The sequence below is a fragment of the Halorubrum sp. F4 genome, assembly GCF_027257195.1.
GTDB lineage: Archaea > Halobacteriota > Halobacteria > Halobacteriales > Haloferacaceae > Halorubrum.
In genome coordinates this window covers 1-55,926 of the sequence record NZ_JAPDFS010000001.1, presented here as the reverse complement: position 1 = coordinate 55,926, position 55,926 = coordinate 1, and the positions used below count along the sequence as shown (strand labels likewise).

At 68.8% G+C, this 55,926-nt stretch carries 55 protein-coding genes and 1 rRNA gene (1 of these 56 only partly in view); 32 read left to right on the top strand and 24 right to left on the bottom strand.

Annotated features, from left to right (window positions below):
• Both OKW78_RS00280 and OKW78_RS00275 read left to right on the top strand, forming a co-directional pair.
• Window positions 1-354 carry the 3' portion of a geranylgeranyl reductase family protein gene (locus tag OKW78_RS00280; protein WP_281193337.1) on the top strand. The gene continues 1,017 nt to the left of window position 1, outside the view, so 354 of the gene's 1,371 nt are visible here — the last part of the coding sequence; its start codon lies beyond the left edge, outside the window; it ends in the stop codon at window positions 352-354.
• Between the two features lie 66 nt (window positions 355-420).
• Window positions 421-1,323: an aldo/keto reductase gene (locus tag OKW78_RS00275; protein ID WP_281193336.1), complete on the top strand. Its 903-nt coding sequence runs from the start codon at window positions 421-423 to the stop codon at window positions 1,321-1,323.
• A gap of 70 nt (window positions 1,324-1,393) precedes the next feature.
• Here the strand turns inward: OKW78_RS00275 and OKW78_RS00270 are convergent, their stop codons facing one another.
• From OKW78_RS00270 to OKW78_RS00260, 3 genes are all read right to left on the bottom strand, one after another.
• Window positions 1,394-1,672 (bottom strand): winged helix-turn-helix domain-containing protein, encoded by a 279-nt coding sequence (locus OKW78_RS00270; RefSeq protein ID WP_281193335.1) that lies wholly within the window; start codon window positions 1,670-1,672, stop codon window positions 1,394-1,396.
• Window positions 1,673-1,766: 94 nt separating this feature from the next.
• Window positions 1,767-3,047, bottom strand: a complete 1,281-nt coding sequence (locus tag OKW78_RS00265) for an amidohydrolase (protein ID WP_281193334.1) — start codon at window positions 3,045-3,047, stop codon at window positions 1,767-1,769.
• A 127-nt stretch (window positions 3,048-3,174) separates the two neighbouring features.
• Window positions 3,175-3,507, bottom strand: coding sequence for an uS10/mL48 family ribosomal protein (locus OKW78_RS00260; protein ID WP_122104589.1), 333 nt, complete (start codon window positions 3,505-3,507; stop codon window positions 3,175-3,177).
• A gap of 204 nt (window positions 3,508-3,711) precedes the next feature.
• Here OKW78_RS00260 and OKW78_RS00255 point away from each other — a divergent pair, with 204 nt between their 5' ends.
• Entirely contained in the window at window positions 3,712-4,158 is a 447-nt protein-coding gene (locus OKW78_RS00255) for a bis(5'-nucleosyl)-tetraphosphatase (RefSeq protein ID WP_281193333.1), read from the top strand.
• Window positions 4,159-4,242: 84 nt separating this feature from the next.
• A complete protein-coding gene (locus OKW78_RS00250; RefSeq protein ID WP_281193332.1) occupies window positions 4,243-5,271 on the top strand; it encodes a DUF5787 family protein in 1,029 nt (342 codons plus the stop codon).
• 42 nt (window positions 5,272-5,313) lie between these two features.
• Here the strand turns inward: OKW78_RS00250 and OKW78_RS00245 are convergent, their stop codons facing one another.
• Complete coding sequence (locus OKW78_RS00245; protein WP_281193330.1) at window positions 5,314-8,373, bottom strand: FAD-binding and (Fe-S)-binding domain-containing protein; 3,060 nt, start codon at window positions 8,371-8,373, stop codon at window positions 5,314-5,316.
• A 206-nt stretch (window positions 8,374-8,579) separates the two neighbouring features.
• Here OKW78_RS00245 and OKW78_RS00240 point away from each other — a divergent pair, with 206 nt between their 5' ends.
• A complete protein-coding gene (locus OKW78_RS00240) occupies window positions 8,580-9,650 on the top strand; it encodes a sodium:calcium antiporter (RefSeq protein ID WP_281194136.1) in 1,071 nt (356 codons plus the stop codon).
• Between the two features lie 85 nt (window positions 9,651-9,735).
• A complete protein-coding gene (locus OKW78_RS00235; RefSeq protein WP_281193329.1) occupies window positions 9,736-10,041 on the top strand; it encodes a PRC-barrel domain-containing protein in 306 nt (101 codons plus the stop codon).
• Between the two features lie 23 nt (window positions 10,042-10,064).
• Here OKW78_RS00235 and OKW78_RS00230 read toward each other — a convergent pair whose 3' ends face one another.
• From OKW78_RS00230 to OKW78_RS00210, 5 genes are all read right to left on the bottom strand, one after another.
• A complete protein-coding gene (locus OKW78_RS00230; protein WP_281193328.1) occupies window positions 10,065-10,391 on the bottom strand; it encodes a hypothetical protein in 327 nt (108 codons plus the stop codon).
• A 62-nt stretch (window positions 10,392-10,453) separates the two neighbouring features.
• Entirely contained in the window at window positions 10,454-10,870 is a 417-nt protein-coding gene (locus tag OKW78_RS00225) for a hypothetical protein (RefSeq protein ID WP_281193327.1), read from the bottom strand.
• A gap of 7 nt (window positions 10,871-10,877) precedes the next feature.
• Entirely contained in the window at window positions 10,878-11,567 is a 690-nt protein-coding gene (locus OKW78_RS00220) for a hypothetical protein (protein WP_281194135.1), read from the bottom strand.
• 106 nt (window positions 11,568-11,673) lie between these two features.
• Window positions 11,674-12,234 carry a thioredoxin family protein gene (locus OKW78_RS00215; RefSeq protein WP_281193326.1) on the bottom strand — a complete coding sequence of 187 codons (561 nt, stop codon included), beginning with the start codon at window positions 12,232-12,234 and terminating at the stop codon, window positions 11,674-11,676.
• A 48-nt stretch (window positions 12,235-12,282) separates the two neighbouring features.
• Entirely contained in the window at window positions 12,283-12,771 is a 489-nt protein-coding gene (locus OKW78_RS00210; RefSeq protein ID WP_281193325.1) for a hypothetical protein, read from the bottom strand.
• A 204-nt stretch (window positions 12,772-12,975) separates the two neighbouring features.
• Between OKW78_RS00210 and OKW78_RS00205 the strand changes: the two genes are divergently transcribed.
• Window positions 12,976-13,176 carry a hypothetical protein gene (locus OKW78_RS00205; RefSeq protein ID WP_281193324.1) on the top strand — a complete coding sequence of 67 codons (201 nt, stop codon included), beginning with the start codon at window positions 12,976-12,978 and terminating at the stop codon, window positions 13,174-13,176.
• A 36-nt stretch (window positions 13,177-13,212) separates the two neighbouring features.
• Here the strand turns inward: OKW78_RS00205 and OKW78_RS00200 are convergent, their stop codons facing one another.
• Together OKW78_RS00200 and OKW78_RS00195 are read right to left on the bottom strand one after the other, a co-directional pair.
• The gene (locus OKW78_RS00200; RefSeq protein ID WP_281193323.1) at window positions 13,213-13,611 is read right to left on the bottom strand and encodes an OsmC family protein; all 399 of its coding nucleotides are present in this window, start codon (window positions 13,609-13,611) and stop codon (window positions 13,213-13,215) included.
• A 75-nt stretch (window positions 13,612-13,686) separates the two neighbouring features.
• Window positions 13,687-14,412: a metal-dependent hydrolase gene (locus OKW78_RS00195; protein WP_281193322.1), complete on the bottom strand. Its 726-nt coding sequence runs from the start codon at window positions 14,410-14,412 to the stop codon at window positions 13,687-13,689.
• A gap of 209 nt (window positions 14,413-14,621) precedes the next feature.
• On the opposite strand from OKW78_RS00195, the gene OKW78_RS00190 reads away from it, so the two are divergent.
• The 4 genes from OKW78_RS00190 (at window position 14,622) to OKW78_RS00175 (ending at window position 17,851) form a co-directional block, all read left to right on the top strand.
• Window positions 14,622-15,365 carry a fumarylacetoacetate hydrolase family protein gene (locus tag OKW78_RS00190; protein WP_281193321.1) on the top strand — a complete coding sequence of 248 codons (744 nt, stop codon included), beginning with the start codon at window positions 14,622-14,624 and terminating at the stop codon, window positions 15,363-15,365.
• Window positions 15,366-15,544: 179 nt separating this feature from the next.
• Entirely contained in the window at window positions 15,545-16,639 is a 1,095-nt protein-coding gene (gene hisC, locus OKW78_RS00185; RefSeq protein WP_281193320.1) for a histidinol-phosphate transaminase, read from the top strand.
• Window positions 16,636-17,196, top strand: a complete 561-nt coding sequence (locus OKW78_RS00180) for an adenylate kinase family protein (RefSeq protein WP_281193319.1) — start codon at window positions 16,636-16,638, stop codon at window positions 17,194-17,196. The genes hisC and OKW78_RS00180 overlap by 4 nt, the downstream gene beginning before the upstream one ends.
• A gap of 52 nt (window positions 17,197-17,248) precedes the next feature.
• Window positions 17,249-17,851, top strand: coding sequence for a CDP-alcohol phosphatidyltransferase family protein (locus OKW78_RS00175; RefSeq protein ID WP_281193318.1), 603 nt, complete (start codon window positions 17,249-17,251; stop codon window positions 17,849-17,851).
• Between the two features lie 33 nt (window positions 17,852-17,884).
• Here OKW78_RS00175 and OKW78_RS00170 read toward each other — a convergent pair whose 3' ends face one another.
• Window positions 17,885-18,367: a cupin domain-containing protein gene (locus OKW78_RS00170; protein ID WP_281193317.1), complete on the bottom strand. Its 483-nt coding sequence runs from the start codon at window positions 18,365-18,367 to the stop codon at window positions 17,885-17,887.
• 111 nt (window positions 18,368-18,478) lie between these two features.
• Here OKW78_RS00170 and OKW78_RS00165 point away from each other — a divergent pair, with 111 nt between their 5' ends.
• Window positions 18,479-18,715: a hypothetical protein gene (locus OKW78_RS00165; protein ID WP_122104569.1), complete on the top strand. Its 237-nt coding sequence runs from the start codon at window positions 18,479-18,481 to the stop codon at window positions 18,713-18,715.
• Between the two features lie 63 nt (window positions 18,716-18,778).
• Here the strand turns inward: OKW78_RS00165 and OKW78_RS00160 are convergent, their stop codons facing one another.
• Window positions 18,779-19,963 (bottom strand): MFS transporter, encoded by a 1,185-nt coding sequence (locus tag OKW78_RS00160; protein ID WP_281193316.1) that lies wholly within the window; start codon window positions 19,961-19,963, stop codon window positions 18,779-18,781.
• A gap of 118 nt (window positions 19,964-20,081) precedes the next feature.
• On the opposite strand from OKW78_RS00160, the gene OKW78_RS00155 reads away from it, so the two are divergent.
• Window positions 20,082-20,852 carry a hypothetical protein gene (locus OKW78_RS00155; protein ID WP_281193315.1) on the top strand — a complete coding sequence of 257 codons (771 nt, stop codon included), beginning with the start codon at window positions 20,082-20,084 and terminating at the stop codon, window positions 20,850-20,852.
• A gap of 108 nt (window positions 20,853-20,960) precedes the next feature.
• On the opposite strand, the gene OKW78_RS00150 is transcribed toward OKW78_RS00155, so the two are convergent.
• Window positions 20,961-22,181: a Xaa-Pro peptidase family protein gene (locus OKW78_RS00150; protein WP_281193314.1), complete on the bottom strand. Its 1,221-nt coding sequence runs from the start codon at window positions 22,179-22,181 to the stop codon at window positions 20,961-20,963.
• 442 nt (window positions 22,182-22,623) lie between these two features.
• Here OKW78_RS00150 and OKW78_RS00145 point away from each other — a divergent pair, with 442 nt between their 5' ends.
• Window positions 22,624-23,598: a transcription initiation factor IIB family protein gene (locus OKW78_RS00145; RefSeq protein ID WP_281193313.1), complete on the top strand. Its 975-nt coding sequence runs from the start codon at window positions 22,624-22,626 to the stop codon at window positions 23,596-23,598.
• A 28-nt stretch (window positions 23,599-23,626) separates the two neighbouring features.
• Here the strand turns inward: OKW78_RS00145 and OKW78_RS00140 are convergent, their stop codons facing one another.
• Window positions 23,627-24,400: an inositol monophosphatase family protein gene (locus OKW78_RS00140; RefSeq protein WP_281193312.1), complete on the bottom strand. Its 774-nt coding sequence runs from the start codon at window positions 24,398-24,400 to the stop codon at window positions 23,627-23,629.
• A gap of 113 nt (window positions 24,401-24,513) precedes the next feature.
• On the opposite strand from OKW78_RS00140, the gene OKW78_RS00135 reads away from it, so the two are divergent.
• On the top strand, window positions 24,514-24,990 hold the full coding sequence (locus OKW78_RS00135; RefSeq protein ID WP_281193311.1) for an NUDIX hydrolase: 477 nt from the start codon (window positions 24,514-24,516) through the stop codon (window positions 24,988-24,990).
• Window positions 24,991-25,149: 159 nt separating this feature from the next.
• Window positions 25,150-27,660 (top strand): hypothetical protein, encoded by a 2,511-nt coding sequence (locus OKW78_RS00130; RefSeq protein ID WP_281193310.1) that lies wholly within the window; start codon window positions 25,150-25,152, stop codon window positions 27,658-27,660.
• A 90-nt stretch (window positions 27,661-27,750) separates the two neighbouring features.
• On the opposite strand, the gene OKW78_RS00125 is transcribed toward OKW78_RS00130, so the two are convergent.
• Entirely contained in the window at window positions 27,751-28,056 is a 306-nt protein-coding gene (locus OKW78_RS00125; RefSeq protein ID WP_122104561.1) for a hypothetical protein, read from the bottom strand.
• Between the two features lie 261 nt (window positions 28,057-28,317).
• Here OKW78_RS00125 and OKW78_RS00120 point away from each other — a divergent pair, with 261 nt between their 5' ends.
• The 4 genes from OKW78_RS00120 to OKW78_RS00105 all read left to right on the top strand — a co-directional run bounded on the left by OKW78_RS00120 (window position 28,318) and on the right by OKW78_RS00105 (window position 33,381).
• Window positions 28,318-29,679, top strand: a complete 1,362-nt coding sequence (locus tag OKW78_RS00120; protein ID WP_281193309.1) for an adenylosuccinate synthase — start codon at window positions 28,318-28,320, stop codon at window positions 29,677-29,679.
• A gap of 99 nt (window positions 29,680-29,778) precedes the next feature.
• Window positions 29,779-30,927, top strand: coding sequence for an acyl-CoA dehydrogenase family protein (locus tag OKW78_RS00115; RefSeq protein ID WP_281193308.1), 1,149 nt, complete (start codon window positions 29,779-29,781; stop codon window positions 30,925-30,927).
• Window positions 30,928-31,032: 105 nt separating this feature from the next.
• On the top strand, window positions 31,033-32,814 hold the full coding sequence (locus tag OKW78_RS00110; protein WP_281193307.1) for a DNA mismatch repair protein: 1,782 nt from the start codon (window positions 31,033-31,035) through the stop codon (window positions 32,812-32,814).
• Between the two features lie 6 nt (window positions 32,815-32,820).
• Window positions 32,821-33,381: a hypothetical protein gene (locus tag OKW78_RS00105; protein ID WP_281193306.1), complete on the top strand. Its 561-nt coding sequence runs from the start codon at window positions 32,821-32,823 to the stop codon at window positions 33,379-33,381.
• 35 nt (window positions 33,382-33,416) lie between these two features.
• On the opposite strand, the gene OKW78_RS00100 is transcribed toward OKW78_RS00105, so the two are convergent.
• Together OKW78_RS00100 and OKW78_RS00095 are read right to left on the bottom strand one after the other, a co-directional pair.
• Window positions 33,417-34,487, bottom strand: a complete 1,071-nt coding sequence (locus OKW78_RS00100; protein WP_281193305.1) for an aminotransferase class I/II-fold pyridoxal phosphate-dependent enzyme — start codon at window positions 34,485-34,487, stop codon at window positions 33,417-33,419.
• A 118-nt stretch (window positions 34,488-34,605) separates the two neighbouring features.
• On the bottom strand, window positions 34,606-39,294 hold the full coding sequence (locus OKW78_RS00095) for a glycoside hydrolase family 15 protein (protein WP_281193304.1): 4,689 nt from the start codon (window positions 39,292-39,294) through the stop codon (window positions 34,606-34,608).
• Between the two features lie 146 nt (window positions 39,295-39,440).
• Here OKW78_RS00095 and OKW78_RS00090 point away from each other — a divergent pair, with 146 nt between their 5' ends.
• Both OKW78_RS00090 and malQ read left to right on the top strand, forming a co-directional pair.
• Window positions 39,441-41,591, top strand: a complete 2,151-nt coding sequence (locus OKW78_RS00090) for an alpha-amylase family glycosyl hydrolase (RefSeq protein ID WP_281193303.1) — start codon at window positions 39,441-39,443, stop codon at window positions 41,589-41,591.
• A 25-nt stretch (window positions 41,592-41,616) separates the two neighbouring features.
• Window positions 41,617-43,134, top strand: coding sequence for a 4-alpha-glucanotransferase (gene malQ, locus OKW78_RS00085; protein WP_281193302.1), 1,518 nt, complete (start codon window positions 41,617-41,619; stop codon window positions 43,132-43,134).
• 201 nt (window positions 43,135-43,335) lie between these two features.
• On the opposite strand, the gene OKW78_RS00080 is transcribed toward malQ, so the two are convergent.
• Window positions 43,336-43,557 carry a PLDc N-terminal domain-containing protein gene (locus tag OKW78_RS00080; protein ID WP_281193301.1) on the bottom strand — a complete coding sequence of 74 codons (222 nt, stop codon included), beginning with the start codon at window positions 43,555-43,557 and terminating at the stop codon, window positions 43,336-43,338.
• A 171-nt stretch (window positions 43,558-43,728) separates the two neighbouring features.
• Between OKW78_RS00080 and OKW78_RS00075 the strand changes: the two genes are divergently transcribed.
• From OKW78_RS00075 to OKW78_RS00040, 8 genes are all read left to right on the top strand, one after another.
• Window positions 43,729-45,003 (top strand): Zn-dependent hydrolase, encoded by a 1,275-nt coding sequence (locus OKW78_RS00075; protein ID WP_281193300.1) that lies wholly within the window; start codon window positions 43,729-43,731, stop codon window positions 45,001-45,003.
• Window positions 45,004-45,115: 112 nt separating this feature from the next.
• A complete protein-coding gene (locus OKW78_RS00070; protein ID WP_281193299.1) occupies window positions 45,116-46,072 on the top strand; it encodes a mechanosensitive ion channel domain-containing protein in 957 nt (318 codons plus the stop codon).
• A gap of 107 nt (window positions 46,073-46,179) precedes the next feature.
• Window positions 46,180-46,461 carry a winged helix-turn-helix domain-containing protein gene (locus OKW78_RS00065; protein WP_281193298.1) on the top strand — a complete coding sequence of 94 codons (282 nt, stop codon included), beginning with the start codon at window positions 46,180-46,182 and terminating at the stop codon, window positions 46,459-46,461.
• Window positions 46,462-46,551: 90 nt separating this feature from the next.
• Window positions 46,552-46,860 (top strand): hypothetical protein, encoded by a 309-nt coding sequence (locus OKW78_RS00060; protein ID WP_066416973.1) that lies wholly within the window; start codon window positions 46,552-46,554, stop codon window positions 46,858-46,860.
• Between the two features lie 199 nt (window positions 46,861-47,059).
• Window positions 47,060-49,150 (top strand): PGF-CTERM sorting domain-containing protein, encoded by a 2,091-nt coding sequence (locus tag OKW78_RS00055; RefSeq protein ID WP_281193297.1) that lies wholly within the window; start codon window positions 47,060-47,062, stop codon window positions 49,148-49,150.
• Between the two features lie 267 nt (window positions 49,151-49,417).
• The gene (locus OKW78_RS00050) at window positions 49,418-50,428 is read left to right on the top strand and encodes a transcription initiation factor IIB family protein (protein WP_281193296.1); all 1,011 of its coding nucleotides are present in this window, start codon (window positions 49,418-49,420) and stop codon (window positions 50,426-50,428) included.
• Window positions 50,429-50,553: 125 nt separating this feature from the next.
• Entirely contained in the window at window positions 50,554-50,733 is a 180-nt protein-coding gene (locus OKW78_RS00045) for a hypothetical protein (RefSeq protein WP_281193295.1), read from the top strand.
• 92 nt (window positions 50,734-50,825) lie between these two features.
• Window positions 50,826-51,059: a UPF0058 family protein gene (locus tag OKW78_RS00040; RefSeq protein ID WP_281193294.1), complete on the top strand. Its 234-nt coding sequence runs from the start codon at window positions 50,826-50,828 to the stop codon at window positions 51,057-51,059.
• Window positions 51,060-51,128: 69 nt separating this feature from the next.
• Here OKW78_RS00040 and OKW78_RS00035 read toward each other — a convergent pair whose 3' ends face one another.
• Together OKW78_RS00035 and OKW78_RS00030 are read right to left on the bottom strand one after the other, a co-directional pair.
• Window positions 51,129-51,521: a DUF555 domain-containing protein gene (locus tag OKW78_RS00035; protein ID WP_281193293.1), complete on the bottom strand. Its 393-nt coding sequence runs from the start codon at window positions 51,519-51,521 to the stop codon at window positions 51,129-51,131.
• A gap of 46 nt (window positions 51,522-51,567) precedes the next feature.
• Window positions 51,568-52,494, bottom strand: a complete 927-nt coding sequence (locus OKW78_RS00030; protein WP_281193292.1) for a DNA-3-methyladenine glycosylase — start codon at window positions 52,492-52,494, stop codon at window positions 51,568-51,570.
• Between the two features lie 138 nt (window positions 52,495-52,632).
• On the opposite strand from OKW78_RS00030, the gene OKW78_RS00025 reads away from it, so the two are divergent.
• Window positions 52,633-53,133, top strand: coding sequence for an SRPBCC family protein (locus OKW78_RS00025; RefSeq protein WP_281193291.1), 501 nt, complete (start codon window positions 52,633-52,635; stop codon window positions 53,131-53,133).
• 65 nt (window positions 53,134-53,198) lie between these two features.
• On the opposite strand, the gene OKW78_RS00020 is transcribed toward OKW78_RS00025, so the two are convergent.
• Window positions 53,199-54,092, bottom strand: coding sequence for a DMT family transporter (locus OKW78_RS00020; protein ID WP_281193290.1), 894 nt, complete (start codon window positions 54,090-54,092; stop codon window positions 53,199-53,201).
• Between the two features lie 79 nt (window positions 54,093-54,171).
• Between OKW78_RS00020 and OKW78_RS00015 the strand changes: the two genes are divergently transcribed.
• Window positions 54,172-54,465 carry a hypothetical protein gene (locus tag OKW78_RS00015; RefSeq protein WP_281193288.1) on the top strand — a complete coding sequence of 98 codons (294 nt, stop codon included), beginning with the start codon at window positions 54,172-54,174 and terminating at the stop codon, window positions 54,463-54,465.
• 12 nt (window positions 54,466-54,477) lie between these two features.
• Here the strand turns inward: OKW78_RS00015 and OKW78_RS00010 are convergent, their stop codons facing one another.
• On the bottom strand, window positions 54,478-55,365 hold the full coding sequence (locus OKW78_RS00010; RefSeq protein ID WP_281193287.1) for a hypothetical protein: 888 nt from the start codon (window positions 55,363-55,365) through the stop codon (window positions 54,478-54,480).
• A 314-nt stretch (window positions 55,366-55,679) separates the two neighbouring features.
• Window positions 55,680-55,801 (bottom strand): 5S ribosomal RNA (rrf, locus tag OKW78_RS00005).
• Between the last annotated feature and the right edge of the window lie 125 nt (window positions 55,802-55,926).

Below are 55,926 nucleotides of genomic sequence, written 5' to 3'. Positions count from 1 at the left end.
CACTTCGGCGGTCGGTATGCCGGCCTCGACGTGTACAACGTCCTCTCGACCGCCGTCGACGTCGACGACCTGATGGGGCTCCTCGCGTCGCTGCCGGGCGAGAACCTCGCGGAGGCGCTCTACGAGGGGTCGACGTCGATGTCGTTCGGCCTGAAGCTGAAGGCCGCGGTCAAGAGCTTCGGCTACTGGGGGACCATCCGGAACTTCTATCAGACCAAGTCGCTGGCGGACGAGCTGCTCTCCCACTACGAGTCGTATCCGACGAGCCCCGCCGCGATGGCCAACTGGACCCGCGAGCGCGACGCGATCATGGACCGGATCTACGAGACGACCGGCGCGGAGCCGAAGTACTGAGCCAGGCCGTCCTCGCCGGTCTGGACCGTGGCTGGGGATTAAGGCGGAACGCGTCACTGGTACCGTATGGAGACCCGTCCACTCGGCGACACTGGCCACGAGAGCAGCGTCCTGACGTACGGTACCATCGCGTTGAATTACGTCGAACAGGAGCGGGCCGACGCGATGGTCGAGGAGGCCGTCGACACCGGCGTCAACCACTTCGACGTCGCCCCGACCTACGGCGACGCCGAGGTGAAACTCGCCCCCAAGTTGAACGAACACCGGGACGAGGTCTTCCTCGGCTGTAAAACACAGGAACGGACCTACTACGGCGCCTGGGGGGAACTCCACAGGTCGCTCGACCGGTTGGGCGTCGACGAGATCGACCTCTACCAGTTCCACGCGGTCACCCGATACGACGAACTCGACGCCATCACGGGCGACTATTCTCCGGAGATGGCACAGGGGGACCACGATCCGGGTGCGTTACGGGCGTTCGTCGAGGCGAAAGAGGAGGGCCTCATCGACCACATCGGGCTGACCAGCCACGGCGATCCGAGCCTCATCCGTACCGCGATAAAGCGCATCGACGAACTGGAAACCGTGATGTTCCCGTTCAACTACACGCTGGCAGCGAAGGACGGGCCGGAGTACGACTACGGGTCCGTCCTCGACCTCGCCGAGGAGGAGGGGCTCGGGACGCTGTGTATCAAGGGCTTCGCGAAGCAGCCGTGGCCCGAGGACCTGCCGGCCGAAGAGCGGCCCTACGACACGTGGTACGAGCCCTACGACACGGCGACCGAGCTCGAAGAATGTCTCCGGTTCGCCCTGTCACACGGCATGACCTCCATTCCGAGCGCGGGCGACCCCGAACTCCTGCCCGCGATCCTGGAGGCGGCACGGAACTACGAACCGATGACCGAGGAGGAACGGGCCGAACTGCGCGAGCGCGCGGGAGACAACGATTCCCCCGTGCCCGCGCCGTAGTCCGGTCTCCGGTCCTCCCTGGTTCGTATCCGAGTCCCGCCCCGCCACGTCCCGTGCGCTGCCCGCCGGGTCACGCCGGGGAGGCGTCCGCGATCTCCTCGACGACCTCCCAGTGGTTTCTGGTCCCCTCGGTCGGGTAGTACACCGTCCCGTAGCCGTCGCCGGTGCGTTCGACCACGTCGTGGTCGCGCAACACGTCGAGGTGGTGACGGACCGTCGTGTAGTCCAGATCGAGCCGCTCGGCCAGCTGATTGGCGTTTCGCGGACGCTCGTCTATCGCCCGCAGGATTCGGACCCGATTCGGGCCGCCTCGGGTCCCGGTGAGGACGTACCAGAGGACGGCCTCCATGCCCCAGATCACGGGCTGCGGCCGCCTAAACCTACCGTCGGGCGAAGTCCCTGCCGGCGCGCTCGGCGGGTCGAAGTCGGTACGCTCGCCCGCTTCAGGGTCGCGTCTCGGCGACCTTCCGGATCGCCGCCGAGAGCACGTCGATCCCGATCCCGATGTCGTCTTCGACGACGTCGAACGTCGAGGTGTGGTGGCCGCCGGGGTGGTCGGTGCCGACGCCGACGTAGCAGGCGAGTCCGCCGCGCTCCTGGACGCGGTCCATCATGAAGGTCGCGTCCTCGCTCCCGCCGAGGTCCGCGCTCTCGACGATGCCCGTCACGCCGTCGACGTCGCGGGCGACCTCGCCGATGACGTCCGAGAGGGCGCCGTCGCTCGTCGCGCTCGGCGCGCCGCCCATCGTGGCCACGTCGACCGAGCAGTCGTGCATCTCCGCCGCCGAGTGGAGGATCCGCTCCGCGTGGTCGAACATGTAGTCCGCGAGTTCCGTGCTCTCGCCGCGGACCTCGCCCTCGATGTGGGACTCCTCGGGAATGATGTTCGTCGCCGTGCCGCCGCCGACGAGCCCGGCGTTCACCCGCGTCGCGCCGTCGGCGTGCCGCGGGATCGAGTAGAGGTTCTGTATCGCCGCCGCCATCGCCTGAACCGTGTTCCGACCCTGCTCGGGGCGCGCGCCCGCGTGGGACGGCTCGCCCTCGAACTCCGCGAGGAAGTGTCTCACCGCGAGGAAGCCGTCGATCCCGCTCACGACCTCGCCCGACGGATGGTCGAGCCCGATGTGGACCGCATAGAAGTAGTCGACGTCGTCGAGGAGACCGGATTCGGCCATCGGCTTCCCGCCCACGATCTTCTCCTCGCCGGGCTGGAAGAACACCTTGAGCGTGCCCGAGAAGTCGGAGTCGAGGACCGCGTCGAGCACGCCGAGGCCGATGGTCGCGTGCGAGTCGTGTCCGCAGGCGTGCATGTACCCCTCGTTCTCCGAGCGGAAGCCCTCCGCGACCGGCGCGTGGTCGTCGTCGTCCGACTCGAGGATCGGCAATCCGTCGATGTCGACTCTGAGACCGACGACCGGGCCGTCGCCGCGCTCCGCGACCGCGACGCAGCCGGTGTATCCTCCCTCGAGCTGATCGAGGATATCGGGATCCGCGCCGGCCTCGCGGGCGCGGTCGGTCCACTTCGCGAGCTCCTCGTCGTCGGGGACGTTCCGTCGGGACTCCTCCTCGAGCGCGTCGGGCCCGACGTGGATCGCGTCGAGGTCGCGCTCGCGGAGCGCCTCGACGATCCGGGCGGTGGTGTAGAACTCACACCACGCGGGCTCGGGGTGTCGATGGAGGTCGCGTCGGAACTCGCTGTACTCGTCGTCGGTTTGGACGCTCATGCGTTCCGATGACCGCCGGACGTCTTAAAAGGTCGAGTGGCGGTCGGCGTCGCCCCCTTCGGCCGGTGATCGACGTCGCCTCCTTCGGCAGGGGAAGCGTCCGGGGTTCGGTCGCGACACCGGCGATTCAATCGCGCCGATGTCCGAGCGGCTTCTTCCGGTCGACCTCGACCTCGACGTGGATCGAGTCCGGGAAGTCGCGGCCGACGACGTCGCGGGCGACGTCGTCCGCGCCGTGGATCTCCATCGACCGCGTGTACACGTCGTACCGCCACGGCGAGAACTCGTCGCCGGCACGGAGGCGTTTGTACTGGGGGACGCTGACGGTCTCGGGCGGGGAGGCGTGCGGGCCCTTACACTCCGCGCCCTTCCGTTCGAGGGTGTCTTTGAGGTCCTGGACGGTCTCGGCGAGCACGTCGCGGTCGCCGGAGGCGAAGGAGAGTTTCGTGACGAAGGTCATGGCTGGGGGTCGTGGATGAATGGTTCCCCGAGGCGTAAAAACACATCTACTGGACGGTGACGCTCGTCCCTCCCGAGTGACGACGACCGCGTCATCGAGCCGCCCGTTCCGACGGAACGCGCAGATCCGCCGAGAGCGCTCGAAAGGGTCTCGGAACCGGCAATTCCGACACCCTCTTTACCGGTGGTTGCTTACCTGAGGCTAATGACGGTCGAAGCGACCAGTTCCGGAGCCATCCTCTTCCGCGATACCCGCGGCGAACGGGAGTACTTGCTCCTGAAGAGCCGACCGGGGGACTGGGAGTTCCCCAAAGGCGGGATCGAAGGCGACGAGGAGCTCCAGCAGACGGCGATACGGGAGGTGTCCGAGGAGGCCGGGATCGACGATTTCCGCCTCATCGACGGCTTCCGTCGGGAGTACGACTACGTGTTCGAGGCCGGTGGGGAGACGATCCACAAGACGGTCCACCTGTTCATCGCACGCTCCTTCGAGGCGAGCGCGGAGCTCTCGAAGGAGCACCGCGACCTCCAGTGGCGCGATTACGAGCAGGCGATCAACACGATCACCCAGGACGGCCCGCGGGACATCCTCGAGGAGGCCCACGAGTATCTCGACGAGCTACAGGAGGAGGCCGACGACGGTTACGTCTGAGGCGGCGGTGACAGTGGTGACGACGGCATCGACTCGCCTGGGACGTCCGCATCGTCGACCGCGACGACGACGACGGCGACGCCCGTGATCCCGGACTCCGAGTTCGGATACGAGCTGCTCGTCTGTCGGTACGCCGAGTTGTCGTGGTATCCGGACGCGGACCCCCGCCCGGCGATAGTCTCCCGACAGCTCGGAACGCAGCGGCGACGCTGGGACACCGTCGTGATCGAGGTCGACCCGGAAGCGTTCGCCGCGCGGCGAGCCTTCGGCGATCGGAGCCTCGACTCGGACCTCCTCCACGTCGTCCGGGACGCGCCGGAAGGGTGGGAGTGGTACCGCGACGCGCTCCCCGATCCGGGGTATTCGTGGCGCTACGTCCGGCAGGCGGTCCACCGCGCCGCGGGACGGGACCTGATCGAGAAACGACGCCGAGGGAATCGGATCGAGATCCGTCGGATCGGGCCGTACCCGGACTGGGTCGAACGGATCGTCGCGATCGAGAACAAGCCCGACCTCGACCGGTCGGCGGCGGACGCGCTCGCCGACCAGCTCGCCCACGACGTCGAGACCGCCCTCGCCGACGAGGTGTGGCTCGCGACGGAAGCGACCGGCCATCGAGTCGAGCCCGCACTGCTCCGGTCGATGCCGGTCGAGGCGGGCATCCTGACCACGGGGTTCGGCGGCGAGGGATCCGGCGCGGACGGGTTCGCCGTCGACGCGGCCGCCGCGACCGTCGACTGGCTGCCGAGCGACCTCGCACCGAGCGAGCCGGAGGGCCGTGATTCCGAGACGGTCACCCGTCGGCTGGAGATCGCGGAGCGGGCCTATGGCAAGGGCTGGCGCTCCTATCACGACACGATGCGTCCGGACTGCCGGCACTTCGAACTCCGGCGTGCCGGACGGGCGCTCGTCCCCCACTGTGCGGCGAAAGGTCGATGTCCCACCGCGCGCGAGTGTTCGGGCTCGTGTCCGGAGTTCTCGCCGGAGCCGCCGGCGTGGCGGACGAAGGGGTGGCCGATCGAGGGCGGCCCGGGGAAGGGCGTACGGGGGTTGTTGGAACGGCGTCGCGAGCGGATCCGCGACCGCGTGATTCCCGGTTCGGACGGGTCCTGAGGCCGGGTCCGACGGTGCTCACTCGAGTCCGCCCGCACCCGACTACGCCAGCGCCGCCGCCAGCTTCTCGACCGGGTGTGGCGGCTCCTCGGCCGCGTCGTCCCGCTCCTTCAGCTGCGTGCTGCAGGACGCGCCGGGCGCGACGACGGCGTCGGCGTCGCTCCCGTCGACCTGCTCGAAGAGCCCCTCGCCGATCGCCTTGCTCATCGAGTAGTGTTCGGCCTCGTAGCCGAACGAGCCGGCCATCCCACAGCAGGTGGTGTCGAGCGGCTCGACGCCGTAGCCCGCCCGCCGGAGCACGCCCACGGCGTGGTGGTCCTTCTTCGTGGCCTTCTGGTGACAGTGGCCGTGATAGGCGAGCCGCTCGCCGGGGGCCTCGAATGAGAGTCCGTCGTCGATCCGGAGGGCGTCGACGTACTCCATGACGCCGAAGGTGGCCTCGGACAGCGCCGCGACGTCGGCGTCGGGCACGTCGCTGGCGTCGCCGCCGAGCAGGTCGGCGTAGTCGGACTGGAGCATGACCGCGTCGGTCGGCTCGACGACGACCACGTCCCAGCCGGCCTCGACGTCGGGCGCGAGCGTCTCGACGGTGTCGCGGGCGGTCGCGCGGGACTCGTCTATCAGGCCCTTCGAGTGGGGCGGCCGCCCGCTTCCCTTCACGTCCGGGATCCTCACGTGACAGTTCGCGGCCTCGAGCACCCGCACCGCGGCCTTGCCCGCTCCCGGGTTCGTGTAGGTGGTGTACACGTCGGGGAAGAGAAGCACCTCGCGGTCGGCCGCCTCGCGGGGGACGCCCGCGCCGCCGCGGGCCTCGAACCAGTCGATCAGGCTCTCCGAACGGAACGTCGGCAGGTCCCGCTCGCGTGCGATGCCGAGCGTCTTCTCGAGGACGAGCCCTGCTCCCGGAAGCTTTCCGGGGAGGTTCGACAGCGGGGCGAACCTCGAGCCCAGCGGCGCGAGGTCCTCGAACTTCCCGAGCAGCCGCGTCCGCAGGCTCGCGCCGTGCTCCTCGTGGTGGGCGTGTTCGACCTCGGCTTTCAGCTTCGCCATGTCGACGCCGCTGGGGCAGTCGACCTTACATCCCTTACAGCCCACACAGAGGTCCATCACCTCGGTGACGAACTCGTCCTCGGTGGGATCGTCGGGCAGCTCGCCGTTCATCGCGCCGCGGAGCATGTTGGCGCGGCCCCGCGTCGACTGGATCTCCTCCTCCGCGGCGCGGAAGGTCGGACACATCACGCCGCCCGTCGTCTCCTGGGGGCCGCGACAGCCGCCGCAGCCGTGACAGAGTTCGACCATGCCCTGCATCCCGTTCTCCGTGTCCCACTGCATCGCGGGATCGAAGCCGGCGTCGAACTCGTAATCGGGGTCGAACCGGAGGTTCTCGCGCATGTCGAAGTCGCCACAGACGTTGCCGGGGTTGAGAAGCCAGTCGGGATCGAAGGCGGTCTTCAACTCGCGGAACGCCTCCCAGAGGTCCTCGCCGTACAGCTTCCGGTTCCACTGGGTCCGCGCGCGGCCGTCCCCGTGTTCGCCCGAGACGGAGCCGCCGAGCCGGACGACCGCGTCGGTCACGCGGTCGGCGATCTCGACCATGGTGTCCACCTCCTCGACGTTCTTCGTGTCGATCAGCGGCCTGACGTGGAGCACGCCCGGACCGGCGTGCGCGTAGAACGTCGCGAACGTGCCCGTGTCCTCGAGGATCTCCTGGAACTCCCGGGTGTACTCGGGGAGGTGTTCGGGCGGGATCGCACAGTCCTCGATGAAGGAGATGTGCTTGGCGTCGGAGGTCCGCGACAGCAGGATCGGCAGCCCGGACTTGCGCATCTTCCAGAAGCGAGCGCGCTCCTCGTCGTCGTGTGCCTCCATGGCGTGGAGGGCCCGCTTGGGCTGGGCGGTCGCCTCCGCGGCACCCGGGCTCGGGTCGGCGACGGTCTCCGCGCCGTCGACGCGGTCAGCGACGAGGTCCGCCACCTTCCGCCGTCCGGCCGCGTCGTCCTCGGCGTAGAACTCGACGAGGAGGACGGAGTCGGTTCCGTCCGGAAGCATGCCGACGACCTCCGCGAACTCCGGCGTGTCGGCCGCCAGTCCCAACAGCACGTCGTCCATCACCTCGACGGCGGCGGGGTCGTGTTCGAGGACCGGCGCGACGTCCTCCATCGCGTCGAGGAGGTCGTCGTAGGTGAGAAGCGCGACCGCCTTCGTCTCGGGGATCTCGACGAGCGAGACGGTCGCCTCCGTCACCGTCGCGAGCGTGCCCTCGCTGCCGGCGAGCAGCCGACCGAGGTTGACGACGCCCGCCTCGCCGTACTCGCCGCGGTACTCCGCGAGAAGCCGGTCGAGGTTGTAGCCGGAGACGTTGCGTTTCATCTCCGGGAACCGGTCGTCGACGGCGTCCGCCTCCTCGTCGATGACCCGGACGATCTCGGCGTGGATCCGCGGGAGCAGGTCGTCGCTCTCGGGGTCGGCGGACTCGCGGAGGTCGTCGACCGCGACCTCCCCGAAGGTCGTGACGGTCCCGTCCGCGAGCACGACCTCGAGCTCCTCGACGTAGTGGTCCGTCTTGCCGTACTTCAGCGAGTGTGAACCGGTGGAGTTGTTGCCGATCGCGCCGCCGACCGCGGACTTGTCGCGCCAGGCGGGGTCGGGCGCGAACTTCAGGCCGTGTGATTCGACCGCCGCGTTGAGGTCGCCGACGTACGCGCCGGCCTCAACGCGGGCGGTTCGTGCCTCGGGATCGGCGTCGAGCACCGAGTCCATCGCCTTGGAGAAGTCGAGGACGACCGCCTCGTTCACGGTCTGTCCGGCGAGCGAGGTGCCGCCGCCCCGAGGCAGAACGGGGATCCCCTCCTCGAAGCAGTACTCCTGAACGGCGGCCACGTCCGCGGTCGACTCCGGGAAAACGACGCCGATCGGCGTCACCTCGTAGGCGGAGGCGTCGGTCGCGTACAGCCGGCGCGAGTAGTCGTCGAACCGCACGTCTCCCTCGACGCGTCGGTCGAGCGCGTCGATGAGGTCGGGACGTTCGACCTCCCCGCCGGTGTACTCGAAGTTTCCCCCGTCCCGCGGGTCGAGTTCCGACCCGCCAGAGTGTGTTGCCATGCGACTCCCTCGCGTTCGGATCGACAAAAGTCCCCCGGGGTCGGCGAGCGTCTCGACCTGACGATCGGGTGACTGGACGGCTGACATCGCCAGGATGACCGGACGGCTGACATCGCCAGGATGACCGGACGGACGACATCGACGGGGCGATCGGACGGACGACACCGATGGTTTCATCGGCGCACTCGTCGATCCTCGACCAAGTGATGGTCCTCGGAGGCGTCCTCCCCGACACCACGGCCGTGAACGTCCTCGTGGTCGTCGCCGCGAGCGGGCTGATCTGGCTCGGCAGCGGATGGCTCGAGGAGGCCGCGGAGGGACTCTCGACGCACTACGGCCTGCCGCCGGTCGTCCAGGGGACGGTCGTCGTCGCGGTCGGATCGAGCTTCCCCGAGTTCGCGAGCGTCGTCGTCACCGCGCTCGCCGGCGTCTTCGACATGGGAGTCGGCGCGATCGTCGGGTCCGCGATCTTCAACGTTCTCGTCGTCCCCGCGCTCTCGGGACTCGCGACGGAGGACGACCTCGACTCGAGTCGGACGATCGTGTACAAGGAGGCGCAGTTCTACATGCTCGCGGTCTCCGTGCTCGTCATCACCTTCGCGCTCGCGGTCATCTACGAGCCAGTCGTGGCCGGTACGGGCGGGACGGTCGGAACGGGCGGGACGGACGGAGGAAGCCTGACCGGCTCGATCACCCGTCCGCTCGCGGTGGTCCCGCTCTTCGTCTACGTACTCTACCTGTTCATCCAGTGGCAGGACACCGGCGACTACGAGGCCGATACCGGGGAGACGAACGTCGCCCTGTTCCGCGAGTGGGGGAAGCTGGCCGCCGGCCTCCTCCTCATTCTCGTGAGCGTCGAGGCGATGGTGTCGGCCATCGAGTCGCTCGGGCACACGTTCGGGATCCCCGAGTTCCTCGCCGGAATGACGATCATCGCGGCGGCGACGAGCCTCCCCGACACGCTCGTCAGCGTGCGGTCCGCCCGCGACGACAACAGCGCGACGAGTCTGGGCAACGTCCTGGGATCGAACACCTTCGATCTGCTCGTGGTCATCCCCGTCGGAGTGCTCATCGTGGGAGCGGTTCCGGTGAACTTCTCGACTGCGGTACCGATGTTCGCCGTCCTCACGCTCGCGACGGTCCTGCTCTTCGCGACCCTCCGGACGGATCTGGCCCTGTCGACCCTCGAGGCGTACGCCCTGCTCGTCACGTATGGACTCTTCGTGGCGTGGGTCGTCGCCGAGGCGGCCGGCGTGACGGGGATCCTCCCGGCCTGACACCGGAAGGACGAGGAACGTCCGCGTCAGACGGGCGTCGTTCGACAACGAACGCTTAATAGGCGCGCTCGTGACCGTATCGGACATGAACGCTGCTCCCGAGGAGATCACGTCCCTTGTCGGCAGAGAGGTGTACTCGAACAACGGCGTCTTCGTCGGCGAGGTGGAGGACGTCCGCCTCGATCTCGACACACAGTCGGTGACCGGACTGGCACTGGCCGAACTCAATCACGAGCTCTTCGCCGGGCGCGTCGACGACAACACCGGCGTGATCGTCCCCTACCGCTGGGTCCGCGCGGTCGGCGACGTGGTGCTCATCAACGACATCATCGAGCGGCTCGAGACCGGAACCGACGAGCCCGAAGTCGAGACCGAAAAGCAGGCGACCTAGACCGAGACCTCTCGAGTCCCGGCTCAGAAGGGAAGCGCGTTTCGGAGCCCGTCGAGGAATCCGCGGCCGCCCCGGCGTGCCTCGTCGAAGACGGGATACAGCGAGTCGAGCAGTTCAGTCTCGTTCTCGAACTTCGACTTCGGGACCTCCTCCAGTGCCGTCGCCAGGTCGATCGTTCGTCCCTTCGAGTCGTAGGGGATCTCCGGGTGATCGAGCGCGCGGACGATCTCCCGACTCGTCGCGGGAAACGAGAGGTCCGATTCCTCGATCCGGGCGTCGAGCGCGGCGATGCCGAACTCGATCGCCTCCGGTTCCGCGGACCCGCCGCCGCCTGGTGGGCGTGCTGCCATCGCCGTCTCGTAGCCGCTCGGTCGCCTTTAAACTCGGGTTTGCGGGACGAGAAGGGTCGGAATCACTCCGGAATCGACTCCTCCGGCGGAGTCGCGTCGAGGACGACCAGCTCGATCCCGTCGCCGGCGCGGTCGAAGGCGGCGACGCCGTCGGCGTCGTACGGCGGGACCGCGACGAGAACCACCGCCGCGAGGTCGTCGGTCTTCGACAGTTCGAGCCGGCCGGTCGGATGTGAGAGGAACCGTGCGCCGCCCCGACCGGCAGGCGTCCCGAGATCGACGCCGAACACCGCGTTCACCGGGCCGCCGACGCCCTCGAGCGTGAAGTGCGTCAGGACGGGCGTCTCCGGATCCAATCCGAGGTCCGCGTCGAACGCTCCCGCACGGGTGGCGGATAGGCGAAGGTTCACCGCGGTCGGGTCGCGCTCGGCGGCGTGGTCGAGAAGCACCGTCAGCAGGTCCCGAGTGACGTGGATCACGGGACGATCAGATACCGAGCGCGGACCGGAGCGTCTTCGCGTAGAGTCCGGGAGCCTTCCGCCGGGACCCCGCGAGCGCGCCCTCGACCGCCGCGCCGGCGTCGTCAAGGACGCCCGCGCCGTGACCGACGAGAACGCGGTCGGGAGCGAGGCCGGAGAGGACCGTCCGCGGCGGCGTCAACCGGAGCATCGGGTGGACGCCGAGCCGCTCGCGATCCCCCCGGAAGTACGACGCCGAGCCGAGCGACTCGGGGACCACGAGCGTCTCTCCGTCGAAGAGGCCGACCTCCTGCCAGGGCGGTATCGTAGAATCCCGGATCCGGATCGACTCGAAACCGGAGTCCGCAAGCCGGCGACCGAACCGGCGCACCTGGCCGTCGACGCCGTCGGCGACGCCGGTCATCCACTCGGGGACGTAGACGGGGACGTCGTGGCGGTCCGCCAGCGTGGCGGCGTCGCGTTCGTGCCGGTCCAACCCGATCACGACGCCCGCGACCGATCCGAACTCCGCGAGCAGGTCGTCGACGCCCGGCGCGTCGACCGGGTCGATCACCCACACGTCGTCGTCGCCCTCCTCGTTCGGCACCGCGAGCGCGTGGCTCGCACGTTCCATCGACTCTTCCGGATAGGCGATCCAGCCCACGCCGCGGTCGAAGCGATCGATCTCGTGGAGTTCCGGCTCGCCGACCTCCTTCATTCCCATGGGATCCCTTCGGGCGGGAGCCATTTCAACCCGTCTCCGGCGGATCCGACAGGCCCATGGATCGGCGCGATCGTGGCGCTTCCGGGCGGACGGTCCGTGCTCACTCGTCGGGCCACTTGATCGAACAGCCACGCGACGGCCGGTCCGGGTGCGGGACCTCCTCGCCCGCGAGCACCGCCTCGACCGCGTCCCGAACGTAGAACTCCGTCGGCTCGTCGTCGGGGTTCAACGCGTCGTCGAGCCGGCCGTGATAGCGGAGCCGCCACTCGCCGTCCTCGCGGCCGAACAGGAACGGATCGGGGGTACACACCGCGCCGTAGGCCGCGGCGACCTCGGCGGTCTCGTCGCGGAGGTACGCGTCGTAGGCGATCGTCCCGTCCGCGACCCGCTCGCGCATGGCCTCGAAGGAGTCGTCGGGGTACTCCCCGGCGTCGTTCGGGTTGATCCCGACCACCGCGAGGTCGTCGTACTCGGCGGCGAGGTCGTTGAGCAGGTCGAACTTCGCCTTCGCGTACGGACAGTGGTTACAGGTGAACACCACGAGCAGGGCGTCCGTCTCGAAGTCGTCCAGCGCGTGCGTCTCGTCGTCGGTTCCGGGTAGCTCGAAGTCGGGCGCCACGTCGCCGCGTTCGAGTTCGGAGTCGGATTCCATCGCGACCATGTGCGACCGTAGCTTCGCCGGATGCAAAGTCGTTCCGGGCATTCCCGTTTATCGCGCCGCGTTCGCGACGAGACGGACGCTCGCCGACAGAACGAGCCATCCGACCGCACAGGCGACGCCGACGGCGAGGAGGACGGAGAGGTAGTGAACGACTCCCGCGACCGCCGAGAGAGCCGCGGCGTCGACGCCGACCGGGAGCGGATCGAGACGCGCGGCCACGTCCGTGGCGAGTCGATCGCCGACCGATCCGATCCGGATCCCGACGGCCGCGACCATCGCCGCCGGCGTAACCGCCGAGAGGATCCGTGCCCAGCGGTCGGAGCCGTACGCTCCGAGGCCCGAACGGCCGTGAGTGCCGTCCCGAACGTTCCCGTCCGGATCGGAGACGCCGAACGGATCGACCGGGCCGACCGGGTCGACCGAGCCGGCCACGTCGGTGACGGAGCCCGCCGGTGGTCCGCCGGATCCGTCGCGCTCGGGCCGTTTCTCCTCGTCGCTTCCCCTTCGAGACCCCGGACCGTATCCGTTCGACGTCATACGTCCGGTGGCCGCGATATCGTATATAAACGTACGCCGGAAGACGCACGACTGCGGACGATCCCGGAAGACGCACGACTTCGGACGACCTCGGAAAACGCACGAGCTCTCAGGAGGCGGTACGACGGCTCTTCGCCGACGTTTCCGGCGGTCGCGACCGGCGTCGCTGCGGGATTTATGCCGCAGTCGGGCGTTTCCCTCGACATGTCGAACGTCGAGCCGAGCTACCGGGTCCTGCGGCTCCTGTGTGCGAACACGATCGGGATGGGTGGGTTCCTCGCGGCGTACGTCGTCGCCCGCGAGCCCGGCGTCGCCGTCATCGCCGCGGTGGTGCTTGGGGCTATCGGCTACGTCGCCTCGAGCGTCCTCGTCGACTACGCGTCGAGCGGGACGAACGGCTCATGAAACGATCGGCGGGGACGTCCGCGAAGTCGGTCCGTCTCAGAACGCGTCCGAGTGGACGTTGATCTCGGCGCGGAGCTCCTCACGGAGCGCCGAGTGGACGTGACAGATGTCCTCCCCGCGGGCGACGATCTCGTCCGCGGTCTCGTCGTCGAGGTCGGCCTCGACGTGGAGGTCGAAGACGATCGACTCGAGGTCGTCGTCATCGTCGAGCCCGGCGCTCGCGTCGATCTGGATCTTTCCGAGGTCGTCCTCGCCGCGCTGGCCGCCGCCGACGCGGAAGGCGGGGATGTAACAGGAGGCGTACGTCGCGACGAGCGCGGCGTTCGGGTTCGGGCCGGTCTCGTCGGTCGCGTCGATCTGGAGGTCGAAGTCGCCGACCTGGCTCGTACACGCGTAACCCTCCTCACAGACGGTGGTGGTCTCGATGTCGGACATGTCGTCTCCGAGGTGGACTCCCGCGGGCCTAAAGCTTCCTATACGGGCCGTTTCGAGGGGCGGGTCCGCCCCGTCTCAGGACTCGAGCGTGTACGTCTCGTCGCCCTCCAGGATGACGGGTTCCGCGGCGGCCCCGGCCGCCTTCACCTCGTTGACGAACTCCCGAGTGTCGATCTCGATCGGCGGGAACGTGTCGTAGTGCATCGGGAACACCACGTCGGCACCCACCCAGTCGGCGGCGATACCCGCACCCGCGGGGCCCATCGTGAAGTGGTCGCCGGCCGGTAACGCGGCCGCGTCGGGCTCGAGGTACGGCGCGATCACGTCGACCATCTCGGACATGAGGCCGGTGTCGCCGGCGTGGTAGAACGTGGTACAGTCGGGGTCCGACTCCTGGGTCGGCTTCTTGTCGCCGATCACGAACCCGGCCGGCATCCCCGCGGAGGTCCCGTAGCCGGTGTCGATCCCGTTCGAGTGGTCCGCACGGACCATCGTCACCCACGCGTCGCCGCACTCGACGGTGCCGCCGATGTTCATTCCCATGCCGCCGACGGCGTCCTCGTGGCCGAAGGTGTCCTGGACGTAGCCCGTCAGCTCGGGGGTCGCGACCACCGTCGCGCCCTCGTATCGGTCGACGTCGGCGATGTGGTCGGCGTGGCCGTGCGTCAGGAGGAGGTAGTCCGGATCGAGCTCCTCGGGGTCGACGTCCGTCTTCGGGTTGTCGAAGAACGGATCGATCAGTAGTTCGGTCTCGTCGACGACGACGTGCCACGTCGAGTGGCCGTGCCAAGTGAGCTCCATTGCGGTCGATACGTCTCGGCGAGCCGTAATAAAACACGACGCCGCGGATCCGTCTTCCGCGGTCGACGACGCTCCGAGGTGAGCCGAGGGACCACGGAGATGCCGGTCCGGGAAGGAACGGAACGGCCGGTTCGTCCGATGGATCCGGTTCCGTCGGCAACAACGGGGCCATTCAGGAGGGTTTTACCTATCACAATCGATGGATCGGTATGCACTACGCACGGTTCCGCGACCCGGCCGGTTCGATCCGCAAAGGACGCTACGACCCCGAGACCGAGACGGTCGCGTTCGGCGACGACGTGTACGACTTCGACGACTCCGAGATCGACGTACTGCCGCCGGTCGATCCCTCGAAGATCGTCTGTATCGGCCGCAACTACGCCGAACACGCCGCCGAGCTCGGGAACGACGTTCCGGACCGACCGCTGCTCTTCTTGAAGGGACCGAACGCACTCGCGGGCCACGGCGACACCGTCACCGCCCCCGAGGGGAAAGACCGGATCGACTGGGAGGCGGAGTTCGTCGTCGTGATCGGCGAGTCGTGCAAGGACGTCGCCGCGGAGGACGCGATGGACGTCGTCGAGGGGTTCACCTGTATGAACGACGTCTCGAACCGGGACGACCAGAACCGCGAGCAGAACTGGGTGCGCGGGAAGGCGTTCGACAACTCCGCCCCGCTCGGCCCGGTCGTCGCGACGCCCGACGAGGTGCCCGACGAGGCGAGCGTCGAGCTCCACGTGAACGGCGAGCAGAAACAGGACGGCCATCTCGGCCAGCTGATCTTCGACGTACCGACGCTGATCGAGGAGATAACGACGTACCTGACCCTGGAGGAGGGCGACGTGATCGCCACGGGTACACCGGACGGCGTCGGGCCGCTCTCGGACGGCGACACGGTCGAGGTGACCGTCGAGGGCGTCGGAACGCTCGAACACGACGTTCGAATCCCCTGAACCGGGCACATCCGGGGATCCCCGGGATAGGTCCGGGCGTATAAGATCCGGAGTGCGGACCGATCGCACACCACGTTTCCGGTGAATCGAACGTCTCTCCGCACGGCGACCCTCACCGCTCTCGAGCCCGACACGCCGGTTCGGTCACCCTTAAGGCCGGCCGCCGCCGATCCACGGGCATGCAACCACGGGACCTCTCGGATCACTCCCCGTACGTGCCCGGCAGGGGCGTCGAGGAGGTCGCCCGCGAGCTCGGGATCGACCGCTCGGAGCTGATCAAACTCTCCTCGAACGAGAACCCCCACGGGCCGAGCCCCGCGGCCGTCGAGGCGATCCGCGAGCACGCGGACAGGGTGAACGTCTACCCCAAGTCCTCACACGCGGACCTCACCGAACGGATCGCCGAGGAGTGGGACGTGACGACCGAACAGGTGTGGGTCTCACCGGGAGCCGACGGCTCGATCGACTACCTCTCGCGGGCCGCACTGGAGCCGGACGACCGGGTGTTGGTCCCCGACCCCGGCTTCGCGTACTACGCGATGTCGGCGCGATACCACCACGCCGGCGTCGAGACGTACCCCCTCTCGATCGACGACGGGTTCGCTCAGACCGCGGAACGCGTGCTGAGCGCGTACGGCGGCGAACGGATCGTCTACCTCACCTCGCCGCACAATCCCTCCGGGTCCGTGATCCCCCTCGAGGAGGTCGAGACGATCGCGGACGCGATCGCCGAGGAGACGCTCGTCGTCGTCGACGAGGCCTACGGGGAGTTCGCCGACGTCGACAGCGCGATCCCGCTCGTGAACGACCGGGACGACGTCGCCGTCCTCCGGACGTTCTCGAAGGCGTACGGTCTCGCCGGGCTTCGGATCGGCTATAGCGTCGTCCCCGAGGAGTGGGGCGAGGCGTACGCCAGGGTCAACACGCCGTTCGCGGCGAGCGAGCTGGCGTGTCGGGCCGCACTCGCCGCGCTCGATGACCCGGACCACGTCGAGGAGTCCGTCGAGACAGCGCGATGGGCCCGCGATTACATCGCGAGGGAGCTCGACGCCGAGACGTTCGACTCCGCGGGCAACTTCGTGCTCGCGCGGGTCGGCGACGGAACCGCGGTCGCCGAGGCCGCTCAGGAACGGGGCGTCATCATCAGGGACTGTACCTCCTTCGGATTGCCGGAGTGCGTGCGGATATCCACCGGAACCCGCGAGGACACGAGGGAGGCCGTCGACCGGCTCAACGGTGTGCTCGCGGACCTCGAACTCGGTGCCAAAGCGTGACCGAGGACCGTCACGACCCGTCGAACGGGGACGTTCCCGCTCGCGTCGCCGTCACCGGCACGCCCGGAACCGGCAAGTCGACGGCGACCGCCCTGCTCGAAGGTGAGTACGACGTGATCCATCTCAACGACCGGATCAAGGGAAATGAGGACCTCTGGACCGAGCGCGACGCGGACCGCGACACCCTCGTGGCCGACCTCGACGCCGTCGCCGATCACCTCGGCGGCTGGACCGGCGTGCTCGACTCGCACCTCGCACACCACTTCGCGGTCGACCGCGTCGTCGTCCTCCGATGTCACCCCGAAACGGTCGAAAAGCGGCTCCGCGAGCGGGGAGAATCGGCCGCGACCGCGGCGGAGAACGCCGAGTCGGAGGCGCTCGACGTGATCCTCTCGGAGGCCGTCTCGACACACGGAATGGAGAACGTCTACGAGGTCGACACGACGGACCGAACGCCAGAATCCGTCGCCGAGGCGGTCCGAGAGGCGATCGAGGGGAACGTCGAGCCGAGCGCCGGAACGGTCGACTTCACCGACTACGTAGGAGATCGTTTATGAGTCGAGCGGGAGTTCCGGACGGACGAACGATGGCTTCGGAGGGGATCCTCGCGTGACGCTGGATCAGTTCCGGTCGGTCGCCGACCGCCTGCTCGGGCCGTGGGTGAGCGCCGCCGACAGGCTCGGACTCTCGCCCGACCAGGTGAGTGTGCTCGCGTTCGGTGCGGCCCTCCTCGCCGCCGGGGCGTTCGCGGTCGCGGACCCCGCGTTCTACGTGCTCGGATCGCTTCTCGTGTTGCTCAACGGGTGGCTCGACCTCGTCGACGGCGCGCTCGCCCGCGAACAGGAGATCGCCTCGGACGGGGGCGACCTCCTGGACCACGTCCTCGATCGCTACGCCGACATCGCCGTCATCGCGGGTTTCACTGCCGGGATCGACGCGTACGCGCTGGGCTTTCTCGCGGTGACCGGCGTGCTGATGACGTCGTACATGGGGACGCAGATCCAGGCGGTCGGGATCGGTCGCGAGTACGGCGGGCTGCTCGGACGCGCTGACCGGCTCGCGCTGATGGGGATCGTCGGCGTCGTCGCCGCGGTCTACCCCGACCCGATCCTCGCCGGAGTGAACGTCGTCGGCCTGCTGCTCGCCCTCTTCGCCGCCGTCGGTCACCTGACCGCACTCCAGCGGTTCCTCGGCGCGTGGCGGGACCTGTGACGGTCGTCGATCCCGCCGCAGCGCGCACGCGAACTACGCCGGCCCGGGCGTGAGCCGATCGACGACTTCCCCGCAGGCCGCACACGTGAGGACGTAGTCGTCGCCGTCGACCTCGTAGCTCCGGTCGCTCTCCTCGCCGCAGGAGGGACACTCCTCCGCGATGATCGCCCCGTCAGTCTCCTTTGGCGCGCCGACGGCGACGGCGCGGGTCGGCTCCTCGCCGGTCGCCCGTGCCAGGTTCGTTGTGTCGGGCGGCACGAAGACCGCCTCCCCGGCGTTCACGACGAGAACGTCGTCAGCCAGTTCGACCTCGAGCGTTCCCTCGAGGACGTAGAACAGTTCCTCGTGGTCCGGGTGCCGGTGGGTTCCCCACGGGAGCCGCTCGCCGGGATCGGCGACGTAGTAGTTGAATCCGAACTCGGTGACGCCGAGCGCCTCGTCGACCTCCTTCTTGTGGCGGGTGGGGTTCGGCGCGTCCGGGAGTTCCTCGACCGCGACCTTGGTGACGTCGGTCATGAGAGGAGGTCCGATGGCGACGCAGTAATACTCGGGGGGTCGGCGTAGCCGCCCCCGCAAGCGGCGGGGGCGGTCCGGGAGTTTAAAAACGTCCGGCCGAAAGGATGAGTCATGCCGACCTTCGAACTGAACCTCTCGGACGACGTGTACGCCGACTTCCAGCAACTCGCGGACTCCGAGTTCGTCACCGAAGAACAGGCCGCAGAGGAACTGATCGCGTCCGGGATCGAGGCCTACAACGTCAGCGTCGTCGACGACGACCCCCGCGACGAGATGCTCGACGGCGCGGAGAACAACATGTTCGACACCGCACAGGACCCGGGCAGTCTCGAGGACGACCGGTTGTAGTCGCTCCCGCTCCGCGACCAGCGTTTTTCAGAATCTCAGTCCGAGTCTGTACCCCAGTCAGAGTCAGTACCCCAGGCCGAGCGCGCGGTTCGCCGAGAGCGTGAGCAGTCCGACCGCCATCACCGCCGCGAGCAGACCGAACGCGGCGGCCCATCCCGCCGCGTCGGAGACGGCCCCGACGACGACGCTGCCGGACGCGCCGAACACCATGTAGACGGTGCGCACGAGTCCGAAGCCGGCCCCGCGCTCCGCGTCCGAGAGCAGATCCATGAACCGCGACTGGAGGGGAGCTCCCCACGACATCGCCAGCCCGACGAGGAGGACGCCGAGGACGACCGGCCCGAGCCCGGTTCCGTCGCGGGTCGCGACGACGAGGAGCGCGTACCCGACGACGCCCGACGCCATCGTGAGGATCACCGTCTCGTCCCGACCGATCCGGTCGGAGAGCGACCCCGTCACGGGCTGGGTCCCGCCGTGGACGAGGAAGTACAGCGAGAACAGAAGCGCGGACAGCGCAGCGGAGAGCCCGCCGCCGACCTCGAGGAACGTGGGCAGAAAGGAGGCGGTCGCCTGCCAGGTGAACGCGTTGAGCGTCGCCAGACCGGTCGTATAGCCGATCGACGGCCGCGAGAGGAGTTCGACGAGCGGCCCGAGCGCGAACCGCTCGCGGATCGGCTGGTCGGGGCGACGCGGCTCGGTCGGTCGGATCCTCCAGGCGAACAGCGTGAACACGGGGATCGCGACGGCGGTTCCGAGCAGGATCCCCGCCCGCCAGCCGTAGCGCGCGCCGACGAGCGCCGCCGCCGGCGGGGCGACCAGTCCGGCGATCGGACCGCCGGCGACGTGGACCCCGATCGCGCGTCCGATGTCGTCGAACTGTCGGGTCAGGAAGGTGGTCGCGACGGTGTAGTGGAGGCCCGCACCGGCCCCTAGAACGACAGTGAACAGCATGAACGCGAGGGTCGACGGGGAGGCGGCGATGAGCAGCGATGCGACCGCGGTCGAGCCGACGGCGACGAGGATCACGGTCCGCTCGCCGTAGCGGTCGCCGAGGATCCCGGAGGGGAACTGCGAGAGCGCGTACGCGACCCACATCCCAGAGAGCGCGAGCCCGACCGTCGCGTTCGTGACGCCGAAGGCCTCGGTGATCTCGGGGACGAGCGGGCTGATGGCCAGCCGCGCGACCATCGTCGCGGTGAACGCGAGGGTGCAGAGTCCGAGCGCCGTTTGTGCGTACCGCCAGTTCACGGTCGGCGTTTCGTCCGGGCGAAAAAGCGGGTTCCGATCCCGGCGAGTCGCCCGATCGACGGAGGACCGGGACTCGTTTCACTAGTTTTAGGTGACGACCGGACGAACCGCCCCTCACATGTCCCTCCAGATCGGTTCGACGATAGCGAACGGCATCGGCCGCGTCGCGAATCGGAACGGCCTGCTCCTGGTCCTCGCGTCCGTCGTCCTCGGGACTGCCTGGCAGGTCGCGTTCAACAGCGCCGTCGCCGCGTCGCTCCCGCCCGAGTTCACCGGGCAGCTCGCGCCGGTCATCGACGCGCCGCTTCCGGTTCTCGTGGCCTTCACGGTCGCGTCCTTCCTCGTGTTACCGGTCGTCTCGGTCGTCGCTATCCGGACCTTCGTCGCGGGCGAGACCGACCGCATCCCGCGCGAGTTCGTCACTCGTCGGATCGGCTGGGTGGTGGCGAACCTCCTCGTCGGCGGCGTGGTTCTCAGCGTGTTGATGATGCTCGGAACCCTCCTGCTCGTGATTCCGGGTATCATCGTCTACGTCGCCCTGCTCTTCATGGCCGTCTTCGTCGCCGTCGACGACGAGAACTTCGTCGCCGCGATGGCCGACAGCTGGCGGCTCACCCGGGGAAGCTGGCTCCGACTGTTCGCGCTGATGCTGATCGTGACCGTCCCGTTCACCGTCGTGATCGGCGTGCTGTCGACGGCGCTGGCGCTCGCGATCGGCCCGTCGTCGACCGCGGCGACGCTCGTCACCGTCGGGATCTCGATGGCGTTCAGCGTCGCCATCCTCGGCGTGCTCGCGGAGGCGTTCGAGCGCCTCCGTGAGGAGCGCGACCGGACGGCTGCGTCCGACGAGGACGACGTGGCCGATCCCGGTCCCACGCCCATGGCGTGACTCTTCGATGGTGTGATTCTTCGATGGCGAGACTCCCGAGATCGGCGGCGTAAGCACCAGACGTCGGCGGCGTGACTTCGCCCTGCCGACCGTCCTCGGCGTACGCCGTCAGTCGACGACGAACTCGAGCGGATACTCGGTGAGGTTCTCGTGGCCGTCCTCCGTGACGACGACGAGGTCCTCCAGCCGGACGCCTCCCACGTCGGGGTCGTAGAGACCGGGTTCGACGGTGACGACGTGGCCGGGTTCCAGTTCGCCGGCGCCGCTCGCGAGCCGGGGCGACTCGTGGACGTCGAGGCCGATCCCGTGGCCCGTCGAGTGGATGAACCCCGTCTCCGTCTCGGGATCGGTCCGGAACGTGGGTTCGCCCGCCGCCTCGTACACCTCGCAGGCGGCGGCGTGGACGTCCTCGCCGGTCGCCCCCGGCTCGACCGCCTCGAGGGCGGCGTCGAGCGCCCGCTCCGTGAGGTCGTACCACTCGCGGGCCGCGGGGTCGGGTTCGCCGACGCAGAACGTCCGAGTCATGTCGGCGTGGTACTTCGTCGCCTTCGACCGGGGAAACACGTCGACGATTATCGGCTCGTTCGCGCGGAGCGGACCGGATCCGCGGTCGTGCGGGTCCGCCGCCTGCGCGCCGCCGGCGACGATCGTCTCGTCGAGCGCGCAGCCGCGTCGCAACAGCGCGACCTCGATCTCCTCGGCGACCCGCTCGCTGGTGAGCGGTTCTCCCTCGTAGAGGAGCGTCGGTTCGACCGCGTCACCGTCGGCATCGACGTCGCCGTCGTCGGTGACGGCTGCGGACGCGTCCACGTCTCCGGCGATCTCGGCCTCGGCGAGCAACGCCTCGGCGGCACGCATCGCCGCCTCGTTCGCGCGCTGTGCCTCCCGGATCGCCTCGATCTCGTCGTCGGTCTTGACCGCCCGGACCTCCCCGAGGACGTCCTCGCCGTCGACGTCGACGTCGATCCCGCGTTCGCGGAGCGCGTCGACCGTCCCGACGGGACCACGTGGCGGCACGGAGACCGACTCCACGCCCTTCTCGCGGACGAACCGCGCGAACATGTCGTACCGCTCCTCGTGTCCGCCGTACTCGTAGTCGTAGTCGGCGTGGCGCTCGACCGTGTCGGCGGCGGCCTCCGATCGGGCACGGCCGTACTCGAGCCCGGAGACGAGCAGGTGTACCTCGCCGTCGGCGTACAGCGTGAGGAACGGGTCGGGTCCGGTGAAGCCGGAGAGGTACAACTGGTTCGCGTCGTCCTGTGAGGCGTCGAGCAGATATCCGTCGGTGTCGATCCCGCCGAGAAGGCGATCGAGCCGCGTCCGGTTCATGACGACCGTGTCGGGCGAACGGGTAAATCGGTTGCCCTCACGAACGGGCCACGGGGATCCGTTCGGGTGAGAATCCAACTAAGTAGGGATCCACTCGGACGCGGATCGGCGACCGCCAGGACCGAATCAAGGGGCGAGAGGAAGGTGGAAGGAGGGGACAGGAGAGGGAGGTGGAAGGAGGAGCGAGAGAAGGGATCGTCGTACGAAACCGATATATATCCGTGTCGTACGTCGAATCCGAACGAGCGCTCACGGAAGATCAGGATCGATATTCGGTCGGAAAATCCGATCTCAACCGTATCATTCCGCCAAGTACGTCGTTTTTTCAGGTCCGATATCGGGACGAGGATTTATATGTTTCCAAGCCCTACCTCGGGGTGAGGAACCAGAAACGTAGATCCATCTTTCGGTCCCACGGTGCCCTCCACCCGAATCAAACACAATGAGCGACAACGTTCGAACCTACACGACGGAGCACGCGGACGACGAACAGGAGAGCGAGTCGGAGGCGGACGAGGAGCTACACTGCCCCGAGTGCGGCGGCCAGCTCGCGACGGACACCGAGCACGGCGAGACGGTGTGTGCGGACTGCGGGCTCGTCGTCGAGGAGGACGAGATCGACCGTGGGCCGGAGTGGCGCGCGTTCGACTCGCGCGAGAAGGACGAGAAGTCCCGCGTGGGCGCGCCCACGACGAACATGATGCACGACAAGGGCCTGTCGACCAACATCGGCTGGCAGGACAAGGACGCCTACGGCAAGTCGCTCTCGAGCCGACAGCGCGAGAAGATGCAGCGACTCCGTACCTGGAACGAGCGGTTCCGCACGCGCGACTCGAAGGAGCGGAACCTGAAGCAGGCGCTCGGCGAGATCGACCGGATGGCCTCGGCGCTCGGGCTCCCGGACAACGTCCGCGAGACCGCCTCGGTCATCTACCGCCGCGCGCTCGACGAGGACCTCCTCCCCGGCCGATCCATCGAGGGCGTCTCGACCGCCTCGCTGTACGCGGCCGCCAGACAGGCCGGAACGCCCCGGAGCCTCGACGAGATCGCGGGCGTTTCGCGCGTCGGCAAGGACGAGATCGCCCGGACGTACCGCTACGTCGTCCGCGAGCTCAAGTTGGAGATCCAGCCCGCGGACCCGGAGAGCTACGTCCCGCGGTTCGCCTCCGACCTCGGCCTCTCGGACGAGTCGGAGCGTCGCGCGCGAGGGCTCCTCGACACCGCGAAGTCGCAGGGCATCCACTCGGGGAAGTCGCCGGTCGGACTCGCGGCCGCCGCCGTCTACGCCGCCGCCCTCCTCACCAACGAGAAGGTGACCCAGAGCGAGGTGAGCGAGGTCGCGAACATCTCCGAGGTCACCATCCGCAATCGCTACCACGAGCTGCTTGAGGCCGAGGACGGCATCGCGATGAACTGACGCTTCCGCCGCCGTCCGTCCCTGTCTCTCACCGTGACGCGTCGATCGCCTTCCACAGCGCGGCCAACCGGTCCTCGTCGGACGCCGCGACGTACAGCGGCCCCTCGCGGCGGATCGCCGCGCCGGCCTCCGAGGCGAACAGCTCCGTGACCGCCCGCTCCTCCTCGTCGGGATGGAACTGGACGAGTCCCTGGATTCGCCCGCGAGCGAAGAGTCCGGAGTGGACCGTCGGAGCCCAGCTGTCGATCACGCGTTTGACTTCGTCGGAGAGCGCCTCACGGATCGCGTCGGCCCGCCGGGAGAGGCCGGGGTCCCGCGGGACGTCGCGTCCGACGATCGTCGCGACCGTGCTCGCCGAGAGCGGGACGTCACTGTCGGCCGTCACTCGCGTTCCTTCGTAGATCACGCCAGCGTCCCCTCGCGCGAGATACGTCTCCTCGGTCGCCGGCTGTCTGACGGCCGCGAGCGTCGGCTCGTCGTCCTCGAGAACCGCGACCGACGCGGCGAAGGTCGGCAGCCCCGCGGTGAAGTCGTTCGTGCCGTCCAGCGGATCGATCACCCAGCGGTAGGGACCGCTCCCGTCGAACCGACCGGCCTCCTCGGCGAAGACGGGATGATCGGGGAACGCACGCCGCACCACCGGGAGCATCCGCGCCTCGGCCGCCTCGTCGGCGGCCGCCTTCACGTCGGTCGCACCGTACTCGCCGTCGGCGTCGCCGTTCCGGTATCGCTCACGCAACTCCGCGCCGCCGGCCAGCACCGCCGCACGGGCGACGGCTTCGACGTCGTCGAGGTCAGTCATGGCCGGGCGTTCGACCACCGCGGTCAAAGAACCCGACGGAACGCGTCGTCGGGATCGTCGCCGCTTCGACCGAGTCCCGAACGCACAAATCGTGTCGGGTCGAGAGGACCGATATGGAGACGACCCGCCACTTCACGGCGACCACCTACGTCGTCAACGACGGCGCGACGGCACTTCACGAGCACGACCGGCTGGGTATCCATCTCCCGCCGGGTGGGCACATCGACCGCGACGAACTGCCCCACGAGGCGGCGCTACGGGAAGTGCGCGAGGAGACCGGACTCGAGGCCGAACTCGTCGCCGACCGTGCCGACGTGGAGACTCCGAACGGCCGGCCGCTGCCGGAGCCGGCCCATCAGATGCTTCACGACATCGACGTCCATCCGGACGGGTCGGTGAGCCACCAGCACATCGACCACCTGTATTACGCGCGGGTCCCGAACCGCCGGATAGATCCCGTCGGCGACGACGAGGCGGCCGCCGACGAGTGGTCGTGGTACACTCCCGAGGAGCTTCGGGCGGGCGAGTTCGACGCCGACGTGGTCGCGCTGGGCCGTGAGGCGATAGCGACCGTAGCCGGCAGGGAGTAAGTCCGAACGCGGCGTCGACGTCGCCGGCGTCGGGGCGGCGGGACGGTGTCGAGGCAGCGGCAGTGTCGGCGGTGACGCGTCCGGATCCGCCCGATCCGGCCGATCCGGCGTCTGACGGTCCGGAAAGTATTTGGGTCGGTGCCGGGGAATACCGGTAAGATGGACGCACAGCGAAGGAAGGAGATCACCGGGTGGGACGCCCGGGAGTTCGACGGCGGGTTCGACGGGCTCCGCCGGTTCGCGGACCGCGGTTTCACGGGCGCGGCGACCGACGGCACCGGGTGGTTGTTCATGCTCGACGGCCGCGTCGTCGGGACCGTCGACGCGGACCTCGACGCGTTCGCGGACGCCTCCGGAACTATCTACGAGGCACCCCACCAGGCGCTTCCAGTGCTTTTCGCGATGCAGGAACGGGGCGGCGAAAAGCGCGCGCAGTACTACACGAAGGACACGCCGCTCTCGGAGGCGGACGACAAGCTCTCGCAGGGAGGGTTCACCGGCTACGTCGAGCTCTCCGAGAACGTGCTCTCCGGCGACTACTACGTCACCTACACCGGCGGCGAGTCGATGGCCGCCGCCTTCGTCGGGAACGCGCGCCGGCTCGAGACCGGCGAGGACGCCTTCGAGCTCGCGAACGACGAGATCGGGATCTACACCGTCTACGAGGTCGACCTCGATGTCAAGGAGATCCCGGAGGCCGACGGAGCCACCGGCGGCGCGGGCGCAGCCGGAGGGGAGGACTCCGGCGACGGGACCGAACGTGCGGACGACGACGGGGGTCCCGGAGAGAGCGAAGACGACCCGACGTCAGAGCACGGTCCCGACCGCCAGCGGGACGATCACCCGAGCGATGACCGCGCCGACGCCACGGATCGATCGCGGGACCCGAGAGAGACTCCGGCCGCGTCGAACACGGACGGGTCGGCCGCGGAAACGGATCAAAACCGGGTCGAGACGACCGATCGAGACGAGAACCCGCCGACTTCGGGATCGACGTCGACATCGGAATCGACGTCGGCATCGGCCACGAGGGGCTCCGACGGCCCCGACGGCCCCGACGGCTCCGACGAACCGCAGTACACCGCTCGAGAACGACGGGACGACCAGCGGCAGCCTGACGGGGAACGCCGACGCGACGGCGAATCCGTGGCCGACGAGCGGAGTGAGGGACCCCGTTCGTCCGGAAAGACGGAAGACGCCGAAAGCGAGCGGAAGGACGTCACGGAGCAACCGACCGCGGAGGAGCCGGAGACGCCAACCGATCGACGACCGGATGCGCCGGCCAGGCCTACCGGCTCTACCGAGTCTACCAGGTCTACCGGATCTACCGAGTCTACCGACTCTACCGGATCGAACGGTCCATCGGACGACGACGACGTCTTCTCCGAGGAGGCACAGTGGCGCGAGACCAAGTCGATCCCGGCGCTCGATCCGTCCGAGACCAGCGAGCGCGGCGAGAACCCGGCGGCGGGATCGTCGGCGCGTACGAACCGGAAACCGGGCACTTCGTCGAACCGAGGCGGTCGATCGACGGGGTCCTCGGGCCGGTCACGACCCGACGGGACCACCACGGAGGAGTCAACGCCGGAACGGGGGTCGGAAGCGGGGTCGTCGCCGAACCCGCGCTCGACGGCTCGGTCCGGATCGGGGCGAGCTGCCGTCTCGGGGCGAGTTCCGGACGAGGTCCGCGAACGGGTCGAGGAGCTGGAATCGGCGCTCTCGACGGCCGAATCCGCCCGGGAGGAGGTGGCGACCGAACGGGACCGACTCGAGACTGAACGCGACGAACTTCGCGAGGAGCTCGACGAGGTGACGAGCGAGCGCGACGAGATCGAGGCGGAGCGCGACCGACTCGAGGAGGAACTCGATCGGCTCCGCACGGAGGTGGATCGACTCCGCGAGCAGCTCGATCGGGCGGAGTCACGCCTCCCCGACGGCGACCGGAGCCTGTCGGCCGCCGAGGCGCGCGACGGGACCAACCTGTTCATCAGATACGACTCGAAGAGCGGCGCGACGCTCGAGGACGCTCACGACGGGGCGGTCACCCGGGATGACCTCCGGCAGAACCTCCGGATCGAACACCACACGAGCTTCGAGACGGAGGGACTCCTCGTCGACGGCGAGCCGTTCGAGTCGTTCCTTCGGGAGACGATGGAGTACGGCTTCACCCGGTGGCTCGTCGAGGAGCTCCCCTTCGAGATCGGCGAGACGAGCAACGGGAGCGCGCTCCGTGACCTCTACGACGCGCTCCCCGAGGTCGACCGCGCCGAGATCGGCGGCTCCGTCTCCGTCGTGATCCGGGAGAACGGCGAGGAGACGCGCGAGCAGCGCTCGTTCGATCTGGTATTGCGCGACCGCATGGGCAACCCGCTTTTCGTCGCCGAGCTCAACAACTCGCGCGCGCCGACCGCGGGCGGGACCCTGGAGTCGCTCGTGGCGAACGGCGGGGTGATAGGAGAGTCGAACGAGGCGTTCGCCGCGGCGTTCGCGGTGACCGCGAGCTTCTTCGAGCCCGACGCGTTGGAGGCCGCAAGCGACGCGGTCGGCGGGGGATTGTTCAACCGCTCGAAGCGCAAGAGCTTCGTGAAGCTCTCGCGCAAGCGCGGCTATCACCTGTGTCTCGTGGAGTCTCGCGAGGGCGGGTTCCACCTGACGGTCCCGGACCTGTAGCGGAGAGGAGTCTCGTCGGCGGGAAAGCGGTCAGTCGGCGGGTAGTCGGGGCGACCGGGCGATACGCGGAAACGGATCCGAGCTCCTCGATCAGTTCTCGAGTTCGGCGGCGTCGTCGATCCGCATCGATCCGAGCTTCTCGACCGTGTCGTCGAGCTTCTCGTCGAGTTCGTCGACGAACTCGTGGGTGCGCTCGGTCGTGATCGCGCCCTGACTGGAGGGCTCGATGAGGTTCTCCTCCTCGAGGACGCGAAGCGAGTACCGGACCTTGTGGTGGGGGTAGCCCGTCTCGTTGGACATCTTCACGATCCCGATCGGTTCGTTCTCGATGACCATTCGCAGCACCTGAAGGTGCCGCTCCAGCATATCTACCTCCTTTTCGAGTCGATCTATCATGCCATATGTTAACTCGTCATGCCCCCTTTTAAAAGTTGTTGTCGAACCGCGGAGGACGAATTCCGGCTCACGGTTTGACATGGGAGTAGTTAACGGTTCGGATCTCGGAGTCGATCGGGACCCGCCCGGGGAAGGTCGCCGGAGAAACGCACGAACGGCGACATCTCTCCGGTCACGATTCGAGAACGATCCACGTTTGTGAGGTTATCTCGACGACGGACCGTAATCTGTTTTACCCCCCGGTCGGAAGGGGGTAGCGGTATGACAGTCACCATCGTCGGCTCCCAACTCGGGGACGAGGGCAAGGGCGCGCTCGTCGACCGGTGGGGAGGGGACGCGGACGTCGTAGTCCGTTATCAGGGCGGCGACAACGCCGGCCACACCGTCGTCGAAGGCGGCGAGGAGTACAAGCTATCGCTGGTGCCGAGCGGGGCCGTCCGCGGCACGGTCGGCGTGTTGGGCAACGGCTGCGTGGTCAACCCGCGGACGCTCTTCTCGGAGATCGACGGGCTCCGCGAGCGCGGGCTCGATCCGGACGTTCGGGTCGCACGCCGGGCCCACGTCATCCTCCCGTACCACCGCGTCCTCGACGGGATCGAGGAGGAGGTCAAGGCCGACGACGACGCCGGCGACGAGGTCGGCACGACCGGCCGCGGGATCGGGCCCACCTACGAGGACAAGGCGGGCCGCCGCGGGATCCGGATCGGTGACCTCCTCGACCCGGAGACGCTCCGCGAACGGCTCGAGTACGCCGTCTCGCACAATCGGGCGATCGCCGAGGACGTCTACGGGCTCGACGTGGCGGACTCCGAGCACGCGGACGCCTTCGACGTCGACGCGCTCCACGAGGAGTTCGTCGAGGTCGGCGAGCGCCTGGCCGACGACGGGATGACCGTCAACTGCAGCGACTTCCTCCATCGTCGCCGGGAGGCGGGCGACCGGATCCTCTTCGAGGGTGCACAGGGGACGTCGATCGACATCGACCACGGGAACTACCCGTTCGTCACCTCCTCGAACCCGACCGCCGGGGGCGCGGCCGTCGGATCCGGACTCGGGATCACGACCGTCGGCGCGGGCGAGGTCGTCGGGATCGTGAAGGCGTACCTCTCGCGAGTCGGGTCGGGACCGATGCCGACGGAACTCGACGGGGACGACCGCGAGGAGACGCTTGCCGACGAGATCCGCGAGAAGGGCGGGGAGTTCGGGACGGTCACCGGCCGACCGCGCCGGATCGGCTGGCTCGACCTCCCGATGCTCCGGCACGCCTCGCGCGTCTCGGGGTTCACGGGCGTCGCGATCAACCACGTCGACGTGCTCGCCGACCTCGAGGAGCTGCAGGTCTGTGTGGGCTACGAGCTCGACGGGGAGCGGATCGACACCGTGCCGACGACGACCCGTCGGTGGGAGCGGTGTGAACCCGTCTACCGCGAGTTCGACACCTGGTCGTCCGTCGACTGGGCTGCCGTCGCGGAGGAGGGCTACGAGGCGCTCCCCGAGGCGACGCGAACCTACGTGGAGTTCGTCGCCGACGAGATGGACGCGGCGGTGTACGCGGTCGGCGTCGGCCCGGACCGCGAGGAGACGATCGAGCTGGCGAACCCGTTCGAGGAGAGCGACGCGTAGACGAGACCGGCGCGTACCGGTGTGGATCGGACGAATAAACGAAGCACGGGTTTTTCGTTGTTCCACGAAGGTTTTGCCCCGGCGGGGTGGAGTCCGGACATGGACCTACTCGACGAGAGTATCGTGCCGGAGCGCGCACGGGACGTCAAACGCGAGGCGCGCGAGTTCGCGGACGAACACATCGCGCCGAGCGCCGAAGCCTACTACGAGTCGGGCGAGTATCCCTGGGACGTGCTCGAGGCGGGAATGGACGCCGGGCTCGTCGCGCAGGACATCGGCGAGGAGTACGGCGGGAAGGGGTTCGACCTCGCGCAGGTGCTCGCGATCGCCGAGGAGTTCTACCGTGCCGACGCCGGCATCGCCCTCACCCTCCAGCTCGCCAGCTTCGGCTGCGAGATGCTCGAGCAGTACGGGACGGACGCACAGAAGGAGGAGTACCTCCGCCCGGTCGCGGAGAACGATCAGATATCGGGGCTCGCGGTCTCGGAGCCGGAGACCGGCTCCGACCTCGCGGGGATGACCACGGAGGCGGAGAAGGTGGAGGGCGGCTACGAGATCACCGGCGAGAAGTACTGGGTCGGCAACGCGGTGGAGGCCGACTGGCTCACCGTCTACGCGAGGACCGGCGACGGCGACGACCGCTACTCGAACTACACGCTCTTCGTCGTCGAGACGGACTCCGAGGGGTACGAGGCCGAGCACATCCCGGAGAAGATGGGGATGCGCGCGTCCAAGCAGGGTCACATCGTCCTCGACGACTGTTTCGTCCCCGAGGAGAACGTCGTCGGCAGCGAGGGCGGCGGCTTCTACGTGCTCGCGGACTTCTTCAACCACGGTCGGGTGGTCGTCGGCGGCCACGGGCTCGGGCTCGCCGCCGCCGCCATCGAGGAGGCCGAGGAGTTCGTCCACGGCCGCAACGCCTTCGGCCGAACCGTCAACGAGTTCCAGGCCGTCCAACACACCCTCTCCGACATGCGGATCGGCTTCGAGTCCGCCCGCGCGCTCAATTGGCGCGCATGCGAAAAGGTCGCGAACGGCGAGGACGCCGGCTACTGGGCCGCGCTGGCGAAGACGAAGTCAACGGAAGTCGCGGTCGACTGCGCCGAGAAGGGCATGAAACTCCACGGCGGCCGCTCGATCCTCACGGACCGGCGGATCGCCCGCGTCTACCGCGACGCGCGGATCCCGGTGATATACGAGGGCGCGAACGACATCCAGCGGAACCTCATCTACCGGCAGTCCCGGTGAGGAGTCGGCCTCGTCGACCTCACCGCCGAACCGTCGGCCTGCCGATTCCGGGTTCTCCGCCCGTCGGGACGAAAACACCAAGCGGCCGCGCCGAGACGTCCACCCATGCGACTCGAGGACTACTGGGGGATCGGCCCGAAGACGAGCGAGCTGTTGACCGCCGAGCTCGGGACCGAGCGGGCCGTCGAGGCGATCGAGTCGGCCGACGTTCGCGCGCTCGTCGACGCCGGACTCCACCGCGGGCGCGCCACGCGGATCCTCCGCCGGGCGAACGGGGAGGCCGGAATGGAGGTCCTCGCGACGGGCGACACGCGCGACGTGTACGACGACCTCCTCACGCTCGCGGCCGGCTACGCCCTCACCGAACACGCCGCCGACCGGATCCGCGTCCTCACGCCCTCGCTCGACCGGGAGACGGTCGAAACGAGACTCGAGGGAGTCGTTGCCGCCCGGGACGCCTGGGCCGCCCTCGACGACGAGGACCGCGACCGCGTGATCGACGCGTTCGCGGCCTACGACGAGGCGGGCGGCACCGACCGGGCGGCCGTCGAGACCGCGATCGCGCTCCGCGAGGTCGGACTGACGGGCGAGACCTTCGACGCGCTCGCCGAGCTCGACGACGACGCGCTCCGGGAGGCCGCCGAGGCGCTCGGGGACGTGCGCGGCTCGCTCGGCGATGACGACGTCGGGGTTGCCTCCGGCGCGGACGACGAGCTCGACCGGCTCCGCGAGCGGCTCGCGGCGGCCGAGGAGCTCGCGGACTCGGCGTTCGACGTGCTCGAGCGGGTTCGGGACGGCTCGCTCCGGGACTTCGAGGCGCTCGAGGCCGGGACCGTCGACCACGTGGCGACGGAGACGGGCGTCGACCCCGCGACGGTTCGGGCGGCCGCACCCGACGACGCGCTCGACGCGGCGGACTTCGTCTCGGCCACCCTCCGCGGGCTCGTCGACGAACTGGCCGACGCGGTCGACGAGCGCGAGGCGACGGTCGCGGCCGACCTCCGCGACCGGATCGGCGACGCCGACGGCGACGTCGCGCTCGCGGTCGAGGTCGTCTCCGACGTCGCCGTCGACCTCTCGCTCGGCCGGTTCGCCGCCGAGTACGACCTGGTCCGCCCGCGGCTCGTCGAGGACGGCCTCGCGGTCCGGAACGCCCGAAGTCCCTTCGTCGGCGACCCCGTTCAGCCGGTGTCGTACGCGGTCGGGGACCACTCCCTTTCGAGCGGGGCGGGCGTCCCGAACGCCGAGTCGCCGCCGACCGGCGACCGGGTGAGCGTCCTCACGGGCGCGAACTCCGGCGGGAAGACGACGCTCCTGGAGACGCTGTGTGCGGTGACGCTTCTGGCGTCGATGGGCCTCCCGGTGCCCGCCGAGGAGGCGGAGGTCGGGACGTTCGACCGGATCGTCTTCCATCGTCGGCACGCCTCGTTCAACGCCGGCGTGTTGGAGTCGACGCTGCGCTCCGTCGTGCCGCCGCTGGTCGAGGAGGGTCGAACCCTGATGCTCGTCGACGAGTTCGAGGCGATCACGGAACCCGGACGCGCGGCCGACCTCCTCAACGGGCTCGTCGACCTCACCGTCGACCGCGGCGCGCTCGGCGTGTACGTCACCCACCTCGCCGACGACCTCAGCCCGCTGCCGGAGCCCGCCCGGATCGACGGGATATTCGCGGAGGGCCTCACGAACGACCTCGAGTTGCGTGTGGACTACCAGCCGCGGTTCGGCACGATCGGCAAGTCGACGCCGGAGTTCATCGTCTCGCGGCTCGTCGCCAACGCGAGCGACCGGGCGGTCCGCGGCGGGTTCGAACACCTGGCGGCCGCGGTGGGCGAGGAGGCCGTCCAACGAACCCTGTCGGACGCGCGCTGGACGCCGGAGGGCGACTGATCGGGAATGGCTGGCCCCGAACGCCCCGAGGAAGGAACGGACCCGAGGCGCATCCGGTCGATCGCGGTCCACCGCGAGGACGTCGCGAACGCCCTCGAGGCGACGCTACGGACGGACCGGCGGGTGGTCCTCCGGGTAACGCCGCTCTACTCCGGCCGGATGCGCGCTCGGATCCACAGCGTGGACGAGGGGATGCCGGACGGGACATCGGAGGGGACGTCGGAAGCGAGGCGATCCGGGCCTCCGTCCTCCGGGAACGACGCCGACGCGTCCGGCGGATCGATCCACGTCGACCCCACCGACCTCGTCGTGGACCCGCCCCCGTACCCCGAAGTCGACGAGACGGCCGCCGAGTACCCCGACGCCGACGTCGAAACCCGCCGCGATCGACACGCCGAGGCCGTCGAGTCCTGGCGGGAGACGGTCCGCGGGGCGGTCGGCGGAACCGTCGAGGTACCGGTCGGGAGAGAGCGCGGATCCAGGGGCGACGCCGACGGGGAGGACGGGTCCGGGGACGAACCGGACGGGAGGCGGACCCACGAGGTCGACGTGGTCGCGCTCGGGTGACCGAACGGAGCCGTCAGCGCGACATCAGTGCGGCGTCAGCGACCGTTCTCGATGTGGCGGGCGATCCGCTCGAGCCCCTCCTCGAGTTCCTCGGTGTGGAGGCCGAAGCCGATCCGGAACCTGTCGGGATACCCGAACACCTCCCCGGGCGCGAGGACGACGCTCTCCGCTTCGAACAGCGACCGACAGAACTCCTTGCCGTTCTCGAATCCGTCGGGGACGGTCACGAAGCCGTTCACGCCGGTCGGCTCGAACCACTCGAGGCCGTGTCGGTCGACGAAGTCGGCGACGCGGTCGCGGTTCGCCCTCGCGTGCGCGCGGTTCGCCTCGAGGATGTCGGCCTCCTGGTCGCCGAGCGCCTGCCGCGCGACGTGGGCTCCGACGAGCGGCGGCGAGATGGTCGTGTAGTCCTTCCACTTCCGTACCGCGTCCGCGACCTCCGGGTCGGCGACGATCCACCCGAGACGCGCGCCGGCGAGTCCGTAGGACTTCGAGACGCCGGCGGCAGAGATCGCCCTCGGTCCGAGCGCGGCCGCCGGCGGGTGGGGGTCGTCGGCGAGCATCCGGTACACCTCGTCGACGAGGAGGTACGCGTCTTGCTCCTCGACGAGGTCGTACAGCGCCCGCATCGTCTCGGGTCCGAGGTACTTCCCCGTCGGGTTGCTCGGGTTCGTGAGGACGACGAGGCGGGTGTCGGGACGCATCGCCTCCGCGACCGCGTCGACGGAGAGCTCCCACTCCGGCGGCTCCGTTCGGACCCGGCTCACCTCCCCGATCGACTCGGGCACGCTCGCGAGCGACTGATAGGTCGGCGAGACGACGACGCTGTGGTCCCCCTCGTCCAGAAGCGACATGAACGCGAGGAAGTCCGCCTCCTGCGTGCCACAGGTGAGGACGACCTCCTCCGCGTCACGACCGTATCGCTCGGCGATCTCCGCTCGAAACGCCGGCTCCCCGTCGGTGGGAATGACGTATCCGAGCTCGCCCACGTCGAGGTCGAACCGGTCCGCCGGGAGGCTTCGCACGCCGCTCTCGGCGAGCATCAGGTCGGCGTCCGGTTCGTACTCGTCGAGCCACCGTTCGAGTTCGAATGGGGGAATATCCATCGTTGTGCCGTGTAGACGGGAGTCGATGATAACCGTTCGGTGTGGGCCGGCTACGCTCGCGCGTCGGACGCTTCGTCCGTGGGGTTGAGCGCCACGGACCGACGGGCGGCCGGCCCGTCTACAGCCGGATCCGCTCGACGGCCGTGCCCGCGGTCTCGAAGTCCTCGTCGGTGGCGGCCGCGACCACGACCGTTCTGGCGTCCTCGTCAGCGAGTCGGACCTCGAACTCGCCGTTCGCCGCGGTCGCGATCGCGGAGCCGGCGGCGGTGAACGCCGCGACGCACGCCCCGTCCGTCTCGCCGGTGACGACGACCGTGTCGTCGGCGTACTCGGCGGTCGCCGTCAGCTCCGGGGGTGCGGGGCGGTCGCGCTCGACGAAGCGGTCGCGGACGACGGTTGGCGTCTCGACGGGCTCGCCGGCGTCGACGCCGTGTGCCAGCCGGATGAACCCCGCCATCGACCAGGCAAGCGGCGTCGCCCCTCCGGTCCCCTCGCCGAACTCCCAGCCGTACTCGGTCGGGTGCTCGCGGTCCCACACCTGTTCGGGAAGCATCCCACCGTCGTTGCCGAATCCGGCCATCGTGTCGAGCAACGACGCCGGCTCGAGCGCGTCCTCGGCGGTGCCGCCGAAGGCGTCGGACCCGTCGGCGCGTGCGCGAAGCTCGTACTCGCCGCGCTCGCCGGTGAATATCGGCCAGAGCCGCCCCTTCCCGTCGCCGGTGCCCGCCCACGGGCCGCCGGGATCGCCGTAGCCGAGCTCGCCGTAGGCGTCGCCGATGTAGCGGTACCAGGCGGGGCCGTGCGGGGTGTCGACGCGGATCGAGTCGTCGACGACCTCGACGGAGTTTCGGACGACCGGGTCGTCGGCGGGTTTCACGCCGAGTCGGACGAGCTCGAGGAAGCCGCCGTCGACGATCTCGCGCTCGTCGTAGGTCGGCCCGTCGTTGGCGATCGTCCGCGGCCGACCGGCGTTCGGGTCGCCGTCGGCGGTGATCCGGATGTAGTAGGGCGTCTCGTCGTGGCGGTCGGTTCCGGTGTCGGTCGCACACCACTCCTCGACGCGGTCGGTCCAGTCGTCCGCGAGCGCGAGCCAGGCGAGCGCGTCCGCACGGAGTTCCGCCGGCGTCGAGTCGGCCGCCGCGTCCCCCTCCACCCCCTCGATCCGGTCGGCCTCGGCGAGCGCGAGCGCGGCCGCACATGTCAGCCCCGCGATCTCGGCGGCGATGCTCGACGGCGAGTAGCCCGCCTCCTCCTCCCAGCGCTCCTGGGCGGTCTGCGGGCCGTTCCGTGCGACGTACGCGACCGACCGGCGGATCTGCTCGTAGTCGTAGTCGGCGTCCGAGAGCGTCACCCCGTGTTCGTACAGCTGCCACGCCATCACCGAGGGGAACGCGATGTTGTCCATCTGCTCGCCGCCCCAGCGGGTCCGCCCGTCGATGTAGGTGTTCTGCGGGAGGAAGCCCGACTCGTCCTGTTGGGTGTTGTAGAGGTACGCGAGCGCGTCCGCGCCGCGTTTCACCTCGCCGACCTCGATCAGCGCGGTGAACACCTGATAGAGGTCGCGCGACCAGACGAAGTTGTAGCCGTAGCCGCGGTCCTCCTCGGCGTACTCCGTCTCGCCCCACGGGACCGATGGGCTGGCGATCCCGGCACCGTCGTGGCGCTTGTCCTCGACGGCGGCGAGCGTCATGAGCGCGAACCGGTACTGCGCCTCCAGGTCGTGGTCGTCGGTCACGGCGTCCGGGTACTCCCGGCCGGCGAGCCACTCGCGCCACGTGTCGACGTACGCCGACTCGACCGCGTCGAAGCCGCGCGAGAGCGCGCCCTCCGCCTCGCCGAGCGCCGCCGCGGTGTCGCCCTCCTCGGCGAAGCCGAGTGCGACCGTGTCCGAGACCGTCGTCCCGCTTCCGAGGTGGCCCGCGAGCACGACGTTGCCGTTCGCCTCCTCGCTGGCTTCCGCACGCTCGCCGCCCCGGAACAGCGACTCGAGCGCGTCGTCGCCGGCCGCGAGCGCGCTCGCCCAGTCGAACCCGCCGGCGCTCGTGAGCGCGGCGGCGACGTCGAAGGGCTCGCCGTCGTCGTCGACCAGTTTGCCCGGCGGGCGGTTCCCGCGGTCGCTGTGTGCGAGGAGGTGGTACGGACCGTCGCCGACGCGGGTCCCGCGGTCGTCGGTGCCGACGTTCGCGAGCGTGGTGTCGGCGAGGGCGTACACGTCGTACGCCCGGGCGCCCTCGAACTCGACGTCCGCGAGGAGCGCGTTGCCCGCGGTGTCGACGGCGTACTCCACGGCCAGCGTCCAACTGTGCCCGTGTCCGTCGCCGGACTCGCGGATCGTCTGTCTGTACGCGAGCGCGTCGTCGGCGCTCGGCTCGGTGGTCCGCGTGATCGTCTCCGTCGTCGTCACGTGGCCCGTCTCGTCGAAGGTCCGAACCGTGTGTCCCGTCTCCGGATCGGCGACGAGGAAGTCGAACGTCCGGAGGTTCATCACGTCGATCCGGGGGAACCGCGCCTCCGTCAACGCCCCCTCGGTCAGCGTGAACCAGACGGGGATCGGGTCGTCCTCGTCGTGATCGGCGGGCGTGCCGACGCCGAACTTCCGGCCGGTCGTCCACCGCGGCGCCTCCGGGCCGCTCGGGCGGTCGTGCGGCACCGGAAGCCTCCCGTGGCGCGCGAGCGTCGCGGTCGCGTTCAGCCGGAGCGCGTGTGCCCACGCGAGCGGGGTCGCGCTGTCGAGGTCGCCGTCGTCGAAGACCTGCTCCGCGAGCAACCCGGACTCGTTCGCGAAGGGGCCGTCGGGCTCACAGAGCGAGTACAGCCGGCGGGCCTCGGAGAAGAGCGGCTCCGCCTCCGCTCCGCGCGACTCGCGGATCCCGCCGACGGTGCCGGCGGCGACCGCTCCCCACAGCGTCGCGATCGACCACACCTTCGCGGCCCCCTGTTCGGCCGTCCGCCAGTCGTCGCCGACGAACCGGACGAGTCCCTCCACGTGCTCCGTCTCCCGGCCCAGCGCGTCGATCGAGGTCCGAACGTGCGTCGACACCTGCGAGACGAACGCGTCGAGGTCGATCGCGGCCGGGAGCGGATCGAGGGGGGAGTCCGCGTCCGCCGCGGCGTCCGTCACGCTCGGGCGTTCCCGCGCCAGCGCGTCGTACTCGGCGAGCGCGTCCGCGAGCGCGAAGGTGCTGGCGTCGGCGCGCTCGTCGCCGTCGCCGTTGCTGGCGCGCTGCGGGAACCGCTCGAGTTCGGGAAGGAAGCGGTCCTGGAGGCCGACGACGGCGTCGTCGGCGGCGGTCGCGGCGGCGGCCCGCAGGTCGTCGTCGAGCGGGGACCGTGCCACGGCCGCGAACGCACGGAGGTACGCCGCGCCGGTGTGCGTGAACCGCCCGATCGCGTTCTCCCAGCAGTTCTGACAGCGGCGGGGGAGCCCGTCCTCGAGCGTCGTCTCCCGGAGGAACGCGACCGCGTCGGCGATCGTCTCGTCGACCCGGCCGCGGAGCGGCTCCGGTACGTCCGTCGTCCGTCGGAGCTCCGCGAGGAACGCGACGACGGACGCCGGCTGGTCGAGCTGGTCGTTTGGGGTCGGCCCGTCGCCCGACTCGATCCGGGCGTTCGCCCAGCCCGGCGCGACCTTGCCCGAGTCGGCCCAGACGCGGTGGGGCCAGCTCCCGTCGGCGTCCTGGGTGCGACAGAGGAACGCCGCCGAGGAGAGGAGGTCCTTCCGTGCGTCCAACTCGAGCTCCTCGCTCGCGGCGAGCAGCGCGCTCGAGGCCTCGGCCTCGTCGCGGAACCAGACGTACCCGTACCCGCCGGAGGTCGCGTAGAAGTGGTCGAACTCCGGGCCCGCGATCCGACCGCCGGACGCCGATCCGAGGAGGTCGAGCGTGCGGAGGTCGCTCGCGACCGTCGAGGCGCGCGGCACCGAGTCGGGGACCGACGGCGCGCGTGCCTCGGCGGCTTCGCGAACGCTGTCGGCGTCCGCGTGGGCGGTCGCGATCCGCGAGATCGCCTCGAGCCGGTCGTCGCGGTCGACGTCCTCCCCGATCCTGGTTCCGTCGCCGGGTTCGTCCGGTCCCGAGCCGTTCTCGTCGAGGACGGGACGGCTGACGAGGGTGACGCGCTCCGTCCGACCGTCGCGCTCGAACGGGGCCCGCACGACCACGTCGGGCGTGAGACTCGTGTCCTCGCGCTCGTCGATCTCCCCGCGGTGGGGCGTTCGCCCGTCGTCCTCGCCGAGCAGTTGGGGGATCGTCTCCTGTCGCTGTCCGTGCGCGGCCGAGAGACCGGTGGAGGCGGTGAGGAAGTCGTGTTCCCGGCGGTGGAACACCTCTATTACGTCGCCGCCCTCGGGGCCGGATCCCTCGTGGACGAGGTTGCCGACGCGTCCCTCGACCATGTCGGGCGCGAACGCGCAGCTGGCGACGAGGTCCGCGTTCGCCGGCGGCGACCCGCGTAGGACGACGTGCGTGAGGTGTGCGTTCCCGACGACGAGGTCGAACTGATGGACCGTGTACCGGCCGGCGTCGTACTCCGTCTCGACGAGCGGGGTGTCTCCGTCGTAGTGCTGTCGCGTGGTTTCGAGGTCCGCGAGCCACCGGATCCCGCCGCCGCCGGCGATCCCGATCCGGATCCGGTCGGTCCCGCCCACGCCGGAGAGCGCGTACGAACAGTCGTGAGCGTCGCCGTCCGGCCCGACGTGGACCAGCCGACCGCCGTCACCGGTGAACGCCCCGACGGTGGTCGGTCGCTCCGTCGAGTAGCGTTCCCCGCGGCGACGTTTGTGTTCCGTGATCGCGGTTCGCAGTCGCATGCGAGTCCTGCCGGCCGCGGGAGCAAAAGCCTTGACGGACCGGGCGAAGCTGCCGGCCGGCGGCGGCGACCGTCCCGATCCCGAACGGGACGTGCCAGTTTGGCGTCGAGAGCAACACCGAAGACCCCGGGCGTCGATGAGCGAGCATGCATCACCCCGGACCCCCACGGTTCGTCTCCACCGGCGAGACGGTCCAGCTCGCGCCGCGGGACCCGGATCCGGCCGGGAGCTACGAGTGGCGCATCGCGGACGCGCCGCCCGCGAGCGACTCGACCGTCGGCACCGACCCAGTGATCGAGTTCACCCCGGACGTGCCGGGACGGTATCGGCTCGGCCTCGACGCCCCCGACGGGGACCACCTCCTGACGGTGTTGGCGTTCTCGGCGGCCTACGAGGGAGTGGACGTCGCCGGGGGCAGCGGCGAGGCGATCCGCGACCGCGACGCGGACCGCGCGGGGATCGACTACGCGGCCGGCCGACTCGCGGCCGACGGCGGCCCCCCGCGGATCCGGCTCGACGCTGAGATCATGGAGGAGTCCGGGGGACGGAAGGGGTCGGCCGTCGTGCGTGCGGTCGCGACGCCGAATCCGGCCTCGTCGCTCGCGGCCGACGAGCTCGCCGTGCGGTTCGTGATCGACGACCGCGACGTCGCCGCGGCGGTCGCGGCGGGACGAACGAACCCGCGCGACGCGGCGACCGTGACCGAGGACCGAACGACGGTGACCGAGGACCGAACGACGGTGACCGAGGACGGGACGGGGGCGACCCTCCGGCTGCCGACCGGGTCGGTCCCCGATCGTCTCCGCGTCCACGCGGTCGCCGTCGCCCGCGAGTCCGGCGAGGACGCCCGGATCAGCGTCGCCGACGCCGTTTCGATCGATCGAGTCGAACCCTCCGGCGGCACCGATCCCTTCGGTGACCCGGCTCCGGGCGAGGCCTTCGAGACGTCCCGACTGAACCAGCCGCCCGCGTGGACCGCGGATGCGAGCGTCTACGAGGTGTTCGTCCGGACGTTCGTCGACGCGGACGAGGGCGAGACGCTCGCGGCGATCGCGGAGCGGATCCCGGAGATCGCCGATCTCGGCGTCGACACGCTGTGGCTCACGCCCGTCCTCGAGAACGACGGAAAGCCGCACGGCTACAACGTCACGGACTTCCTCGCCATCGCCGACGACCTCGGCGACCGCGGGGACTACGAGCGACTGGTCGAGACCGCCCACGACAACGGGATGCGGGTGCTCTTCGATCTGGTGTTGAACCACACCGCCCGCGATCACTCGTGGTTCCGGGACGCCTACCGCAACCCGGAGTCGCCGTACCGCGACCGCTACGAGTGGCAGGAGTCGGGCGAGCCGGACACCTACTTCGACTGGGAGCTGATCGCGAACCTGGACCACGCGAACCTGACGGTCCGGCGGTACCTCCTCGACGTGGTCGACGAGTGGGCCCCGCTCGTCGACGGCTTCCGGTGTGACATGGCGTGGGCGGTTCCGGACTCGCTCTGGCGGGAGATCCGCGACCGCGTGAAGGGGACCGACCCGGAGTTCCTGTTGCTGGACGAGACGATCCCGTACGTCCCCCGGTTCCACGAGGGGATGTTCGACGTCCACTTCGACGCGACGCTGTACTTCCAGCTCCGGCAGGTCGGCCGCGGTGCGGCCCCGGCCGACTCCGTGATCGACGCCGTCGAGAAGCGCGCCGCGGTCGGGTTTCCCGACCACGCCGGCTTCCTCCAGTACATCGAGAACCACGACGAGACCCGCTACCGGGTGGAGTGTGGCGACGACGCCGCGGCCGCGGCGGCCGCGGCGACGTTCACCCTGCCGGGCGTCCCGATGGTGTACGCCGGCCAGGAGATCGGCCAGCGCGGCCGGCGGGACCCGATCGCCTGGGAGCACGCCCGCGGAGAGGTCCGCGAGCGCTACGCGCGGCTGTCGGCCGCCCACGACGCCCACCCGGCGCTCGGCCCCGCGGGCGACCTCGATCGGGTCGACTACCACGTCGCCGGCGGCGGTCCGGACGAGCGGCCGATCGCCGCCGACGGCGAGGAGGTCCATCCCGACGACGTGGTGGCGTTCCGTCGGGGGAGCGGGTCGGAGGCCCTCGTAGTCGTCCTCAACTTCGCGCCCGGCGAGGCCGCCGTCGACGTCGACGTCGACCACGGACGGCTGGACGTCGTCACGGGCGACCCCTGCGTGGAGGCCGACGAGGACGGGACCGACCGGATCCGCGTCGACGACGTGGCGGTCGTCCCGCTGGAGTCGTCGGGACGGTCCTCCCGCGGACGCAACGCTTGAGTCGGTGGCCGTCGCAGGCGTAGCCATGGGATTCGATCGCTCCGACGGAGTGTTCTGTCACGTCACGTCGCTTCCGGGGCCACACGGGATCGGCGACCTGGGCGACGGCGCGGCGGCGTTCCTCTCGTTTCTCGGGACGGCCGACGTCGACTACTGGCAGGTGTGTCCGCTCGGACCGACGATCGGGGCCGCCGGCGAGTCGCCGTACCAGTCTCCCTCGGCGTTCGCCGGCAACCCCCTCCTGATCGACCTGGAAGGCCTCGTCGAGGACGGCTGGCTCGAGCCGGACGACCTCGAACCGGTCCCCGATTTCCCGGCCGACAGGGTGGATTACGGGGCGGTCCGGGAGTACAAGCTCCCGCTTCTGGAGACCGCGTTCGAGCGGTTCGAGGCGGAACGGGACGCGGGGTCCGCACGGTCCGCGGACGGGTCGGGTGACGCCGAGACGCTCGACGCCTTTCGCGAGCGCGAGACGTGGGTCGACGAGTACGCGCTGTTTCGCGCGCTCTCGGCCGCCAGACCCGAGGACACGTGGGTCGAGTGGCCGGAGCCGCTCCGCACGCGCGACCCGGACGCGCTCGCGGCCGCACGGGAGGAACACGTCGAGGAGATCCGGTATCACGCGTTCCTCCAGTGGACGTTCGACCGGCAGTGGGCGGCGCTTCGCGAGGTCGCCGCCGAGGCGGGCGTCGAGATCGTCGGCGACGTACCGATCTACGTGGCGCTCGACTCCGCCGACGTGTGGGCGAACCCCGAGGCCTTCCGGCTCGACGAGGGCAACCGGCCGGCCGCGGTGGCTGGAGTACCGCCGAACGCCGGCGACGACGGGCAGCGCTGGGGGAACCCGGTGTACGACTGGGAGCGGCTCGCCGAGACCGACTACGGCTGGTGGATGGACCGGTTCCGCCGGCTGTTCGACCTGGCGGACGTCGCCCGGCTCGACCACTTCCTCGGGTTCGTTCGGTACTGGGCGATCCCCGCCGACGCCGACGACCCGGCCGCGGGCGAGTGGCGCGACGGCCCGGGACGGGCGCTCTTCGAGACGGTCGAACACGAGTTCGGCGAGGCGCCGTTCATCGCGGAGGACCTCGGGTTCGAGGACGCGCGGATGGACGACCTGATGACCGAGTTCGGCTTCCCCGGGATGCGGGTCCCCCAGTACGCGAACTGGACGGAGGCGGGCAACCCGTACCAGCCGATGCATTACCCCGAGCCCGTCGTCGGCTACACCTCCACGCACGACACCGACACGTGGGTCGGCTATTACGAGGATCTGGCACCCGAGGAGCGCGACGCGCTCCACTACAACCTCGGCTACGGCGGCGACCGTCCGATCGAGTGGGCGATCGTCGACGAGGTGTGGAGTTCGGAGGCGATCCTCGCGATGACGACCGTCCAAGACTTACTCGGGCTCGGCAGCGACGCACGGTTCAACGAGCCGGGGACCGTCGACGGCAACTGGGAGTGGCGCGTCGAGCGCGACGCGCTGAGCGACGACCTCGCCGGACGGCTCCGGGAACTCGGCGAGTTCCACGTTCGATGAAGGCGGGACGGAGACGGTCACCGGATCCCGTCTCGCCATCTCTCAGCCGTCTCGTCATCTCCCGGTCGTCGGCGCGCGAGAAACGCGCGCGAGAGAGCAGGGGCCGCACCGCCGAGCGGTTCCGGCGGTGCGGCCGCTGCGAGGCTGGGGAGGGTGAGGCCGGAGAAGTGAGGCTGGAGAGGACGAACCCGTCCGGGAGGGTCAGTATCCGCCGTCGCGGCCGAGGATCAGGTAGAGGACGATCCCGAGAAGCGGCGCGAAGAAGACCACGATGGCCCAGAGGAACGCCGGATGCTCGCTTCGCTTCTGGGCGTCGCTGTACGTCCAGACGATCATCGCGATGTGGACCGCGAACATGAGGAGGGCGAACAGGAGGGAGATCACCGCCACGACCCCTCCTTGAAGCGGGACGACTGGTACCATACGAGCGCCGTCGATCCGCGACGTCAAGTGTTTTTCCCTCCGAGGCGGCGACGGTCCGTCGATCCGACGACCACGACGCGACAGCCCGACGGTAACGACCTGACAGTCCGACGTAACGATCTGACGGCCCGGCGACGAACCGTTTTTATTCCGGGGGAGAACCGTAGACGTATGGAACTCCCAGTCGACGCGGACCGGCTCAGATCGGACATCGAGGCGAACGCGGCGTTCGGCCGGCTCGACCTCGACGACCCCGAGTCGCACGGACGGACGAACCGCACCGGCAGCGAGGCGAACCGGAAGGCGCGCGATCGATTCGTCGACCGGCTCGAGGACGCCGGGATGGAGGTGACCGTCGACGCGATCGGCAACGTCGCCGGCGAGTGGGTCCCCGACTCCGCGGACCCCGACGCCGCGCCGGTCGCGTGCGGGAGCCACCTCGACAGCGTTCCGGAGGGCGGGATCTTCGACGGCCCGCTCGGCGTCTACGCCGCCCTCGAGTCCGTGCGTGCCATGCAGGACGCCGGCGTCGAGCCGGAGCGACCGGTCGTCGTCGTCAGCTTCACCGAGGAGGAGGGCGCGACCTACGGGAACGGCCTGCTGGGATCGAGCGTCGCGACCGGCGAGACGGACCTCGAGGAGGGGCTCGCCTACGAGAACGACGACGGCGAGACGGTCGGCGAGGCGCTCTCGCGGATCGGCTACCGCGGCGAGGGAACGGAGACGCTCGACCCGGCGGGCTGGGACGCCTTCTACGAGCTCCACGTCGAACAGGACACCACGCTCGAGGACGAGGGCGTCGACGCCGGGATCGTCACGACCATCACGGGTATCAGCCACTGCCATGCGACGATCCTCGGGGAGGCGAACCACGCGGGTGCGACCGCGATGAACGAGCGGACCGACGCGCTCGCGGCCGCGAGCGAGTTCGTTCTCGACGTCGAGGCCGCCGCCAACGAGATCGTCGCGGAGTCATCCGAGACGGCGGTCGGCACCGTGGGCTCCCTCTCGGTCTCGCCGAACGCGTCGAACGTGGTCCCGGGCCGCGTCGAGGCGAGCGTGGACGTCCGCGACGTGAAGGCGGAGTCGATGGACGCGATCGCCGAGGCGGCCCGCGAGTCCCTCGCCCGACTGGAGCGCGATCGGGGAGTGGAGACCGACTTCGTCCGTCCGTCGGTCGTCCAGCCGGAGCCGATGAGCGACCGGCTCCGGGAGATCGTCCACGAGTCGGCCGACGCCGCGGGTCGGTCCGCGATCGACCTCCACTCGGGAGCCGCCCACGACGCGATGCGGATCGCACGGGTCACGGACGCCTCGCTGCTCTTTGCGCCCTCCCGCGACGGGGTCTCGCACAACCCGCACGAGTGGACCGACTGGGCGGACTGTGCGGCCGCGACGGAGGTCCTCGCGGGCGCGGTCGCGCTGACCGCTGGCGGCGACGACTGACGAGAGGACGGCCGTCGGCAGCGGCCCGGAGGGACGACCGTCGGCGTGCGATCGGGAGCGGGACCGAACGACCGGTCGCAACGGTTTTGCCGCCGCCCGCCGACCACCCGTCGTGAGACGATCGATCCCGCTCGGCTCCGTGCTCCTCGGGCTCGTCGCCGCCGCCGCCGGCGTGTTCGTGGGCACCGCCGAGCCGCTCGCCGGATGGCCCGCGGTCGGCGACTACCCGGCGAACCTCGTCGTCGAGCGGCTGGCGTTCGTCCTCGCGCTGTTCGCGCTGCTCTTCGGCACCTATCGGTTGCTCGCGGGCGTGCTGATGCGCTCTTCGAACAAACGACGCGCGTACAACACGCGGAACCTCCTGCGGCTGGCGTTCGGGTTCGTCGGGACCGTCGGGACGCTCGCGGTATTGACGGACAACTGGCTCGGGCTGCTCTTCTCGCTCGGGGTCATCGGGTTCGCGATCACGTTCGCGCTCCAACAGCCGCTCCTCTCGCTCATCGCGTGGGTGTACATCACCGTCAAACAGCCGTACGGCGTCGGCGACCGGGTCCGCATCGGCGACGCGAAAGGCGACGTGATCGAGGTGGAGTTCCTCGTGACGACGCTGTGGGAGATAAACGGGGAGCTCGTCAGCACGAACCAACCGTCGGGCCGGGTCGTGACCGTCCCCAACAGCGTCGTGCTCTCCTCGAACGTCGTCAACTTCGGCGGGGGCGGGTCGCCGTACGTGTGGAACGAGATCGGGATCCAGGTCGCCTACGAGACGGACCTGGCGTTCGCACGCGAGGTGATGCGCGAGGAGGCCGCGGACCTGCTGGGCGAGGAGATGCGTGCGGGGATCGCCGCCTACCGGGACGCGCTCTCGGAGACGCCGGTCGAGCTGGAGGTCCACGACGGGCCGACGGTCAACCTGAAACAGGAGGAGTCGTGGGTCGAGCTCCGCCTCCGATACCTCACGCACCCGCGACGCGGCCAGCGAGTGAAAAACGAGCTGTACGATCGAATACTCGGTCGGTTCAACGACCACCCCGATCGGGTCGCGTTCCCGGTGAGTCGGAACCGGTAGTCACGGTCGCTGCTCCGAATCGGGAGTCGAACGGAGTCGAACGGAGACGATCGGCAGGATCGACGCGGAGCGGTGGAGTTAGGTGCCGTCCCCGCGATTCGAATACGATGGAAGCGGCACTCTGGTACGTGTTGACCGGAACGCGGGGCGGCGCGAACCGCGTCCGGCTGTTGCGGGCGCTCGACGAGCGCCCGCGAAACGCGAACCAGCTGGCCGAGGACCTCGAGTTGGATTACAAGACGGTGCGACACCATCTCGACGTCCTGATCGACAACGGCGTCGTCGAGAGCAGCGGCGACGACTACGGCGCGATCTACCTGCCGACGCCGCGAGCACGCCAGCACTGGGAGACGATAGAAACGATCATGGAGCAAACGGATGACACGTGAACGGAGGGCTCGGTCGGTACCGGATCGGCACGAAATTCGGAACGAATTTGGGAAAGCGGTTATACCCCCACACCCGATAGCAGGTGTACGATGAGTTTCTGGTTCGACGTGGCACGGTTCTCCGCGGGGCTGAACGTGGCCCTGCTCCTCGCGCTCGTCTGGGTGTGGGGACGGAACTACCTACAGTTCCGGTCGAAACACACCCTTGGACTGGTGATGTTCGGCGGGTTTCTGCTCGGGGAGAACGCGCTCGCGCTCTACATCTACCTGGTCGACCCGATGCTGTCGGCGTGGTTCGCGAGCGAGGCGGTTCCCCCGGTCGCCTGGCGGGCCATGATGGGGCTCCACGTGCTCCAGACGGTCGGACTGCTGTTTCTCGTGTGGGTCACCTGGGACTGAGGAGGACGGGTTTCACGGCGCATCCGCCTTCCGTTCCGCGCGTGTTCGGTCGCTGAGTACGGTTCGAGAGCCGTCTCCGTCGTAGCGACTCGGATGCCCGTCCCTACGACCGATCCGGTTCGCTTTCGGAACGGATTTGGGTGGGAAGGTGGCCGCAGTTCGGCAAATCGCTTTTTATGCCCTCTCGGTCGACTCCTTCATGCGCAACAGCGCATTCACATCGGCGATGGTGGTCGTACTCGTCGTGTCGGCAGTCGCCGGCGCGGCGGGCGCGGTCACGGCACAGAACACCGAGCAAGCGGCGAGCGTGAGTTTCTCCGACGGGACGTCCGGCGGATCCACGGTCGTCGTCGACGAGGTCCGCGTCCCCGACGGCGGGTTCGTGACGATCCACGACGACACGCTCGCGGACGGCGACGTGCTCGGCAGCGTCGTCGGCACGAGCGCGTACCTCGCGGCCGGGACACACGAGAACGTGACCGTCGAGCTCACGGACGAGATCGACGCGGGAACGTTCCACGCGATGGCCCACCGGGACACCGACGGCGACCGCGCGTACACGTTCGTCTCCTCGAACGGCGCGGTCGACGGTCCATACACGGTCGACGGGGAGATCGCCATGGAGAACGCGGCGGTGACCGCGTCGGCGACCGTCGAGGCGACCGACCAGCCCACCGAGGGGAGCTCGATCGTCGTCGACCGCGTCGAACTGAGCGAGGGCGGGTTCGTAACGGTTCACGACTCCTCGCTCGCGGACGGAGCCGTCTTCGAGAGCATCCGCGGCACGAGCGACTACCTGGAGGCCGGCGTTCACGAGGACGTTCGCGTCCGGCTCGACGACGAGCTGGAGAACGACGACTCGCTGTTCGCCATGGTTCACCAAGATACGAACGACGACGGAACCTACGACTTCCCCGCCACCGAGGGTGAGGAGGACGGTCCCTACGTCGACGGTGACGAGGAGATCGTGATGGACGAGTTCGACGCCGAACTCGATGACGATGCCCGCGCGACGTTCTCCGCGCAGGCGAGCGGCGGGAACACGGTCGTCGTCGACGAGGTGTACCTCCCTGACGGCGGGTTCGTAACGATGCACGATTCCTCGATCGGCGACGGGGCCGTCCTCGAGAGCATCCGCGGCACGAGCGACTACCTCGAGCCCGGGATCCATCGGGACGTCGTCGTCTCGCTCGACGACCCCCTGGCCGAGGACGACTCGCTGTTCGCGATGGCTCACCGGGACACGAACGACGACGAAACCTACGACTTCCCCGCCACCGGGGATGAGGAGGACGGTCCGTACACGACCGATTCCGGCGATATCGTGATGGACGACGGTTCGGTGACCGTCTCCGCGAGCGTCGCCTTCGACGGACAAAGCACCGACGGAACGACGGTCACCGTCGACCGCGTCGACGTGAGCGAGGGAGGGTTCGTAACGGTCCACGACGCGTCGCTCGCCGGCGGTGCGGTCTTCGATTCCGTCCGCGGCACGAGCGACTACCTCGAACCGGGCGTCCACGAGGACGTCGTGATCGAACTCGACGAGCCGATCCGCGACACGCACCACCTGTTCGCGATGCCGCACACGGACTCGGACGACGACATGACGTACGACTTCGTCGAGACCGAGGGGACGGACGACGGCCCCTACGTCGACGGCGACGAGGAGATCGTGATGACCGGTGCGACGGCACGGGTCACCGCGTCCGTGGAGACGGCCGACCAGGAGACCGACGGAGAGACGGTCGTCGTCAAGGACGTGACGCTTCACGACGGCGGGTTCGTGACGGTTCACGACTCCTCGCTCGCGGACGGCGCGGTCCTCGAGAGCATCCGCGGCACGAGCGACTACCTCGAGCCCGGCACGCACGCCGAGGTCGAGATCGCGCTGGACGACCCGTTGACCGGGGACGACACCGTCCTCGCCATGGCTCATCGGGACACGAACGAGAACGAGACGTACGACTTCCCGGCCACCGAAGGCGCAGAGGACGTTCCCTACGTGGCCGCCGGATCGCCGGTGATGTCGCCGGCCGAGCTGACGGTCGCGAGCGACGACGGAACGGACGGATCGGACGCGGACGGTAACGACGGCATGGACGACGAAGCGATGAGCGATGACGGCATGGAAGACGAGAACATGGACGGTGACGACGACATGAATGCCGGGGAGATGAACAACGACGAGACGGCTGAGGACGGAACGACGGACGATGACACGCCCGGATTCGGCGTCGTCCTCGCGATCGTCGCGTTGCTCGCGGCCGCCCTCGTGGCACGCCGCTAATAAGATCCGGAACGCTCGAGACGTGAGTCGTCTCAACTACTCTCTTTTTATACTTCGGAACGCACGGTACCGAGTGTCACGGTCGATTCGCGGATGGTAGCCGATACGGATAAACGGGCTCAAACGCCCGTTCCTTCACGATCTATCGGTTTCATCGACTAGTATGGTGGCGACAGATTTATATATGTTAATCACTTACTGTTAGTTAACGAATCGGGCACACCCGGCCCTCGCATTTTCGTCGGGAGTTCGATCGGAGAACACCCCATGACAGAGACACGCATTCGAAACTACGAGCGGGACGAGGCGGTCGATCGAGCCGGATCACCGGAGCGAACCGACGAGGAAACCGCCGAGACCGAATCATCGGAGAACAGTCGAGTGACGAGCTGTCCGGAGTGTACGGGCCGTCTCGTGACCGACACCGAGCACGGCGAGACGGTGTGTGAGGACTGCGGACTCGTCGTCGAGGAGGACTCGGTGGATCGCGGGCCGGAGTGGCGCGCGTTCGACTCGGCGGAGCGGGACAGCAAGTCCCGCGTGGGCGCGCCCACGACGAACATGATGCACGACAAGGGTCTGTCGACCAACATCGGCTGGCAGGATCGCGACGGGTACGGCAAGTCGCTCTCGAGCCGACAGCGCCAGAAGATGCAGCGCCTGCGGACGTGGAACGAGCGGTTCCGCACGCGCGACTCGAAGGAGCGGAATCTGAAGCAGGCGCTCGGCGAGATCGACCGGATGGCCTCGGCGCTCGGGCTCCCGGACAACGTCCGCGAGACCGCCTCGGTCATCTACCGCCGCGCGCTGAGCGAGAACCTCCTCCCCGGCCGATCCATCGAGGGCGTCGCGACCGCGGCGCTGTACGCGGCCGCCCGGCAGGTGGGTAACCCGCGGAGCCTCGACGAGTTCACCGCGGTCTCGCGCGTCGACAAGATGGAACTCACCCGGACGTACCGCTACGTCGTCCGCGAGCTCGGACTGGAGGTACAGCCGGCGGACCCCGAGAGCTACGTGCCCCGGTTCGTCTCACGGCTCGACCTCCCCGATGAGGTCGAACGCCTCGCGCGGGAGCTCCTGAAGAGCGCGAAGGACGAGGGGATCACGAGCGGCAAGTCGCCGGTCGGGCTCGCGGCGTCGGCCGTCTACGCCGCCGCCCTCCTGTCGAACCGAAAGGTGACCCAGAGCCAGGTGAGCGAGGTCGCCGACATCTCCGAAGTCACCATCCGGAACCGATACAAGGAGCTGCTCGAGGCCAGCGATCACCTGACCGCGTAGCGGGAAACGAGGGACGACGGCGGAGAAGGACCGCGTCGACGAGTGAACCCCTCGTCGGCGAGATTTCCGTGTGAAGCGTGACCGCGTCACGTACGTTTTTAATCCGACGGGGTGTACGTGGCTGCATGGTCGAAGCGTTCGTCAGGCTAGTGTGTCCGGAGTGTTCCAAGGAGTGGCAGGAAAACCCGGCCGAGTTGCCCGGGCTGCGCACGAACTTCAGCTGCTCCAGTTGTCACGCGACTCGACGACTCACGGAGTTCATGCGAACCGAACGAGACCTCGAGGCGGTTCGACAGTTCCAGTGACGTTCGGGGTTAGGAGGTCTATATAGACGGGAGGTGTGGTAACTAGACTCAGGATAGTAATATAAGCCTCCGGTAGCAAAGGACCGTTACTCATGAAGAAACAGGAGCTCATCCACCTTCACGGCCTTCTGGCCGAAGTACGAAAACAGTGCGAATTCTGGGACGACGACCTCGACCTCGACGCGTATGAAGAACTCGGCGTCAAACCGACATCGATACACAAATCGAAGACCGACCACAAGGCCGCCGTTTTCAAACTGACCGAGGGGATCACGGAGCCGATGGAGGAGGCAGAGTCGGAGCCGCTGGCCCCCACCGCGGACTGAGACTCGTCGAGTAGCCTACCGTCGTTCGTTACGTCCCGAGTGGCGACCACGCCCGGCGATCCGGGTCCGTCAGTCGTCCTCGTCGGTCGTCGAGGTCGATTCCGTCGCCTCGTCGTCCGTCTCCTCCTCGTTTATCTCCTCGACCGAGAGGACCTTGAGCGGAACCTTCCGGAGCCGTTGCCCGATCTCCTTTCGAGCGATCCGCCTCGCGTGTTCGGCGCGATCGACGTTGAACACGTCCATTCGGAGTTCGAGCGCGACGAGCGCCTCGTCGGCGGCGATGAACGCCGGCGGGAGCTCCTCCCCCGTCGGCGAGGTTCGGCTCCCCATCTCGATCTCCACGTAGTTGAGATCGGGATTCAACATCTCTCCCGTCTTCGAGATCGCGATCCGGACCGCCTCGTCGGCAGTCTCCACGTCGTAAACGGGAACGGCAGCCTCCACGACGACTCGACAGTCCATCACGTGAAGACGTACCGTGCGAACGAGTATGAAGCTTCGGCCGGGGTCACTCCCCGCCGGCGCGGAGGTGGTGGAAGACGTACGTCTGGGCGTATCCGGCGTACGTCCCGCCGAACCGCTCGCGAATCGCACGGGACGTCTCCGCGTACGATCCGCGATCGCAGTCGGGATAGTACTCCTCGATGGTCGTGTTGATCCACGTGTCGAGCGGGACCGCCTCGAGAAATCCCAACGAGAACAGCGCGACGCAGTCCGCCACCTTGTCGCCGACCCCGACGAACCGCGTCAGCGACTCCCGCGCCTCCTCGTACGGGACGTCCGCCGCTTCCCGCGGGTCCGCCTCCCCGGAGGCGACCATCTCGGCGGTCCGTCGGACGTAGGGTGCCCGATACCCGAGCGAGAGGTCCCGAAGCTCGGACTCGCTCCGATCCGCGAGTTGTGTCGGCGTCGGGAACGCGTGATACGTCTCCCCGTCGAGCTCGATCGCATCCCCGTAGCGCTCCCTGAGCCTCCGCTGCATCCCGTGGATCCGGGCGACGCGCATCTGTGCCGAGCAGATGAACGAGACGAGACAGGGGAACGTCGGGTCCCGAACCAGACGCATGCCCTGGTACCGGTCGTAAGCCCGCTCCAACAGGGGAAGAGCCGGCATCGAGTCGCGGATCGCGTCGAGGTCGTCGTCGAGCCGGAGCAGATGGGTGAGAAGCGGCACCGCATCCGTCGACGCCTCCCACTCGATCGTCCCGTCACGAACGCCGCCGACCTGTCGGGCTCGCAGCGGAACCAGTTCGTCTGAGACGCCCGGGATCGGGGCGACGACGGTTTCGTACCACTCGTCGCCACCGTGTGCGTGGAGTTCCTCGTAGGTCCGACCGTCGGCGCGGTTCCACAGGTAGCTCTGTCCGCTCTCGACGGTCGCCTGGAGGTCGAAGGGACCCGAGAGGTCGGCGACGTCGATCGCTCCTCGTTCCATCGGATCCGTGGAGGTGACGAGAGCGTATCGAGGTTTCGATACCCACGGATCATCGATGAGCGAGGGATCGAACGCCGATGCCCGGACGCCCGGGCATCCGGCGAGGGGACTTTTCCCCGTCGACGCCGAAGCTTCGGTATGCCGACGTACCGCCGGAGAACACGGATAGCTGCCCCCATCGACCACGTGTGGGCGTTCCACTCGACGGTCGACGGGCTCCTCGAGTTGACGCCCGAGTGGATGAACATGCGGATCGAAGCGGTCGAAGGGCCGGACGGCGAGCGCGATCCCGACGTGTTGACCACGGGGTCCCGGATCCGGATGTCGATCCGGCCGTTCGGCGTCGTTCCTCGCCAACGGTGGATCTCGCGGATCGTGGAACGTGAGCCCGACGGAAACGCACCCGTCGAGGGAAGCGCGTACTTCGTCGACGACATGGTCGACGGCCCGTTCCGAACCTGGGAACACACCCACGCGTTCTACGCCGACGGGAACGAAACGGTCCTCGTCGACAGCGTCGAGTACCGGCTCCCGTTCGGCGCGCTCGGCGACGCCGCGGGACCGTTCGCAAAGGTCGGATTCGAGGGGATGTTTCGGGACCGACACCGTCGGACCGCCGAGCGCTTCGGGACGGAGTAACCGGTGCGGAGTGATCGGGGCCGTGATCGTGGGCCGGGGCTACGAGGTACCGCTCGAGGACGGAATCACCGTGATCCCGTCATCGTGAGGTAGATCCCCGAGAGGACGATCACGCCGCCGACGACCGTGAAGCGGGTCGGCGCCTCCCCCAGAAGCACCAACGCGAGGACGGTCGCTCCGACCGGTTCGCCGAGCAGCGACACCGAGACGACGCTCGATTCGAGGTACCCGAGAACCCAATTGATGACGGTGTGTCCGAACAGTCCCGGACCGATCGCCAAGCCGAGAAAGACCGCCCACTCGCGCGGAGGGTATCCGGAGAGCGGATGGCCCTGTGCGAGCACGACCACGAGCAACGACACCGTACAAACCCCGTAGACGACGACCACGTACGGGACCAACGCGAGTCGCTGTCGCAGCGACCGGCCGGCGAGGACGTAGCCGGCGGCGGTCACCGCCCCGAAGAGCGCCAGCGCGTTGCCGTAAAGCGGTGCCGGCCCGACGAGTACCCCGCCGAGGAAATCCCCGAGAGACATGGCCGCGATCCCGATGACCGCGATCGCGATCCCCACGGCGATCCGCCGGGTCACTCGCTCGCGGAGCAGGAGCCACGCACCGAGCGCGACGAACACCGGCTGGGCCTGAACGAGCGTGACGCTCGCGGCGACGCTCGTCCACTCGAGGCTCTCGAACCACGAGGCGAAGTGCAGCGCCAGTGCGATCCCCGACAGCGTCGCAAATCCGAGGTCACGCCGGTCGATCCGGGCGAACTGCTCACGATACCGCCACGCGGCGACCGGAAGCAGCGGCAGCGTGGTGAAGAGCACGCGATAGAACGCGGCGACGGAACTCGGCGCGTCGCTCCACCGGACGAGGATGGCTCCCGTACTGACCGCGAGGACCGCGGTAACGAGTCCCGCGTGCGGCGATACGTGTGGGACGTTCCTGCTCGAGTCCACACGACCGCTTTCCGGCGAACCCGGTTACCGTTTTCGACAGGTCGACGGAGGTTTGAATCCCGGAACCGAACGGAGCGGCATGTGTTCGGACACCTTCGGGGTCGGCATACGCGTCACCGAGGAGGAGCTGCGATTCCTCGTCCACGTACCGACGGACATCGACTCGGGATGGACCGATCCGGAGGCGTTCCAATCCCTCGTGGCGGAGGTCGTCTGGGAGCGACTCGACAGACGATCGGTCCTCGAGACGATCGCCACCGAGTACGACACCGGGGACACCGTGCGGCTCGGGACGGTCACGCTCGACCCCGACGGAACGGTCGTCGACCACGATCTGACGGTTCCCCGAGGCCAGGGCGACGATCGGGCGTGATCGTCGACGGCGTCATTCCTCGAGAGCGTGCTCCGAACCGTCGTCACGTATCGTCGCGAACGCGGCACCGATCGTCGCCATCCGGGCCGGATCGTACGCCGTGAGGTCGTATCGGGTCGATCCGACCGTGTCCGTCCAGGTATCGAGAACCTCCAACGAGACGAGCCCGGATAGCGTCGCACCGAGCGTCCGCGGCGTCGTCTCGGGGTTCGAAAGGACGGCGTGTACCTGCTTCGACTGCGGGTAGTTCCGAGAGCAGCACTCGATGCCGCGCTGCGCTTCGGGCCAATACCGTCGCGTGTACCCGAACGTGGTCGGGTCCTCGCGTTGAAGTCGTCCGATCGCCGCCATCGGTTCCGGGTCGACCCCCTCTATCGAGTCGGCACGGCCGAGGACCGTCGACATCGCGGCCGCCGACTCGGCAGAGAGCGACCAGCCGATCGTGACGGACCCGCCGACGGCGGCGGTCTCCGTCGCGATCCGTTCGACCACGTCGGCGGCGTCGCCGGCCCCGCGCGTGACCGCGAACGACGCGAGATCGTCGAGTATCACTCGTGGCTCGGATCCGTCGAACTCCGTGAGCATGTCGGAGACCGTCTCGAGAACTCGATCGGTACCCGCGTCCGATCCCAGAACCGTATACGCGAGCTTCCGTTCGGGAAGGACCTGCGTAGTCGCCGTCGCGGCCGCGCCACGGGAGAGATCGCTCGCGACGACGACGGCCTCACGCCTCGGCGGCTCCCCCGCCCGCTCGCTCCACGTGCGTCTCCACGTCTCGAGGTCCGTCTCGAACAGGATCGAGACGACGGGTCGACCCGTCCCCCCGTCCCGAACGGATGGCGATCCGGCGGAATCGACCCGAACCGTCACGGTGGCCTCGCGTGTCTTCGGGACGGTCATGAACGTATTGTCTTCAAACAGAAATAACATAAACTTATTGGTGAAACAATCAATATTGATACCCTTGATGGCTGCAGACGATCCAGGAATCGACGACGACATCGGGTCCGAGCGGTTCGAAACCGAAACGCACCGCATCTCCCGATCTCGCTCGTCATAACGTCGTCACGCGGGACCCGACGGGCCGTCAACTCGTGACGTATCTCACGTAACCGATGGAGAGACCGAGTCATGGACGGCCGTTCGGCTCGGCGATGATGAACGAAGCGTGACGCAGAGACGGGTCTCGGCGTCGAATGAATGAAGTATGAATGGGTAGGCGGCGGACCGCGGTTCCCAGAGGATCGCTCACTCCAGTACTTTCCGGTACGCGGGTGGGCTTAACTTCCGTGTTCGGAATGGGTACGGGTGTGTCCCCACCGCTCTGGCCGCCTTCATGCCGACTCCCGGAATCGAACCGGAACTCTCCAGTGGAGAGACGCCTGTCTCGGTCGAGCCTCTCAAACCGTGTGTACGTGCGATCCAGGTACCGCCTGAACTCATACGAGTGTGGAATCAGTG

Bases quoted from the DNA above. Each gene is read 5' to 3' on its own strand.
- OKW78_RS00245 (WP_281193330.1), bottom strand. From the start codon at position 8,373: ATGGCAACACACTCTGGCGGGTCGGAACTCGACCCGCGGGACGGGGGA.
- OKW78_RS00255 (WP_281193333.1), top strand. From the start codon at position 3,712: ATGACGGTCGAAGCGACCAGTTCCGGAGCCATCCTCTTCCGCGATACC.
- OKW78_RS00140 (WP_281193312.1), bottom strand. From the start codon at position 24,400: ATGACTGACCTCGACGACGTCGAAGCCGTCGCCCGTGCGGCGGTGCTG.
- OKW78_RS00220 (WP_281194135.1), bottom strand. From the start codon at position 11,567: ATGAAGGAGGTCGGCGAGCCGGAACTCCACGAGATCGATCGCTTCGAC.
- OKW78_RS00200 (WP_281193323.1), bottom strand. From the start codon at position 13,611: ATGTCCGACATCGAGACCACCACCGTCTGTGAGGAGGGTTACGCGTGT.
- OKW78_RS00190 (WP_281193321.1), top strand. From the start codon at position 14,622: ATGCACTACGCACGGTTCCGCGACCCGGCCGGTTCGATCCGCAAAGGA.
- OKW78_RS00155 (WP_281193315.1), top strand. From the start codon at position 20,082: ATGTCCCTCCAGATCGGTTCGACGATAGCGAACGGCATCGGCCGCGTC.
- OKW78_RS00115 (WP_281193308.1), top strand. From the start codon at position 29,779: ATGGACCTACTCGACGAGAGTATCGTGCCGGAGCGCGCACGGGACGTC.
- OKW78_RS00165 (WP_122104569.1), top strand. From the start codon at position 18,479: ATGCCGACCTTCGAACTGAACCTCTCGGACGACGTGTACGCCGACTTC.
- OKW78_RS00210 (WP_281193325.1), bottom strand. From the start codon at position 12,771: ATGACGTCGAACGGATACGGTCCGGGGTCTCGAAGGGGAAGCGACGAG.
- OKW78_RS00095 (WP_281193304.1), bottom strand. From the start codon at position 39,294: ATGCGACTGCGAACCGCGATCACGGAACACAAACGTCGCCGCGGGGAA.
- OKW78_RS00195 (WP_281193322.1), bottom strand. From the start codon at position 14,412: ATGGAGCTCACTTGGCACGGCCACTCGACGTGGCACGTCGTCGTCGAC.
- OKW78_RS00015 (WP_281193288.1), top strand. From the start codon at position 54,172: ATGTGTTCGGACACCTTCGGGGTCGGCATACGCGTCACCGAGGAGGAG.
- OKW78_RS00130 (WP_281193310.1), top strand. From the start codon at position 25,150: ATGGACGCACAGCGAAGGAAGGAGATCACCGGGTGGGACGCCCGGGAG.
- OKW78_RS00050 (WP_281193296.1), top strand. From the start codon at position 49,418: ATGACAGAGACACGCATTCGAAACTACGAGCGGGACGAGGCGGTCGAT.
- OKW78_RS00030 (WP_281193292.1), bottom strand. From the start codon at position 52,494: ATGGAACGAGGAGCGATCGACGTCGCCGACCTCTCGGGTCCCTTCGAC.
- OKW78_RS00240 (WP_281194136.1), top strand. From the start codon at position 8,580: ATGGTCCTCGGAGGCGTCCTCCCCGACACCACGGCCGTGAACGTCCTC.
- OKW78_RS00120 (WP_281193309.1), top strand. From the start codon at position 28,318: ATGACAGTCACCATCGTCGGCTCCCAACTCGGGGACGAGGGCAAGGGC.
- OKW78_RS00025 (WP_281193291.1), top strand. From the start codon at position 52,633: ATGCCGACGTACCGCCGGAGAACACGGATAGCTGCCCCCATCGACCAC.
- OKW78_RS00110 (WP_281193307.1), top strand. From the start codon at position 31,033: ATGCGACTCGAGGACTACTGGGGGATCGGCCCGAAGACGAGCGAGCTG.
- OKW78_RS00150 (WP_281193314.1), bottom strand. From the start codon at position 22,181: ATGAACCGGACGCGGCTCGATCGCCTTCTCGGCGGGATCGACACCGAC.
- OKW78_RS00105 (WP_281193306.1), top strand. From the start codon at position 32,821: ATGGCTGGCCCCGAACGCCCCGAGGAAGGAACGGACCCGAGGCGCATC.
- OKW78_RS00135 (WP_281193311.1), top strand. From the start codon at position 24,514: ATGGAGACGACCCGCCACTTCACGGCGACCACCTACGTCGTCAACGAC.
- OKW78_RS00040 (WP_281193294.1), top strand. From the start codon at position 50,826: ATGAAGAAACAGGAGCTCATCCACCTTCACGGCCTTCTGGCCGAAGTA.
- OKW78_RS00275 (WP_281193336.1), top strand. From the start codon at position 421: ATGGAGACCCGTCCACTCGGCGACACTGGCCACGAGAGCAGCGTCCTG.
- OKW78_RS00080 (WP_281193301.1), bottom strand. From the start codon at position 43,557: ATGGTACCAGTCGTCCCGCTTCAAGGAGGGGTCGTGGCGGTGATCTCC.
- OKW78_RS00170 (WP_281193317.1), bottom strand. From the start codon at position 18,367: ATGACCGACGTCACCAAGGTCGCGGTCGAGGAACTCCCGGACGCGCCG.
- OKW78_RS00270 (WP_281193335.1), bottom strand. From the start codon at position 1,672: ATGGAGGCCGTCCTCTGGTACGTCCTCACCGGGACCCGAGGCGGCCCG.
- OKW78_RS00065 (WP_281193298.1), top strand. From the start codon at position 46,180: ATGGAAGCGGCACTCTGGTACGTGTTGACCGGAACGCGGGGCGGCGCG.
- malQ (WP_281193302.1), top strand. From the start codon at position 41,617: ATGGGATTCGATCGCTCCGACGGAGTGTTCTGTCACGTCACGTCGCTT.
- hisC (WP_281193320.1), top strand. From the start codon at position 15,545: ATGCAACCACGGGACCTCTCGGATCACTCCCCGTACGTGCCCGGCAGG.
- OKW78_RS00055 (WP_281193297.1), top strand. From the start codon at position 47,060: ATGCGCAACAGCGCATTCACATCGGCGATGGTGGTCGTACTCGTCGTG.
- OKW78_RS00205 (WP_281193324.1), top strand. From the start codon at position 12,976: ATGTCGAACGTCGAGCCGAGCTACCGGGTCCTGCGGCTCCTGTGTGCG.
- OKW78_RS00145 (WP_281193313.1), top strand. From the start codon at position 22,624: ATGAGCGACAACGTTCGAACCTACACGACGGAGCACGCGGACGACGAA.
- OKW78_RS00060 (WP_066416973.1), top strand. From the start codon at position 46,552: ATGAGTTTCTGGTTCGACGTGGCACGGTTCTCCGCGGGGCTGAACGTG.
- OKW78_RS00265 (WP_281193334.1), bottom strand. From the start codon at position 3,047: ATGAGCGTCCAAACCGACGACGAGTACAGCGAGTTCCGACGCGACCTC.
- OKW78_RS00100 (WP_281193305.1), bottom strand. From the start codon at position 34,487: ATGGATATTCCCCCATTCGAACTCGAACGGTGGCTCGACGAGTACGAA.
- OKW78_RS00035 (WP_281193293.1), bottom strand. From the start codon at position 51,521: ATGGACTGTCGAGTCGTCGTGGAGGCTGCCGTTCCCGTTTACGACGTG.
- OKW78_RS00010 (WP_281193287.1), bottom strand. From the start codon at position 55,365: ATGACCGTCCCGAAGACACGCGAGGCCACCGTGACGGTTCGGGTCGAT.
- OKW78_RS00075 (WP_281193300.1), top strand. From the start codon at position 43,729: ATGGAACTCCCAGTCGACGCGGACCGGCTCAGATCGGACATCGAGGCG.
- OKW78_RS00090 (WP_281193303.1), top strand. From the start codon at position 39,441: ATGCATCACCCCGGACCCCCACGGTTCGTCTCCACCGGCGAGACGGTC.
- OKW78_RS00230 (WP_281193328.1), bottom strand. From the start codon at position 10,391: ATGGCAGCACGCCCACCAGGCGGCGGCGGGTCCGCGGAACCGGAGGCG.
- OKW78_RS00045 (WP_281193295.1), top strand. From the start codon at position 50,554: ATGGTCGAAGCGTTCGTCAGGCTAGTGTGTCCGGAGTGTTCCAAGGAG.
- OKW78_RS00125 (WP_122104561.1), bottom strand. From the start codon at position 28,056: ATGATAGATCGACTCGAAAAGGAGGTAGATATGCTGGAGCGGCACCTT.
- OKW78_RS00235 (WP_281193329.1), top strand. From the start codon at position 9,736: ATGAACGCTGCTCCCGAGGAGATCACGTCCCTTGTCGGCAGAGAGGTG.
- OKW78_RS00260 (WP_122104589.1), bottom strand. From the start codon at position 3,507: ATGACCTTCGTCACGAAACTCTCCTTCGCCTCCGGCGACCGCGACGTG.
- OKW78_RS00215 (WP_281193326.1), bottom strand. From the start codon at position 12,234: ATGGTCGCGATGGAATCCGACTCCGAACTCGAACGCGGCGACGTGGCG.